General features: G+C 41.1%; 49 protein-coding genes and 2 pseudogenes (1 of these 51 running past the window's edge). 19 read left to right on the forward strand and 32 right to left on the reverse strand.

Annotation, left to right across the window (positions count from 1 at the left end; genetic code table 11):
- A partial coding sequence (locus tag LC586_RS21640) for a hypothetical protein (RefSeq protein WP_229486752.1) occupies window positions 1-240 on the forward strand: 240 nt, incomplete at its 5' end.
- A gap of 114 nt (window positions 241-354) precedes the next feature.
- Here LC586_RS21640 and LC586_RS21645 read toward each other — a convergent pair.
- The 3 genes and pseudogenes from LC586_RS21645 to LC586_RS21655 form a co-directional block, all read right to left on the reverse strand.
- A complete protein-coding gene (locus LC586_RS21645; RefSeq protein WP_229486802.1) occupies window positions 355-897 on the reverse strand; it encodes a Uma2 family endonuclease in 543 nt (180 codons plus the stop codon).
- A gap of 309 nt (window positions 898-1,206) precedes the next feature.
- The gene (locus LC586_RS21650; protein ID WP_229486803.1) at window positions 1,207-1,596 is read right to left on the reverse strand and encodes an ISAs1 family transposase; all 390 of its coding nucleotides are present in this window, start codon (window positions 1,594-1,596) and stop codon (window positions 1,207-1,209) included.
- Window positions 1,597-1,625: 29 nt separating this feature from the next.
- Window positions 1,626-2,432 (reverse strand): annotated as a pseudogene (locus LC586_RS21655) (IS5 family transposase).
- A 329-nt stretch (window positions 2,433-2,761) separates the two neighbouring features.
- On the opposite strand from LC586_RS21655, the gene LC586_RS21660 reads away from it, so the two are divergent.
- Together LC586_RS21660 and LC586_RS21665 are read left to right on the forward strand one after the other, a co-directional pair.
- Window positions 2,762-3,544 carry an ABC transporter ATP-binding protein gene (locus LC586_RS21660; RefSeq protein ID WP_229486753.1) on the forward strand — a complete coding sequence of 261 codons (783 nt, stop codon included), beginning with the start codon at window positions 2,762-2,764 and terminating at the stop codon, window positions 3,542-3,544.
- A 100-nt stretch (window positions 3,545-3,644) separates the two neighbouring features.
- Window positions 3,645-5,084, forward strand: coding sequence for an MlaD family protein (locus tag LC586_RS21665; RefSeq protein WP_229486754.1), 1,440 nt, complete (start codon window positions 3,645-3,647; stop codon window positions 5,082-5,084).
- Between the two features lie 261 nt (window positions 5,085-5,345).
- On the opposite strand, the gene LC586_RS40765 is transcribed toward LC586_RS21665, so the two are convergent.
- Together LC586_RS40765 and LC586_RS42720 are read right to left on the reverse strand one after the other, a co-directional pair.
- Window positions 5,346-5,459 (reverse strand): hypothetical protein, encoded by a 114-nt coding sequence (locus tag LC586_RS40765; protein ID WP_267921710.1) that lies wholly within the window; start codon window positions 5,457-5,459, stop codon window positions 5,346-5,348.
- A gap of 116 nt (window positions 5,460-5,575) precedes the next feature.
- Complete coding sequence (locus LC586_RS42720; RefSeq protein WP_438822920.1) at window positions 5,576-5,668, reverse strand: hypothetical protein; 93 nt, start codon at window positions 5,666-5,668, stop codon at window positions 5,576-5,578.
- 162 nt (window positions 5,669-5,830) lie between these two features.
- On the opposite strand from LC586_RS42720, the gene LC586_RS21670 reads away from it, so the two are divergent.
- Window positions 5,831-7,135, forward strand: a complete 1,305-nt coding sequence (locus tag LC586_RS21670; protein WP_229486755.1) for a Tudor-knot domain-containing protein — start codon at window positions 5,831-5,833, stop codon at window positions 7,133-7,135.
- A 301-nt stretch (window positions 7,136-7,436) separates the two neighbouring features.
- Here the strand turns inward: LC586_RS21670 and LC586_RS21675 are convergent, their stop codons facing one another.
- Complete coding sequence (locus LC586_RS21675) at window positions 7,437-7,793, reverse strand: DUF4288 domain-containing protein (RefSeq protein WP_229486756.1); 357 nt, start codon at window positions 7,791-7,793, stop codon at window positions 7,437-7,439.
- A gap of 49 nt (window positions 7,794-7,842) precedes the next feature.
- The gene (locus tag LC586_RS21680) at window positions 7,843-8,154 is read right to left on the reverse strand and encodes a hypothetical protein (protein WP_229486757.1); all 312 of its coding nucleotides are present in this window, start codon (window positions 8,152-8,154) and stop codon (window positions 7,843-7,845) included.
- A gap of 104 nt (window positions 8,155-8,258) precedes the next feature.
- Between LC586_RS21680 and LC586_RS21685 the strand changes: the two genes are divergently transcribed.
- The 4 genes from LC586_RS21685 (at window position 8,259) to LC586_RS21700 (ending at window position 12,303) form a co-directional block, all read left to right on the forward strand.
- A complete protein-coding gene (locus tag LC586_RS21685) occupies window positions 8,259-9,377 on the forward strand; it encodes a phosphotransferase enzyme family protein (protein WP_229486758.1) in 1,119 nt (372 codons plus the stop codon).
- The gene (locus LC586_RS21690; protein WP_229486759.1) at window positions 9,374-9,913 is read left to right on the forward strand and encodes a DOMON-like domain-containing protein; all 540 of its coding nucleotides are present in this window, start codon (window positions 9,374-9,376) and stop codon (window positions 9,911-9,913) included. The genes LC586_RS21685 and LC586_RS21690 overlap by 4 nt, the downstream gene beginning before the upstream one ends.
- Before the next feature lie 229 nt (window positions 9,914-10,142).
- Window positions 10,143-11,411, forward strand: coding sequence for an ATP-grasp domain-containing protein (locus tag LC586_RS21695; protein ID WP_229486760.1), 1,269 nt, complete (start codon window positions 10,143-10,145; stop codon window positions 11,409-11,411).
- A 703-nt stretch (window positions 11,412-12,114) separates the two neighbouring features.
- On the forward strand, window positions 12,115-12,303 hold the full coding sequence (locus tag LC586_RS21700; protein ID WP_309143396.1) for a DUF72 domain-containing protein: 189 nt from the start codon (window positions 12,115-12,117) through the stop codon (window positions 12,301-12,303).
- 76 nt (window positions 12,304-12,379) lie between these two features.
- Here LC586_RS21700 and LC586_RS21705 read toward each other — a convergent pair whose 3' ends face one another.
- Window positions 12,380-13,846, reverse strand: a complete 1,467-nt coding sequence (locus LC586_RS21705) for an MFS transporter (protein ID WP_229486762.1) — start codon at window positions 13,844-13,846, stop codon at window positions 12,380-12,382.
- Between the two features lie 1,030 nt (window positions 13,847-14,876).
- On the opposite strand from LC586_RS21705, the gene LC586_RS21710 reads away from it, so the two are divergent.
- The 10 genes and pseudogenes from LC586_RS21710 to LC586_RS21755 all read left to right on the forward strand — a co-directional run bounded on the left by LC586_RS21710 (window position 14,877) and on the right by LC586_RS21755 (window position 24,636).
- Window positions 14,877-16,625 carry a P-loop NTPase fold protein gene (locus LC586_RS21710; RefSeq protein ID WP_229486763.1) on the forward strand — a complete coding sequence of 583 codons (1,749 nt, stop codon included), beginning with the start codon at window positions 14,877-14,879 and terminating at the stop codon, window positions 16,623-16,625.
- A gap of 88 nt (window positions 16,626-16,713) precedes the next feature.
- A pseudogene (locus LC586_RS21715) lies at window positions 16,714-17,085 on the forward strand (phytoene desaturase family protein); the annotation flags it as partial.
- A gap of 401 nt (window positions 17,086-17,486) precedes the next feature.
- The gene (locus LC586_RS21720; RefSeq protein ID WP_229486805.1) at window positions 17,487-17,756 is read left to right on the forward strand and encodes a hypothetical protein; all 270 of its coding nucleotides are present in this window, start codon (window positions 17,487-17,489) and stop codon (window positions 17,754-17,756) included.
- 128 nt (window positions 17,757-17,884) lie between these two features.
- Window positions 17,885-18,283: a poly(R)-hydroxyalkanoic acid synthase subunit PhaE gene (locus tag LC586_RS21725; protein WP_229486764.1), complete on the forward strand. Its 399-nt coding sequence runs from the start codon at window positions 17,885-17,887 to the stop codon at window positions 18,281-18,283.
- A gap of 213 nt (window positions 18,284-18,496) precedes the next feature.
- Window positions 18,497-18,673, forward strand: a complete 177-nt coding sequence (locus tag LC586_RS21730; RefSeq protein WP_229486765.1) for a hypothetical protein — start codon at window positions 18,497-18,499, stop codon at window positions 18,671-18,673.
- A gap of 308 nt (window positions 18,674-18,981) precedes the next feature.
- Window positions 18,982-20,037, forward strand: a complete 1,056-nt coding sequence (gene phaC / locus LC586_RS21735) for a class III poly(R)-hydroxyalkanoic acid synthase subunit PhaC (protein WP_229486766.1) — start codon at window positions 18,982-18,984, stop codon at window positions 20,035-20,037.
- Window positions 20,038-20,561: 524 nt separating this feature from the next.
- On the forward strand, window positions 20,562-21,764 hold the full coding sequence (locus tag LC586_RS21740; protein WP_229486767.1) for a thiolase family protein: 1,203 nt from the start codon (window positions 20,562-20,564) through the stop codon (window positions 21,762-21,764).
- A 126-nt stretch (window positions 21,765-21,890) separates the two neighbouring features.
- Window positions 21,891-22,613, forward strand: a complete 723-nt coding sequence (gene phaB, locus LC586_RS21745; protein ID WP_229486768.1) for an acetoacetyl-CoA reductase PhaB — start codon at window positions 21,891-21,893, stop codon at window positions 22,611-22,613.
- Window positions 22,614-22,722: 109 nt separating this feature from the next.
- Window positions 22,723-23,568 (forward strand): alpha/beta fold hydrolase, encoded by an 846-nt coding sequence (locus LC586_RS21750; protein ID WP_229486769.1) that lies wholly within the window; start codon window positions 22,723-22,725, stop codon window positions 23,566-23,568.
- 63 nt (window positions 23,569-23,631) lie between these two features.
- Window positions 23,632-24,636 (forward strand): SDR family oxidoreductase, encoded by a 1,005-nt coding sequence (locus LC586_RS21755; protein WP_229486770.1) that lies wholly within the window; start codon window positions 23,632-23,634, stop codon window positions 24,634-24,636.
- Window positions 24,637-25,072: 436 nt separating this feature from the next.
- On the opposite strand, the gene LC586_RS21760 is transcribed toward LC586_RS21755, so the two are convergent.
- The 24 genes from LC586_RS21760 to LC586_RS21875 all read right to left on the reverse strand — a co-directional run bounded on the left by LC586_RS21760 (window position 25,073) and on the right by LC586_RS21875 (window position 56,668).
- On the reverse strand, window positions 25,073-26,185 hold the full coding sequence (locus LC586_RS21760) for a glycosyltransferase family 4 protein (protein WP_229486771.1): 1,113 nt from the start codon (window positions 26,183-26,185) through the stop codon (window positions 25,073-25,075).
- An 86-nt stretch (window positions 26,186-26,271) separates the two neighbouring features.
- Entirely contained in the window at window positions 26,272-27,705 is a 1,434-nt protein-coding gene (locus LC586_RS21765; RefSeq protein ID WP_229486772.1) for an O-antigen ligase domain-containing protein, read from the reverse strand.
- Between the two features lie 238 nt (window positions 27,706-27,943).
- A complete protein-coding gene (locus tag LC586_RS21770) occupies window positions 27,944-28,879 on the reverse strand; it encodes a glycosyltransferase family 2 protein (RefSeq protein WP_229486773.1) in 936 nt (311 codons plus the stop codon).
- Entirely contained in the window at window positions 28,797-29,999 is a 1,203-nt protein-coding gene (locus LC586_RS21775) for a glycosyltransferase family 4 protein (RefSeq protein ID WP_229486774.1), read from the reverse strand. The genes LC586_RS21770 and LC586_RS21775 overlap by 83 nt, the downstream gene beginning before the upstream one ends.
- Before the next feature lie 157 nt (window positions 30,000-30,156).
- Window positions 30,157-31,149 carry a glycosyltransferase family 2 protein gene (locus LC586_RS21780; RefSeq protein WP_229486775.1) on the reverse strand — a complete coding sequence of 331 codons (993 nt, stop codon included), beginning with the start codon at window positions 31,147-31,149 and terminating at the stop codon, window positions 30,157-30,159.
- A gap of 59 nt (window positions 31,150-31,208) precedes the next feature.
- Complete coding sequence (locus LC586_RS21785; RefSeq protein WP_229486776.1) at window positions 31,209-32,411, reverse strand: glycosyltransferase family 4 protein; 1,203 nt, start codon at window positions 32,409-32,411, stop codon at window positions 31,209-31,211.
- A gap of 69 nt (window positions 32,412-32,480) precedes the next feature.
- Complete coding sequence (locus tag LC586_RS21790) at window positions 32,481-33,320, reverse strand: hypothetical protein (protein ID WP_229486777.1); 840 nt, start codon at window positions 33,318-33,320, stop codon at window positions 32,481-32,483.
- Between the two features lie 96 nt (window positions 33,321-33,416).
- Window positions 33,417-35,258, reverse strand: a complete 1,842-nt coding sequence (gene hepA, locus LC586_RS21795; protein ID WP_229486778.1) for a heterocyst formation ABC transporter subunit HepA — start codon at window positions 35,256-35,258, stop codon at window positions 33,417-33,419.
- Window positions 35,259-35,370: 112 nt separating this feature from the next.
- Window positions 35,371-36,081, reverse strand: a complete 711-nt coding sequence (gene hepC, locus LC586_RS21800; protein ID WP_229486779.1) for a heterocyst development glycosyltransferase HepC — start codon at window positions 36,079-36,081, stop codon at window positions 35,371-35,373.
- A gap of 808 nt (window positions 36,082-36,889) precedes the next feature.
- Window positions 36,890-39,118: a GumC family protein gene (locus tag LC586_RS21805; protein WP_229486780.1), complete on the reverse strand. Its 2,229-nt coding sequence runs from the start codon at window positions 39,116-39,118 to the stop codon at window positions 36,890-36,892.
- Window positions 39,119-39,579: 461 nt separating this feature from the next.
- The gene (locus LC586_RS21810; RefSeq protein ID WP_229486781.1) at window positions 39,580-40,680 is read right to left on the reverse strand and encodes a glycosyltransferase; all 1,101 of its coding nucleotides are present in this window, start codon (window positions 40,678-40,680) and stop codon (window positions 39,580-39,582) included.
- A 488-nt stretch (window positions 40,681-41,168) separates the two neighbouring features.
- Window positions 41,169-42,482: an NAD(P)H-dependent oxidoreductase gene (locus tag LC586_RS21815; RefSeq protein ID WP_229486782.1), complete on the reverse strand. Its 1,314-nt coding sequence runs from the start codon at window positions 42,480-42,482 to the stop codon at window positions 41,169-41,171.
- 109 nt (window positions 42,483-42,591) lie between these two features.
- Complete coding sequence (locus LC586_RS21820) at window positions 42,592-43,836, reverse strand: glycosyltransferase (protein WP_229486783.1); 1,245 nt, start codon at window positions 43,834-43,836, stop codon at window positions 42,592-42,594.
- A 385-nt stretch (window positions 43,837-44,221) separates the two neighbouring features.
- Window positions 44,222-44,779: a dTDP-4-dehydrorhamnose 3,5-epimerase gene (rfbC, locus tag LC586_RS21825; protein WP_100898234.1), complete on the reverse strand. Its 558-nt coding sequence runs from the start codon at window positions 44,777-44,779 to the stop codon at window positions 44,222-44,224.
- Entirely contained in the window at window positions 44,776-44,991 is a 216-nt protein-coding gene (locus LC586_RS21830; protein WP_229486784.1) for a hypothetical protein, read from the reverse strand. Before LC586_RS21830 ends, rfbC begins: the two co-directional genes overlap by 4 nt.
- Window positions 44,992-45,079: 88 nt before the next feature.
- On the reverse strand, window positions 45,080-45,931 hold the full coding sequence (locus LC586_RS21835) for a phytanoyl-CoA dioxygenase family protein (protein WP_229486785.1): 852 nt from the start codon (window positions 45,929-45,931) through the stop codon (window positions 45,080-45,082).
- Window positions 45,932-45,981: 50 nt separating this feature from the next.
- Complete coding sequence (locus tag LC586_RS21840) at window positions 45,982-46,989, reverse strand: glycosyltransferase family 2 protein (protein WP_229486786.1); 1,008 nt, start codon at window positions 46,987-46,989, stop codon at window positions 45,982-45,984.
- Between the two features lie 225 nt (window positions 46,990-47,214).
- Complete coding sequence (locus LC586_RS21845) at window positions 47,215-48,483, reverse strand: class I SAM-dependent methyltransferase (RefSeq protein WP_229486787.1); 1,269 nt, start codon at window positions 48,481-48,483, stop codon at window positions 47,215-47,217.
- Between the two features lie 110 nt (window positions 48,484-48,593).
- Window positions 48,594-49,622 (reverse strand): NAD-dependent epimerase/dehydratase family protein, encoded by a 1,029-nt coding sequence (locus tag LC586_RS21850; RefSeq protein ID WP_229486788.1) that lies wholly within the window; start codon window positions 49,620-49,622, stop codon window positions 48,594-48,596.
- A 571-nt stretch (window positions 49,623-50,193) separates the two neighbouring features.
- Window positions 50,194-51,408: an L-2-hydroxyglutarate dehydrogenase gene (gene lhgD, locus LC586_RS21855; RefSeq protein WP_229486789.1), complete on the reverse strand. Its 1,215-nt coding sequence runs from the start codon at window positions 51,406-51,408 to the stop codon at window positions 50,194-50,196.
- A gap of 130 nt (window positions 51,409-51,538) precedes the next feature.
- Window positions 51,539-52,312 (reverse strand): glucose-1-phosphate cytidylyltransferase, encoded by a 774-nt coding sequence (gene rfbF, locus LC586_RS21860; protein WP_229486790.1) that lies wholly within the window; start codon window positions 52,310-52,312, stop codon window positions 51,539-51,541.
- Window positions 52,313-52,935: 623 nt separating this feature from the next.
- Window positions 52,936-55,104 (reverse strand): tetratricopeptide repeat protein, encoded by a 2,169-nt coding sequence (locus LC586_RS21865; protein WP_229486791.1) that lies wholly within the window; start codon window positions 55,102-55,104, stop codon window positions 52,936-52,938.
- Between the two features lie 56 nt (window positions 55,105-55,160).
- Window positions 55,161-55,943, reverse strand: a complete 783-nt coding sequence (locus LC586_RS21870) for a PP2C family serine/threonine-protein phosphatase (RefSeq protein ID WP_229486792.1) — start codon at window positions 55,941-55,943, stop codon at window positions 55,161-55,163.
- Window positions 55,944-55,993: 50 nt separating this feature from the next.
- Window positions 55,994-56,668 carry a vWA domain-containing protein gene (locus LC586_RS21875; RefSeq protein WP_100898244.1) on the reverse strand — a complete coding sequence of 225 codons (675 nt, stop codon included), beginning with the start codon at window positions 56,666-56,668 and terminating at the stop codon, window positions 55,994-55,996.
- Window positions 56,669-57,422: 754 nt separating this feature from the next.
- Between LC586_RS21875 and LC586_RS21880 the strand changes: the two genes are divergently transcribed.
- Window positions 57,423-57,671, forward strand: partial view of a response regulator gene (locus LC586_RS21880; RefSeq protein ID WP_229486793.1) — the 5' end (the start) only. Its footprint extends 1,158 nt past the window's final position; the window shows 249 of its 1,407 coding nt (coding positions 1-249); the start codon lies at window positions 57,423-57,425; its stop codon lies beyond the right edge, outside the window.

Raw genomic sequence — 57,671 nt, forward strand, 5'->3', positions numbered from 1 at the left:
GAGCGTCGGAACGAGCGTCGGAACGAGCGTCGGAACGAGCGTCGGAACGAGCGTCGGAACGAGCGTCGGAACGAGCGTCGGAACGAGCGTCGGAACGAGCGTCGGAACGAGCGTCGGAACGAGCGTCATTACGAATTAGTAATTATTTGGTCAGGAGCCAGAAGTCAACCAAAAGCGCTATCAGAACACCGCAAGTTACAGCTAAGATTCTCAGACCATGAAAAAACTGGCGTTGCATAATAGAGGGATAAATTGAGGTCATCTACTGTGCAATGTCCATACCGTGGATCTACGGGAATTCGGAAGAATTGTACCTACAGAAGTCTATTTATCCCTCCATTCAACAATGCCACCCTATGGCAAAAGTCTCTGAACGGACACTGAAACATCTGCAAATGCTAATGGTGTAACCGTTCCTTGTGTAAGAGTATATTCTTCAACATACTTACCATTTTGAGGGTTTCTGAACACAATCATCTGTTTAGCAGATAAACTTAAAACCCAATATTCTTGAATCTCAGCCGTCGCATAAATCGCAGCCTTGATCTCCAAGTCCTTGTTTAAGCTTGTCTTGGCAACTTCTACAATCCAGAAGATATCTTTAGGAGCAGGATGGCGATCGTTGTAGGATGATTCTGGAAGTCGAACAATTGCAATATCAGGTTCGGGTTCCGAGTCGGATAGTGTAATAGGCCCATTGAAACGAACATCAGCTTTACCTGATAACAACTCTTCTAAATATTTTGCACCTCGTTTTGCTGTGGTGTAGTGAATTGGGGTTTCTGGACTCATCTCAACAATTTCGCCTGCTAGCAGTTCCAGATGACGACCACGCAGAATGCCCGCCTCAACCATGCGATGATAGTCGTCTACAGACCATTTAGCCAGGGTTTTCATAGCAGAATTGCTCACATTCTTGTGATAGACCTAGTTCAATTTTATGGGTTCTTGGTTGAGAAGCACCCTAATCAACATAAAATTCTGGTCGTGCCAAGCGATCGCTATTTTAATAACCTCTAGAGGATTTCCAACAAATAAATTATTCAATCTTGTGGGGTATTGTTTATTTCAAAGTCCCTAAGTCTTTAAATGAATATGATCAGAGGGGGCATTTAACCCCCTGGTTTGTCTTGCAATTAAGAGTCACCGCCATACCAGAATGGTTGGTGAGCGGGAGTACTTTTGCTGACATCTAGATGGACAGGGTTAGCGCGTCTCAAACCCTATTGACAGAGGGATTATGGCAGAGGGTCTGAGTTTGAGAGAGCCGCAGCCAAAACAGAAAGCATATAGCGATGGTTCATAGCTGCTCGTCGTGATTTTTGGCGAATGCTGCGACGAAAAGATGATTCTCGCTTCTATTGCATTGAGGGCAATGCGACGTAGTAAAGCAAAGTTTTGTGGGCTGTGCAGAGAACGAATTCGGGACTCATCCTCATGAAAGGTAACATCTAATGTCCAATGAACAGAATTTTCCCTTACACAATGCTGTCGAATTGCACTACCAATTTTGTTTGCATCACTGGCGAGACTAGTAATGTAAAATTGCACCACTTGTGTTGTTTTATTCCAATGCTGACTCGAACGTACTACCATCACGATTGTTTTTAGGGCGTGTTTTCAAACTATAGCCACAAAATAATGGAGGCGATCGCGATCATGGCTGTATAATTGGCTGCAAGTTTTTCATATCGGGTGGCAATGCGACGAAACTGCTTAAGTCGGTTGATGGTGCGCTCAACAACGTTACGTTGACGGTAGATTTCACGGCTAAACGGGCCGCGTCGCGGTTCATTTGAGAGTCGTGGAATGGTAAGACGAATACCACGACGACGTAGATAATTACGTATTCTCCGACCCGTGTAACCCTTATCTCCGACTAATCGTAAAGGGCGCAAACGTGGACGACCTCGCCCAGAACGCTTCACTGCACCTTGTTCCATCAATTGTTCTAAAAAAATTGACTCGTTTCTCTGACCAGGACTGAGGAGAAAAGTTATGGGTTTGCCTTTACCCTCACACCGAATGTGTATTTTTGTACTAAAGCCACTCGCGTGTTCGGCCTAGTTTTTCCTCTTCTTCACCCCCTTTTTTCCACCAGCTGCGTGCTGGTGGGCGCGGACAACTGTGCCATCTACATAATGAACCTGCCAATCTAGGTTGTCTTGTTGATCTGCGATCGCTTGCAGTTGTTCTAAAATTTGGTTCCAGACTCCAGCTTTTTGCCATCGGTAAAACCTTGTGGCGACTGTCTGCCACTTTCCATAACGTTCTGGCAGGTCTCGCCAAGGCGCTCCGGTTCTCAGTATCCAAAGAATGCCATTCACAACTGTGCGGTGGTCATCCTAAAGGCTTACTGTTTTAGGTTTTTGTGCTGGTAGTAACGGTTTTAACCTCTGCCAACGTTCGTTGCTTAAGTCTCCTCGGTTCATCATCATCACAAAGCGATCGCATCTTTTTTTAGGATATAACGAGTTTGAAAACACGCCCTAGCCCTGCTCCGTTACTGAGACGTTAAAATACTATGGTGTCTTCGTCAGGCTTGCATTGAGGGGATTGGGAGACGTTAAACATTGCAAATAACTAAGTATTATGCTAAAAAAATAAATTTTATTAATTAAAATGCTAATCATATACTTATAATGTACCATACAATGCCCGACCAAGAACTATGACATCACTATTGGGCTATTTGTTATTTGTCATTAGCAAAGGACAAAGGACAAATGACCAATGACCAATGACCAATGACTAATAACTAATGACTGAACCATTGATTGAACTCAAAGGTGTTTCTAAGTCCTTTGGTAGCCATAAAGTTCTAGATAATGTAGACTTGACCATTTACCGGGGAGAAGCACTAGGGATTATTGGGCCATCAGGTACTGGTAAATCAACAATTTTACGGGTAATGGCGGGGTTACTTACTGTCGATGAAGGAGAAATTTATGTACAAGGAGTGCGGCGAGACGGTTTGATTGAGGATGGTGGCCAGCAGGTTGGCATTGGCATGGTGTTTCAGCAGGCAGCGCTATTTGATTCGCTGACGGTAGAGGAAAATGTGGGATTTTTACTTTATCAAAATTCCAAGCTACCGCGATCGCGCATCCAAGATTTGGTAAAAGAAAAATTGGAGATGGTAGGTTTGCCAGCAATAGGCCACCTCTACCCAGCCGAACTTTCCGGGGGAATGCGAAAACGGGTAAGTTTTGCCCGTGCGATTATGTCTAATCCCGATGATCCCACAGAAGGCCCAGAAATTCTACTATACGATGAACCAACAGCCGGACTTGATCCCATTGCCTCAACAGTAATCGAAGATTTAATCCGCTATTTGCAATGTTTACATGGAGTTTGTAGTACTTATGCTGTTGTTACCCACCAAGACAGCACTATCCGTCGTACAGCTGATAGACTTATATTTCTCTATGAAGGTAGAGTGCAGTGGCAGGGTACAGTTAGTGAAACATACAACACAGAACATCCTTTGATCAAACAATTTCTCAGTGGAAGTGTGCAAGGGCCGATTCAAGTGGTCGGTTAGAAAGTGAGGAGTTAAGAATCAGGAGCGAGAGTTAAATTTACCTCCTAACTCCCAACTCATAACTCATAACTCATAACTAATTATTGGGTGGAGAAAAAAAATGCGAGGTCTTATGACAAGCCGCTTCGCGTCTGGGCGAACATTTAGAGAAGGCTCTGTGGGGTTGTTACTCCTGCTAGGAGTAGGGGTATTTGGATTACTGTTTCTGTGGTTAAATAGATTCACTGCTGCTGGCCGTTCATACAAGGTTATTGTGGAATTTGCTAACGCTGGCGGAATGCAAAAGGGAGCAACAGTTCGCTATCGAGGCGTTAAGGTAGGAACTATTTCCCAGGTTCGACCAGGGACAAATGCCATTGATGTAGAGATTGAAATTGCCCAAACTGACCTACTTCTCCCCCGGAATGTAGTGGTAGAAGCTAATCAAAGCGGATTAATTAGCGAAAGTATCATTGACATCACACCAAAAGCACCGTTACCTACTGGGGTTGTGATTGCTAAACCCCTAGATAAAAATTGTGATCCCAGCCTTATAATTTGTAATGGCTCTCGGTTAAAAGGTCAGATTGGCATCAGTGTTGATGAACTGATTCGCAGTTCAAGTGAGCTAGCTGCTGTATACAATGACCCCAAATTCTATAGAAATGTCAATAGGGTTCTAGAAACTACCACAGGCGCAGCAACCAGTTTTACTGCGCTAAGTCAGGATTTACAAGGTTTGACCAAGAACTTGCGACAACAACTTAATACGTTTTCAGCCACTGCTAATTCAGTGCAACGAGCGACAAACCAACTGAGTGCATCTTCAAGTCAAACAATAAATAAATTCGGTGCAACTGCAACTCAAGCAAATCGTTTGCTCAACAACCTGGATACTTTGTTGACAACAAATCGTTCTTCGCTGGTTGGCGCTTTGAACAATATCACTGAAACCAGCAACCAACTGCGTGTTACAGTCACTAGCCTATCACCAGCTGTGAATCGATTCACTCAAGGAAAATTAATCAACAATTTAGAAACTCTTTCAGCAAATGCAGCGCAAGCCTCAGCTAATTTACGTGATGCTTCAAAAACCTTAAATGACCCAAAGAATGTGGTGCTGCTGCAACAAACTTTAGATTCAGCACGAGTAACGTTTGAAAATAGCCAAAAAATTACATCTGATTTGGATGAGTTGACAGGTGATCCTACTTTCCGCCAAAATTTGCGGCAATTAGTGAATGGTCTAAGTAGTTTGGTATCTTCTACACAACAGATGCAGCAACAAGTGCAAGTTGCTACTACTCTAGATTCGGTAAAAACTGCTGTGAGCAAACCGAATAATCTAATTCCTACCCCAGCACCAACCCAAGAGGCGATGTCTAATGACAAGTCGCTACCCGTCTATGAAATTAATCCCTCACCTGCTAATTTTGAAAGTAGCGACACCAACCTTCAACCAACCCCCAGTCCGTCTACCCCTAACTCATCCCAAGAAGACCTTTTAAAGCAGCTGCGGGAGTATGGTAAGCAACGGGAGCAACGGGAAACGGGAAAATAGGCAATACGGCTTGACCGAATTTTAGATGGATAATGGAATTGAAAAATTCGTGTTGAAAAGTTTGCCACGGAGTGATAAGAATGTCCGCTTGATTGCTTATTAAACCCGAAGAACCCCACCCCGCCAAAGCTATGCTTTGTCTCCCCTAAGAGCAAGCGAGGAGGGTGTAATGATTGTGGTTAGCATGACTATTTATGCGGACATGGGGTCAATCTAAAATCTAAAATTGTTTGACTCAATGCTGACTAGCAGCTAAACGATTCACTCACCCACCACAAGACCAGCAATTACCAAGCGCCATACTTGGGCAAAATCCGTGTCGATGTCTCGATCACTCCATTCAGATGCATGGGCTGGATGGTGAAATCGAACCATCGCTTGAAAAGACCTCTTGCAAAAGTCCCTAACACCCCACCCCCAACCCCTAAGAGCTCTTCGGGAGGGGAGCGTTTGCTTTACTCAAATGCGGGGTGGGGTTCTTTATTTTTGATTTATGCAAGAGGTCTAAACACTGCCTTTGCTGCTGCCTGCGGATCTGTTACCCTAAACTCGTTACTGGAAATACCACTCTCGACGATCGCCAATTGTTATTTTTTAGTCAGATCAGGGAACTCTATTAATACGATTCAGTAATTCGTGCAGCGTTGACCAGAGAAAGGCTTTCCGTAGGGTAGCAACTAGTATTGGTTGTTGTAGGTTTATTTGAACTGTGTTGTAAAAATATTTTGAGTTTTGAGGATCGGCTGATGGATAAATCAATTATTCAGTTGGTTGACGAATTACCGACTGACAATATCACTGTGAAAGTTTTAAAAGCTCTTGATTATGTAGCACCAGGTGAGTGGAGCAATTTGACGGGATTTGAGAATAATATTCGCAGCATTACTGGAGAAACAGATGCTAAGGTAATTCAGAAAATCCGCGATCGCGCTGTTGTTCTATACGAAGATCCTCAACAAGGCTATCAGTTCGCAATCAAACTTTATCAAACAATTGATAAGGCAGACACAGCTATGGCAACGGCGGCTTTAGCGAATAAAGTTAGTGAGAAAATCGGCTTTCTCTCTTTTTTAGGCAAAATTACTCCGAAAGCTGACGTAACTCAATCCATTGACTTAGTATTGAAAATCGCCGTTGAAATCATCGCCTTTTGCAAACTAAATGGTATTCCTCAACCTAATCCCCAAGAGTTTGCTAATTCCCTCGCTAACAACTATCAAAATGCATCCCTAATGCGGATGGTAGCTCTAGTTTGTCTAGACGGAATTTTGCCCTTAGGCCCTGACTTTCTGAGCAAAATTCAAGGAGTTATTAGTGGTACTGATACTGGTGCAATAACTCAAAATCCGGTTTTTTTAGCTATCAATAACTTTCTACCAGGTAGTAACCCCTCTGATAAAGTTGGTTTTATCAGTCAAGGTTTCAACTCTGTGCAAGGTTGGATGAATAACTTAGTATCCAAAACAGGCATAACCCCGCAATCAATTTCTAGTCATTTGGGTAATTTTATTCAGATTGCTGATGATAATTTAGATTTAGTAGCAGCATTCCTAGATCAAACTACCAATTACTACGAACATACGGGAATTCAAACTGTCGTTCGCAGCTTGATTTTGCAAGCCTATACTTTAGTAAAAGAGGAAATTAAACAAGAGGAACAAAAGTCTATCCAAGATGTTTCATCTGCTGTTAAGTCAGATAAAAATCAGTATGAACTCAGCAAAACAGTAGAAGTCTGGGATAGTGAGGAAGAAGATTGGTATCAGGGAACAATTGAGAAAATCCAAGATGAGCAATTCTTTATTCATTACCTTGGTTACGGTTCATCTTATAACGAGTGGGTGGGTGAAGATGACATTCGGACTCGCGATCTTCGCTCCTCTGATGACAATGGATATGCAGTGGGTCAAAAGGTAAAATGTTGGGATGATGACCAAGAGGCTTGGTATTCTGCAACGATTCAGCAAATCCAAGGTCAGCAATACTTTGTTCACTACATTGGTTATGACTCATCCTATGATGAGTGGGTTGATAGCGACGAAATTTCCTAACTGTTGAATTAGCACAGGGCCGACGAGAGCAATATCTCCGATGGGTTATTTGCTGTCGCGCCCTGTGCTAGCATACAGCATTTTTCAAAATTTATAATTGAAGAATAATTCTCTTAGTCAGAATTCAGGGCTATTTCATTCTCATCTAGCCCGCCTCAGAATGAATTCTGAGTCTAATAGCGAAAGTCATCTAAAGATGACTGAGAAAAGGTTATAGTCTGTTTTAACGGACTTTAGCTAAAAGCCAAAGAACTTTAGTTCTGGGCGGTTTATGTATAGAATGAAATAGCCCTAGTCAGAATTACTGTTGAGATAAGAATGGTTCAAATAAATGATAAGCCTGATAATTACGAAAATGTCTAGCGTATAAGTCAACACCATCACTAGCCGATTCAAAGCCATCATCTAATACTGAATTCACATCTATTACCTTTTTCAAAGACCAGGTAATAGTTTCTCCATCCTCATTTTTATAGCTGACTTCTTCTTTTTTAGCATAACTTATAGCCTTTTCTTTGGCTTTTTCTAAAGAACTAGATTTGAGCAAAACAAAGCATTCCTGGTACAACGGTTGATAATCCGGTGCATCGGAGGATGATTCATAAAGAATTACGGCAATGTAGAAGGATTCCGTTTTATCTGCACTTTCGGGTTTCATCCAATATCCTCCGAGACTACTTCTTGAATCTACCATCGTTCAATAACTTCTAAGCCCTTTTGCCAGGGGCTGATTTATCGTTTTTGATGTCTTCTAAATAGGAGTTTAAATACTGGCTGGGAAACTCCCGTCTAATTGATGCTTTGCAGCACGTACTAATAAAAGTATCAGCAAATAAACTTAAGTTGTCGTTTGCTTCACAACTGCCACCTGGTCTAACTTGACTTATTACCAAGGACAGCTTGAATAAATGTGCATTCAATGAATATGTTACAGTCTGGGAATGGGTGGCCATCGGTTGCAGAATCAATCCCACAACGAAAAGACCGACCAGTGGGTTAGGTAGAGGTTTTTGTAACATCAGGAAACAAACTCTTTTTAATTACAAATTATTTTGACACTTGCGCTACGATATCCCCTATTGCCTTTGTGCAATCTATATGAGGAGTAGTACAGGTCAAACACATGATAGAAGAATTCAATACACAGGGCGCAGAGAATCTGGTTGCGATCGCTGATCAATTCGCTGGGCTAGGGAAGGTTACAGGCGTTAAAGCATTTGGAAGTGGTAATATCAATGACACCTTCTTAGTAAATCTAGATTCTTTAAAAGAACAACATTTTGTCCTGCAACGCATCAATAAGCAGGTATTTCGGCAGCCACAACTGATTATGCAGAATATGCGTACCTTCACCGAGCATGTCTGCAAACGGTTACAGCACACACCCCTGAATCGTCGCTGGGAAGTGCCACGCGTACTCTTGACCAAGGATGCTCAAGACCACTGGAGGGATGCAGACGGCTCCTTTTGGCGGGCGATCAGCTTTATTGAAGGCTCCCAATCTTTCGATACTATGCGCGATCGCTCACACGCGAAAGAAATCGGTTATGCCTTGGGGATGTTCCACAATTTGATCAGTGATTTGCCACCAGAAAAACTCGCCGATACTCTTCAAGGATTCCATATTACACCGCTTTATCTCCAGCATTACGAAGAAGTGTTGGCGAAAACTATTGCGTGTCAATCTTCAGAAGTTAATTATTGCTTACAGTTTGTTAGCGATCGCCAAACCTTTGCATATATCCTAGAAAATGCCAAAGTTGAAGGCAAGTTACCCTTGCGTCTGATGCACGGCGATCCAAAAATCAATAACGTTATGTTTGACACTGCTACCCTGCAAGCCGTCAGCGTCATCGACCTCGACACCGTTAAACCCGGTCTGGTACATTACGATATTGGTGATTGCCTGCGATCGGGTTGCAATCCGGCTGGAGAAGAAACTGAGAATTGGGATAGTGTTTATTTCGATACCGACCTGTGTCAGGGAATCTTACAAGGTTATCTCTCGGTAGCAAAGGCATTTCTTACTGAGAATGACTATGCATATATATACGATGCAATTCGTCTGATCGCCTTTGAACTAGGATTGAGGTTTTTTGCTGATTATTTAGCAGGGAATGTCTATTTTAAAGTTAAACACCCAGAACATAACTTGGCAAGAGCGATCGTCCAGTTTAAGCTTACCGAAAGTATTGAATCGCAAGAAACGCAGATTTGTAATATTATTAAAGATATCAAATGAACGACCAGACATTTTCCCTGCAACCCTTTCCTTCTACAAAATCCCTGCCTAATTTGAAAATTGCAGGTAATATTGCCAGAAATGGTAATAAACTTGCCATCCGCTATATGCTTGAGGGCGATTTAAAAGAAATTGTAATCGCTCCACCATCAAATACTCCATCACGCAAGCATGAACTTTGGCAAGACACCTGCTTCGAGTTCTTCGTTGGCATCAAAGATTCTCAACGGTATTGGGAATTTAACCTCTCCCCCGGCGGATACTGGAATGTCTATCGCTTTGATGGATATCGTCAAGGAATGCAAGAGGAAACAGCTTTTGAAAACCTACCGTTTAATGTTCAAAATCAAGCCGATGGTTTAATACTTGTGTTGGATGTAGATTTGGATAAAATCATCTCTGTAAAGCAAGCTATTAAAGTTGGCATTACAACTGTCATCAAACATAGAGATGATGAGGTGACTTACTGGGCGTTAACTCATCGAAGTGCAGAGGCTGACTTTCATCTACGAGATAGTTTCATCCTTGAGTTGTAATTTTTAAAAGTGCGATCGCACTAGCAGGCAGAAAAAATTAGGTTAAGTATCTCAACCACAGCGATATTTACACATCTTCTCCTTTATGCTTGTTGCTTTATCACTTATATATGTAAAGAATAATGAAGCATTAACGTTATTTTAGGACAATAAATAAACTATTTTGCTTATTTCGTTTTTAATATAAACAACCACATCCACAAAGGAATGCGGTTTCTCGGAGGAGTAGATGTCAAAATACGACTTTCATTATTTTCAAGGGAGTACTCTTTCTGATCTGTTTGCTCAAGATATCACAGATGCATCTTATGGGTTTATTTTAAATTACCCTGCAACTGCCAGTTGGGCTGCTTATCCCAACCTGAAAAAATATTTTATTCAAGATGGCAGTAGTGAAGCCACCAAAACCTCCTTCGACAAGATTTGTCAGAAGGAACCTTGGAAAAATCTGGCTGTGTTAGGCGATCGCATTCCAGGAATTGTGATTATACCACCGCCAAAGTCGCTGCTTGAATATTGGCAAGAGCATTTCGGCTTCAGCTACTCTAATAGGTCGATGATGGATCGCTTGACTTATCTGGATGATCTCAGCCACAGCGAACGCTTTGACAAACTCATTAGTCTATTTCCCTTTGATCACCTCAAACCTGAAAAACACGCTGTTGATCCAGACACTCATTATCGCTTACTCAGCAAAGTAACTCTAGCCGAATTGGGGGTGCAATGTCCGAAATACAAGAGCTATAATCTGCACCAAGTAAATATCGAAGACATTCAGTTACCACAATACCCCTACTTAATTAAAACGTCCCACGGACTCTCAGGAGAAGGCACTTATATCATCAAAAGTTCCAGTGATTTGAACTACTGCCTTGAAGAAATTAGGAAATATCTTGATATTAAGTTGCTTGATACGATTATTGTTTCGGAGTTCGTCAAGAACGAGGTGCAGAATTACTGCGTACAGTTTTATGTCAACAAGGCAGGAGAGATAACCCTCATCGGCACTACCAGCCAACTCGTCACTCCAGAAGGCAACTATTTAGGGGGACTGATTGACTACCGCAACACTGACATGAGCAAGTTCTTTGAGATGATTGCTAACGTTGGTCAGTATGCTCACAAACAGGGTTATTTCGGCATGATTGGCTTTGATGTGTTGGAAGACCAAGACGGACAATTTTATGCGATCGATGCCAATTTCCGAGTCAATGGCTCGACTCCGTTGTGCTTACAGCGTAATACCCTAGTGGGATTGGGAAAGGGAGTAGCTAAATATTCCAGTGATTACCGCATGGAAGGAACATTGGATTCAATTTTAGTCAGCTTAAAAGCAGAACTAGATCGCAAGGATTTAATCATTCTGTCGGCTTTAGAGAAGATAAAATACGGAAAAATCAACACCGATATTTATGCGATCGTTACTGGAGAAACTATCCAGGAAATGCAGCATATCGAGCATAAATTACAGAATAAGGGATTACAATGGCTTCCTTAAATAGCACCACTGTTGATATCTGGTCTTAGAAAGCCTTGTTGAACATAAAAACTGGTGTTTTTTGCCCAAGTCCTAAGAGGATGTCTGTAAATCTCTTGTATACATCGAACGCTTAGAATTCTCCTTTTTAAGGGGGAATTTTAAACTCTTATTTTCCCTTTTTTAAAGTGGGTAGGGGGAATCAGCAAATATTTGATATTTCTCAGATATCCTCTAAAGGTAATTAACTTCGGTTTATACAGTTGAGTAGAGGAAAAAGTGAAAAAAATAACTTAGAATACTACGATTTGAATGCAGATAAATGGTGGAAGGAAGACGAAACTTTATATCTGTCTAAGTCTACATGAATTGCCCCTACGTGAAAATAAGGGTTTCGGCTATTGTTTGCGTAAGTCCTGACTATAAATATTTTCTGATTAACAGGCAATACTGCGTAGGTTCTGCCTAAAAGATAACTCCAATGTAGGTTGGGTTGAGGAACGAAACCCAACATTTTCAGGGGTTTGTTGGGTAACACTTAAGTTCAACCCAACCTACAAATTTTCTTAACCGAGCAGTATTGGATTAACAGTGATTAAGTTGTATTGGAAATTACATTTGACCTTAATAGTATACAGAGCCTTTTATAGATGAAAATTTTATAGTAATTAAGTATAACAAGATAAATATTATTTATTACTTTATTTAAATATATTTAATAAGGATAAAAAGCCGTATGCACAATGGGCAATGGGATGTTGGCTACAGCGATGAAGAGTTATCTACATGGGCCGAGCGTATCCGTTCATTTCTGAGGCAGAGGATTAACGTTTATGTTTACTTCAATAACCATCTCAATGGACATGCTATTCATGATGCTCAGAAATTGTATATTTTGCTGCGATGTTGTTGAAATAAGTGTTGCTCTGAACTTAATATTAGAGGCAGGTAAGAAAAGGCAACCCCTGCCCCTATTAATAGTTAAAAACTTATTCCTCAACTTCAATAAGATTAGTTGACTGCCTGATGGGAAAAAGGACTCGCATGAGCTGACCCACTGGTACTGAGCGCTGCTCTTGAACAAAAGCCAAAAACACAAGTGCAGCCATTCGTAGTAAGCCTGAGAGAACAAACAACCCTAGCAAACCTTCGATAAAAGGTAGAGTCGTTAGAAAGCTACCAACACTGATACCCATTGCTCCAGTTATACCAGCAACTGCGCCTGCGATCGCAAAGTAACTAGATTGATAACGCACCGGTGATATTCCCATCATCAGATTGTTGGTACACAAATCAATTGCCGCCCACGTCCCGCCAGCTAGTATATGCAACAACGGTAACCAGATCCAAAAAGAAATTTGATCGCTTCCAACTCCCAGCCACAGCAGAGGCGTCACCGCCACCAAGACTCCCACTAATAACAGGAGTGGACGATTCCCAATTCGGTCGGCCAGTTTCCCCCACAAAAGCAGCATTAACATGTTCGCACCAGTTCCTAAACCGTGATAAATTGTTACCACACTAATATCTATATCCAGGTTATCCAGCATATAGAGGTTAAAGAAGGGAGCGCTGATGTTAACAGCAAAGCACCAGATGCTCAGGTAAAGTACAAACTTGCAAAAATTAGCATCTTTAAGAAAGCTAAAATCTATACCCTGAGACTGCGGTTGGGATGTGTCTGAACCCGTGGCTGTTAAAAGCTGCGGGTTTACATCCGTCATCCAGAACTGACAGATTTGACTGATTAGCCCTAGCAAAATTCCTAGAACCAACATTGCACCATAGCCTTGAAGTGTTCCACTAGGCCAAACCGATACTGCTAAACCTAGCAACGGCACACCAATAAGGTTAGTCAACCCGACAACACTATTGCGAAAACCGAAATATCGCCCCCGCAACCGCTGAGGTACTAACACAGCCGACCACCCAAGCCAAGGCGCACGACCGAAAGCTTCAATGATATTACTTACCAAGAGAATTGCCAAAGTCAACTCTACTACTTGGTATCCAGCTAGATGAGATGAAGTAACCAAAACAATCGCTGGCAGAAGAATCAACCACACCAACCGCGATGGGATGAAAATACACAGGAAATACCAGCGAAAGCTGGTAGTTCGGTTTACCAAATATGCTCCCAGTGGTTGAAGCAGATTCACCATCTGAGGGATAGCAGCCAGCAGACCAATTTGTACTGGCCCAGCACCTAACTCTAGCAAGAAATTACTGAGCAACGCGCCGCCGATGACACTATAAAAAATCGTAGCAAAGACACTCTCATAAGTTAGCGCTTCAAGGCTTTTGCGAATTTCTAGCTTAGGAATTTTCAAAAACAGTTTCGGAGTTGGAAAAAGTACCGTCTCCGTTAATGCCCTATCCTCTGAGACTTCTTGAATAGGGACAGGGGGAAGAGAACTAGCTTCTACTGAAATGTCATCTTCTTGGGACTGAACCATATTATCTAATCAATATTTAGAGAGTTAAATTGTTATAGCTACTATTAGACACAATTAGTAAAACTTATATAATATTTCATCAATAAGCTTTAACGCATTGCAATTCCTTACTTGTCCGGAAGACTAGGGCGTGTTCTCAAACTACTCGTTTAGCCTCCTAAATTTTGAGATGCCCCTAAATCCAAGCCACTTGCTCTACTTGGGGAGACACCAGACGCTCATTCGCCCTACAGCCCCTTGGGCATCCTACGGCAGGCATCTTCCCTTCTCCCAAAGGGAGAGGCTAGCGCCTACCGTAGGATGCCCGAACGCGAATTTATGTTGAGCGGAGTCGAAACACAGCGTCTCCTTTAGGAGAAGGGCTGTAAGCATAAGACCGCAAGACCGTATCCCCTTAAAAACACTTGATTCAGAGTCTCTTAAAGCCCCCCTTTTTAAGGGGGGTTGGGGGGATCTAAGACTTTAAAAACACGCCCTAGTTCATAGTAAGTATTGAGTAAGTATTGACTATAAATTGCTTTCGCAGAGAAGACAGGCATATAGGTGCGCTTGGGCTTCTAATCAAAAAAGCCAATTAATTGACATAAATTTAATTCTATCTATAGAGATTTCGCTAGAAACTTCCTTATATAAATATTTTTAGCAAATAATTGATATTTTGTGGAGAGATAATAATCCGTATTTGCCAAATTCAGTCTTAAGAATTAATACCTTTGCAGAGGAATCTTAAAATTTAGCTGGCACTAGTACACATAGACATAAATAATGCTGAATTATAACCAATAATTAGGATTGGGGTTTAAGTTGGGCTTCTTTGAGTAATTTTACTAGATGACATGGAGATAGAATTTCCAAGATACCCTGTTTGTCTATTTAACCTGCTAATTCCAGCAATGCAAAATAACGAATATGGAACCAATTGCATAAGCCTTGAGGAAATTATTCATTGGAAATTTCTATCGTGAGGTATCATTGCTCATTCTACGGAATGTGCCACGATCGCAGTAAGTATAAGTAATCAAAATTTTTTATGGCACAGACGGAAATTAACGATATATCGGCAGATAGCTCCTTAGTTGATCCAGAAAAAGACCTACTAGGACATGCGAACTTTGCCAAGTATCTAGCGGAAAGTATTTGCAAAATGACCTATCCTGAAGGTTTCGTTATTGCAGTTTACGGTTCTTGGAACTCTGGCAAATCTACATTATTAAACTTTGTAGTTCACTATCTTCAGCAAAAGCCAGAGGAGGAGAAACCAATCATCGTTCCTTTTAATCCCTGGTTATTGTCTGGACACGAAAATATCACAAGGCGCTTTTTTGACCAATTAAAAAACGTTTTAAGCCAAGAGTCATCTGTGCCAAAAGGTTTGAGAGAGAGAGTAGCTGATTTTGCCGCCATTATTTCAGATATTCCTCTACCTTATGCTCAAACTGGCAAGGCATTAGCAGCATTATTGGACGATAAGGACAAGGAAGCTGCCGAATTAAAAGAAGAAGTAGAAGACACGTTAGTACAGCAGCAACGGCGAGTAGTCGTCACAATTGACGATATTGATCGGTTGGCTACAGAAGATATCAAGCAGTTATTTCGTATTTTTAAAGCAATGCGAAATTTTACTAATCTTGTCTATCTTTTGGTTTTTGATAAAGAAATTGTAATGAGAAAAATTGCAGATACTAAAGAAATATCTGAAGAAACATACTTAGAAAAAATTATTCAAGTTAGTTTTGAGTTACCTATTCCTGATAAAACCTCACTTCGTAGGCTGCTTTTTGAAAAGCTTGATAACATATTTAGTCAAACACCAAAACAACAAATTAACCAAACTCGGTGGGGTGATGTTTACTTTCAAGGAATAGAACATTTTGTTACTAACATCCGCGGTATTGTTCGTTTGGTTAACACTTTAACAGTGACGTATCCAGTAGTAAAAGATGAAGTAAACCCTGTTGATTTTATTGCTATTGAGTCTTTGCGAGTTTTTTGCCCCAAGATATATAGTATAATCCATCAAAATCCTCATATTTTTGTAGGAAAGGTAAACCTTTCAATAGACGAACTCAAAAATCTTCTGAATACCTGGATTGCTCAACTGCGAGATGAAGACAAGCAGCCCATTACAAACCTGCTAATGCTCCTTTTTCCTAAGTTAAAATTCATTTTGGGTAATACTTATCTAGATGAAAAGCAAGAGTTGGAATGGCGCGAACAGCTACGTGTGTGTAGTTTAGAAATATTTCCTATTTACTTTCGTCTGTCGTTATCAGCAGGTGAATTATCTAATATTCAGATAAAAATCATCCTTGGTTTGGTTGAAAATACAGAGAAATTTAGAAATTATCTGATAGAACTTGCTAAACAAAAACTTCCAAACGGCACAACGCAAGCCAGGCTGTTTATAGAACAGCTAGAAAATTCCACTGAAGAAATTCCTGTGAATTACATCCCTTCAGTTGTAGAAGCTTTGTTTGATGTAAGTGAGCAATTATTATCTCAAGATGATGAATCTCATAGCATTCTTGCTTTTGGCAATGAAGTTATCATTAGTCGTTGTATCTCGCAACTCTTGCGTCAAATTAATGAAACATCACGGTTTGAGTTACTAAAAAAAGTAATTACCCAAGGGAAAGGGTTACCAATAATTAATCATGAAATTGCAATACTAAAAGAGCAACAAAGTCAATACAGTACAGATAAATCTAACTATGAAGAGAAATGGCTTGTGAACGCACAGCACCTCAAAGAACTAGAAGAAATGACTACCAAAATATAGGTAAAAACTGATACTACCTATAACTAATATAAAATCTGGATTGATTTATAGTGTTTCTTGGTTGCGTACAATATAGTAACAAAAGTGGGTTAAAAATAAACTGGCGCAGTATTCGCCCAATCTTCAACATTCAATCATCGCCCGTCATGTAGAAAGTCCGGCTGAGTTGGGAGAACGCTTAGGGACTTATAAAGGTAATTATTACCACATCGATATGACCTTAGAACAAATGCTTTGCTTCCGTCCGTTACCGGAATTAGCTAACTACAAAACACCAATTGATAACTTGTATCTTACTGGTGCTGGAACTCATCCGGGTGGTTCAATTTCTGGTTTACCGGGACGCAACTGTGCGCGTGTGTTTTTGCATAATGAGCAACCCATCGCCCAGAAAATCAAGGAAGCGGGAGGTTCAATTAAATCTGCTTTCGCATCTGTCTTGAGGAGTGAATCAGACTAATATCATGTCCGCTTGATTGCTTATTAAACCCGAAGAACCCCAAAGAGCCAAAGCTGTGCTTTGTCTCCCCTCCCCGCAAGCAGGAGAGGTTGGGGGTGGGGTTCTTTTATTATGGGTAATTTGGCGGACATGATATAAGAGGCTGTTTGTAAAAAAAGTAAATAGCATCAGGAGATTGCATCACTTCAAAGTGGAGTCTGAAGTAGGTAAACGACGACAGATGATATTTTGTGAAGTTTGTTGATCAAGTTCCTGATGCTTCTTCGCCGAAAGTATCAAAAGTCTAGACAATGCTTACAGATACTTCCTGTGACGCTTCCAGATTCCCCAATAGACAGAGAACTGCAACCGTAATAGTAACTAAGATGTGGGTGTAGGAGAGTTATTAAGGAATGTTTTTAATGGCAACTGAAACTAATAAAACGCTTGAATTATCTACTGAAGCTAAAGCCTATAATGGTGTCGATCGCAATGCTTGGATTCTTGGGTGGAATCCCCAACAAGAGTTAGCCAGAGTTTATAGCGATCGCCTCCAGCAGAGCTATTATTTACTCATACTAGAAGGCTCAGAAGAAGAGATTCATCGCGCCGAACCAATACTACGCGATCGGGGTATTGAATATTGGGGCATTTATGATTCCCCGCAGGCTTCAAATTGTGGGGTAAATTAGTGCTTTGTTAAAACAAAAACCTTTTTCACAGGTGTTGCTATATCTGTGCATTGAATCCAGAATTTTTAACAAATTCTTATAGCGGTTATTGTGCGGATTATCTTAGGAAAAATAACGGAGTAAACCTAATGGCCACACAGCAGCAAACTTGTGAAATAAACCAACTGCTGAAAACATTTGATGCATTAATTCAGCTATCCCAAGCTAGCTTTGACTATCAGTTAGTGCTGGCAGATATTTGGATAAAGGCATTTTCGGAACTGACGCGGGAGTTAGCTTCTTACGAAGCTAAGGGTGAAACAATTGACAATTGGCGAGAGTTTCTGGAAGTCTGGAGTAATATATTTGATCGAGAATTTGCACATAAGTTACGTTCAGAGAATGCCCAGGCAATTCAAGGGAAATTCTTGAAGGTAGGCATGAGCTATTGGCTCGAACAACAACAGCTGCTAGAAGGAGTTCGTAAGAAGCTTGAGGTGTCAATTTGTAATCAGGTGGATAAAAATACCTCTTGCAAAAGTCCCTAACACCCCACCCCCAACCCCTCCCCGCAAGCGGGGAGGGGAGCGTTTGCGTGAGCAAATGCGGGGTGGGGTTCTTTATTTTTGATTGATGCAAGAGGTCTAAAGTAAGGTTTAATTACATCTACTTATTTCTACCTTTTTTGCTAATCCTAAAGCTAGATGTTTTTTCTGCAATTAGAGGCAAGATTGTAATAAGTAATTAAAAAAGATAAGAACATGAACACTGATAATGTAACCAATTCTAACAATACCGAACGGACAACACTTGAAGGTGGAAGCAAAGAAGCTCTCAATCAAAAAACCTCTGTGCAATTTCTACTTAGCACAACTCTGGGAGTGTTAACAATTATCCTAGCTGCTGTAAGTGCTTATTATGGACTTATTCGGTTTTAACTAGTTCCGTGGGTTTAAGTCCCCCGGTTCAATAAAAAAGCAAGTTTTCTGTTGGGGTTAAATCCCCATTACAAAACTTAGTTACGAATTACGAATTACGAATTACGAATTATTTAATCGGATTTATTGAAGCACGATATTTTTGTTTTTTTGATGACATTGAATAATTTCAGATATAACATGAACCTCAGCAAAATGTATGGTACTGCTTTGAGTTTATCAAAAGCCCTTATTTGGGTGAAAGCACTACCATATTTTTCTGAGGTTTGAACTTTCCTTTTTCTCATCCAAAATGTTATCAAAAAACGATGTACGAGTCTATCGAGCTAATCGAAAAGCTAGTTAATGGCATAGATATCTTCAACCGCCTGCGCCAACAAGAGATTCAGATTGGGGTGACACCTAAGCAAGAGGTATACCGGGAAGACAAGGTAGTACTGTACCACTTCCAATCACAAACGGAAAACTTGTTTAATATTCCGATTCTAATCGTTTATGCCTTAGTTAACCGTCCCTACATTGTAGATTTACAGGAGGGGCGATCGCTTGTTGCCAATTTACTCAACCTGGGTCTAGATGTTTATTTAATTGATTGGGGATATCCTAACCAAGACGATCGCTGGCTCACTATTGATAAATACATCAATGGGTATATCAATAACTGTGTAGATGTCATCCGCGATCGCCACAACTTAGAGCAGATTAACTTATTGGGAATTTGTCAGGGGGGAACCTTCAGTCTTTGCTACAGTTCCCTTTACCCAGAAAAGGTAAAAAACCTGATTACTATGGTTACGCCAGTCGATTTTCACATCAATGAAGGACTTCTCAATGTATGGAGTGGAAGCAGTTTAGGGAAACAAGCATTAGATGTGGATCTTCTAGTTGACACTTTAGGTAACATTCCTGGCAACTTTCTCAACTTTGTCTTCGTAATGCTGAAGCCTTTTCAGTTGGGTGTCAAAAAGTATATTGATCTACTGGAGATTGTTGAGTATGAGGACAAGCTGCTCAATTTTCTCCGCATGGAAAAGTGGATTTTTGACAGTCCAGATCAAGCTGGAGAGACTTTTCGACAATTTATTAAGCACTTCTATCAAGAAAACAAATTAATTAAAGGTCAAATTGAGATTGGCAATAAGCGAGTAGATTTGGGAAATATCCGCATCCCAATTTTAAACATTTATGCCGAAGAGGATCATCTAGTTTTACCGGCATCATCTTTAGCTCTTGAAAAATATGTTGGCAGTGTTGATTATACAGTGCGATCGTTTTCAGTTGGACATATTGGTATGTATGTGAGCAGCAAAGTCCAAAAAGACCTACCGCCAACAATTGCCAATTGGCTGAAGGCGCGAGAATAATTGTAGATTCCCAGTTATTGAAAAGTAGGGCTATTTCATTCTATACATAAACCGCCCAGAACTAAAGTTCTAGGCTAATAGCTAAAGTCCGTTAAAACGGACTAGAACCTTTCCTCAGTCATCTTTAGATGACTTTCGCTATTAGACTCAGAATTCATTCTGAGGCGGGCTAGATAAGAATGAAATAGCCCTGATTGAAAAGCATCCTCTAGGCTTCGTTGAAAGGTCTGAGAAACGACTCAAAATTATTGGGAAAATCTATTATTATATTTACTCCTATTGAATGGTGTTGATGCTGTCTATTTATATTAATACTTATATTTTTATACAAAATTTCATTTACTTCTAAAGAATGATTTATTGCTATCAAAATCATTGTAAATTAATATTACAGTTTTTAATAAGTTTATTTTGGCAAAATAAATCATTCAAACAAAAGCAATTTCTTATCAGAAATTAGAAAGAATAATTGATTTAAAATTCAAAGTTGTTTCATTATTTTCAATTCCTAATTCCCTAAAGTGATGAGAAGTATGGAAGAAGCTTATATTGTCTCAGCAGTACGTACACCGCTTGGTAGATTTGGAGGTATCTTAGCAGATTTGTCTCCAGTAGACTTAGGCGCGATCGCCATGCGTGCAGCCTTGGAACGAGCCGGAGTATCAGGAGAAGCTTTAGACTTGTATATTTTTGGTAATGTACTTAGCGCCGGACATGGACAATCATTACCTCGTCAAGCAGCTTTCAAAACTGGAATTCCGCAGAAGGTGAACGGATATGCAGTGAATATGGTGTGTTCATCGGGAATGATGAGTGCTATTAACGGTGTTAGTGCAATTCGTTCTGGTGATGCCCAAATGGTACTAACTGGAGGCATGGAATCTATGTCCCAGACGGGGTTTTTGTTATCGCAACGAGCTAGATGGGGATACAAATCCTTATTAAATTCACCAGAACAACTCACCGATGTTTTACTCCAAGACGGACTCACCGATCCCATCAGTGGCGAAACGATGGGAGAGCAAGCAGAACAACTGGCAACTGCTTACCAAATTACGCGGGATGAGTTGGATGAAGTAGCTTTCTTTTCGCAAGCTAGAGCAGCCCAAGCCACTGAGCAAGGCTTGTTTAAACAAGAGATTGTACCAATTGAGATTGCAGGTAAAAAAGGTTTACAAGTTATAGATAAAGATGAAGGAATTCGCCCTGAAACTACTTTAAAAACTCTTGCTGGACTGAAGCCTACTTTCAGATCAGATGGCGTGTTCACGGCTGGTAACAGCAGTCAAATATCCGATGGAGCAGCAGCTTTAGTTTTGGCAAGTAAAACAGCAGTAGAACGCTACCAACTCAATCCCCTAGCACGGCTGATTGGTGGAGTATGGACAGGAGGAGAATCTTGGCGGTTCCCCGAAGTTCCGATCTTGGCAGTGAACAAGCTTTTAGACAAACTCAAAATGAAAATTTCCGATTTTGATTTGTTTGAAAACAACGAAGCATTCGCTCTAAGCAATGTATTGTTCAATCGGGAGTTAGGCGTTCCTTATGAAAAATTAAATGTCTATGGCGGGGCGATCGCTTTAGGACATCCCATTGGGGCTTCAGGAGCGCGAATCTTGGTGACACTGCTCAACGCTTTGCAGCAGCAAAACGGGCAGTTTGGATTAGCAGCAGTTTGTCACGGTACTGGTGGCGGTACTGCGATCGCACTGGAGAGGCTGAGATAATTAGTAGTTCGTAATTCGTAATACTCGCCTCCGGCGAGAAGCAAGCTACGTAGTTCGTAATTAAGAGTGCCAAATAGTAATTATTTTGACCGTTGTGAAATTTTGAATTTTGAATTTGTTTAACTTATGGCATCTTTGGGATTGGAAGATCAAGTGGTTTTGGTAACTGGTGGTAATCGGGGAATCGGGGCTGCGATCGTCAATCTGCTTTTGGAGTTGGGAGCTAAAGTAGCTTATACCTACCGCAGCGATTACAATCCGCAGATGGGGAGTTTGGCAATCTCAGCCGATGTCACCGATAAAGCAGCTATGGAGGCAGTGACAGAAAAGGTTGAAGAGAAACTTGGCCCAATTTACGGGGTTGTGGCTAATGCTGGAATTACACGAGACAATTTTTTCCCAAAACTGACAACGGCAGACTGGGATGCAGTAATCGACACTAACTTGAAAGGAGTCTACAACACCTTAAAACCCGTTATTCCCAAGATGTACGAACGGCGTTCTGGCTCTGTTGTCTGTATCACTTCAATTTCCGGCGATCGCGGAAATCTCGGTCAGACAAACTATGCAGCATCCAAGGCAGGAACGATTGGCTTGACAAAATCTCTGGCTCTAGAAGCGGCGCGTTACGGAGTGCGGGCTAATACTGTGTCACCGGGATTTATTGAGACTGATATGCTCACCCCGATTTCAGATAAAGTCAAGCAACGGATTTTGTCTGAGATTCCCCTGTCTCGCTTTGGGAAACCGGAAGAGGTTGCTTGGGCAGTAGCATTTCTGCTCTCGCCAATAGCCAGCAGCTACGTCACTGGTACAGTTGTACGAGTCAACGGCGCTCATCATACATGAATTGGGCATGGGGCATGGGGCATGGGGCATGGGGCATTGGATGGATTAGGAATTTAAATTCCAGTCTTTAATAAATGGCAAATTCAAAATAGTGGGAGTAACTGTGAACATGGGATTTGAAAAGCGGCAAATAGATGTAGGTGGACTTAATATTCGCTACTTGAGTGGGGGTAATGATGATCCACCGTTAGTTCTGCTACATGGAGTCGGTGATAGCGCTGTTGATTGGTCTTGGGTAATATCTGCTCTAGGAACTAAACATCGTGTTATAGCCGTAGATTTCCCAGGTTCCGGGGATAGTGCTAAACCCAAGCGTGAATATTCGCTGGAATTTTTGACAGAATTCTTAGCTGATTTTCTCAACGCTTTAGAAATTCAACGGGCAGTATTGGTAGGCAATTCTTTAGGTGGTTTGATTGCTTTGCGCTATGCACTGTCAAACCCCGAACGAGTACCAGCATTAGTACTGGTAGACAGTATAGGATTTAGCCAATTCGTCAACCCAATTCTGTCAAATTTGACTTTGCCCTTGTACGGAGAGTTAGCGATCGCTTGGAGCAAAACACCTTTGGGCGCGAAGCAAAGGGCTTGGTCACGGGCGGCGTTGCTTTTTGCTAATCCCTTGCAAGTTCCCAACGCATGGCTAGCAGAACAAGAGCGGCTGGGGCTGCTTCCTGGCTTTTTGGAAGCGAATTTATCTATACTGCGTTCTCAAATATCTGTATTAGGACAGAAGCAGATAGTACTCGACTACCTACCAAAGGTAGAAATGCCAACCCTAGTTGTATGGGGTATTAATGACCTAGTTTTGCCGAATTACCAAGCTCAAGATGCAGTCAGCCGTTTAAAGCAAGGACACCTAGCTTTGATACCCAATTCTGGTCACTTACCCCAAGTCGAGCGTCCTGAATTATTTACCGACGCGTTGAACCAGTTTCTTGCTTATCACCTTTGACTAGGGACTGAGAAACAATTGTTTTAATCCCGAATCCCTATTTTCTTTTAAGGAGTAACACTTATGCAATTAAAGCCAATCAATCAACAGGTCGTTTCCGTCGTTGGAGCCTCTAGCGGTATCGGACGAATCACAGCTCTTGAGTTTGCTAGACGCGGGGCAAAAGTGGTAGTCTCGGCTCGCGGTGAGTCGAAACTAAAGTCTTTAGTAGAAGAGATTCGACGTTTTGGCGGCGAGGCAACTTATATTGTGGCCGATGTAGAAGTATTTGATCAAGTCAAGGCGATCGCAGATAAAACTGTGGAAGTCTACGGGCGACTCGATACATGGGTACATGTCCCCGCCATCGGCATCTTTGCCACTTTCGACAATACAACACCAGAAGAGTTTAAGCATGTTATTGATGTCGATCTGATGGGACAGGTGTATGGTGCAATGGCGGCCCTACCCCATCTGAAGCGTGAGGGACGCGGGGCACTAATCCATGTCTCTTCGGTGGAAGGTACGCGATCGCTCCCCTACCAAAGTGCTTACTCGGCAGCCAAGCATGGGGTCGAGGGCTTTATCGAAGCCATGCGCGTTGAGTTGCAACATGAAAAATGGCCTATCAGCGTCACAAGTGTGAAGCCAGCAGTGATCAACACTCCCTTCTGGAACAATGGGCGGACGAAATTAGGCGTAAAGCCTGCCGGGATACCACCTTACTACGAGCCTAAACTTGTAGCTGATGCTATCCTCTATGTAGCCGAACATCCAACTCGTGACTACTTAGTTGGGGATGTAGCTAAAATATTAGATTTGGTACAGCGCATCTCACCACCATTAGTAGATTCACTGTTACTGCTCGTCGGCTTCAACTTACAGCGTAGTTCCGAGCCGAAGTCTGAAGATGCACCAAATAATTTTTACCAACCTGTTGCTGAACACGACAAAGTTGACGGAGATTATAGTAACTTAGTTATACCTAGCGTTACTGACTGGCTAGAAAAAAATCCGCTTCTCCAATGGGGTGCGATCGCTGGTACAGCAGCATTAGCGTTGCTAGCAGCTCAACTCTTGAAAGATTAAGGATAAATACAGTAGCTCCCCTTAAAAATAGGGTTCGGATAAGCAGGGGAGGCAAAAGGGTTATTGTTCAGTAATTAATTTTTCTCTCCCCCTGCCCCCCTGCCTGCCTCAACCAAAAAATTCTTTAACCGAACTGTATTCAGATGTGAGTTCGACGAACCTCTCCCTGCCTTGAACTTAAGTTCAAGTCTGTCCCTCTCCGAGTCGGAGAGGGACGGTTTTGCGTAGTAATATCATGTCCGGTTGAACACTTGTCAATTGCGAACGAAGTGAAGCAATCGCAGAGTCCTTGTGATTGCTTCGCTCCACTTCGTTGCACTCGCAATGACATATCATAAGCAATTTGCCGGACATGATATAAAACCTTCTTAGAGGTTTTTTGATTGGGCTAATTAGACGGATACTATATGAGCCGTCGAATTCACGTTATTGAGGATCAAGCTTTAGCAGAACGAAGTACACTAATAAAGTTTTGAGCATAATTCTGCGTTGAGAAATCGAGGGCGCGTTGCCTAGCAGCTATTCCGGCACTTTGGGCAAATTCTTGCTCGTCAAGATAGCACAGAATTGCGATCGCTAATTTCTCTGCATCACCATAAGGTGTTAATAATCCATTCATCCCATCGGTAATAATCTCTGTCGGGCCGCCTGCATCACCAGCAATCACAGGTTTACCCAGCGCCATCGCCTCAATAATCACAATCCCAAACGGCTCTTTATCCGATGCATGAACGAATACATCCATCGCCTGCACCCACTCCGGGATATTACGCTGTAGTCCAGCCATAATTACTTGCTCTTTCAAGTCCAAGGCGGCAATTTCGGCTTTTAAGAAGTCCTGATAATCCGGTTCTAAATCGTGCTTACCGCCAACCACTACACAATGAGCATCAGGATAATTCTGTAAAATTTTTGGCATCGCTTGCACCAGTACGTGCATTCCCTTCCATCGTTGCAATCGCCCAACAATTCCAATCAATGGCCCATGTAAAGGTAAGCCCAGTTTTCGCCGTGCTTCTTCTGGAGTAGGTAAAGCATTAGGCTCAAATCGGTCTAGTGCAACACCAGGATAAACCAAAGGTGTTGGTCTGTGGGGCCAAATCTCTGCCTGTGCTTGCTTGCCATCTTGGGAGAGAGTGATAATTGCACGAGCTGGGATTAAAGTAGCGATTCGCACTAACCAAGTTTTATCACTAGGCACTTCTAGCTGATACCACACAGCAGGTAACCCTGCAAGCATCGCCGCCAAACCTCCAGATATATGCGTAATCCACATCCAATTGACAATTATATCTGCACGTTCGCGGCGTGCGATCGCAGCTATCCGAAAAACGGCAGCAATAAAACGGTGGATTTGGCGTAAACGTCCACTTTCCACAACTCGCGCATCAATGCCAAGGGACTTTACTTGTTCAACCATCGGGCCGTTTTCTAAAAATATCACCAGCCACTCGACACCAGCATTACGTCCCTGCTGTACTAAATCCCAAAGCATCATTTCACCGCCACCTCGTTGCTCGGCGAGTGGCATTACAATAATTGCTTTCATAATATATCAGTCCTATTTAAGTTGTAAGATTTTGTTTTTTAACTAACTACAAAAAATAATTTGCATCCAGTCAAATATTTCCGTATTTATTCATAATTTTTTTGGTGTTGATAGTATTTATGTCCTGCCATCGCCATAGCTAAAAATCCCCAAAGAATCATCCCTGCCACACTTAACATACCGCTTCCGATAATTAGCTGTGTAGAAGAACTGATACCAATAGCGCGGGCAGCACTGATAAAACTATCGAAACGACCTTCACCATAACTGCTGACACTAATAATTAAAAAAATTAATCCACCCATATAAAAGATGGCTCCAAACCAACCAAGGGTGAAAAACATATCTAAAATGCCACTATCAATCACCACTACTTCAATTTGACCAGTTTTTTCGTTGACTTTCCAAATATTTCCTAACCCGTTACCTAGACCATTAGAAAGGGCTAAACCAAGATTTTTGTCGTAACTTCCCGATCTATCTTTAAAACTGTTATCATCTTCAAGATTAGAAAATGTTTCCAAACGCGCTGCTACAACCTCAGCAATTGGTTCAATGGTTGTCAATGGCACAACACAAATTGCCATCACCACAATTATGATGATTAAGCGCATTTGAATCCGGGTTTTGACTGAACCCACAATCATAATTATTCCTAATAACCAGCCTCCCCAATTAGTACGTGCTTGTGTCAACAGGAAGGACAAGTAACCAACGGCTGAAGCAGGGAAAATTAAGTTTCCTGAACTGGTAAATAACAACAGCAACCCAGCTTGCATAACGGAACCAAAGGGGCCGACTGAGTGCAATGTACTCCAGACGCGCATCCCGAAAGGTACGGGGTTTCCAGAACTCATGAATAGTTTTGATTGGATGAGCCAGTACTTATCCCACTCAGGAGCTACCACAAATTGATATACGCCATACGCTCCTAAAATCAACACACACCAGAGGAATGTTCGCTGAATATTCTGGCGATAGCTGGGATAATCTCGCCAGTTGATAAATAAGTGAAAAGCGAAAATAATCGGACTCAGCCAATCCATTAGTCCGCGTGCTACAGGGATTGGTGGGTTATAAATCAGACCGATTAGAAAGCCATAGAAGACTCCGATAAAAGCCAAAACAAACGGCAATCCCCCTTGACGTGAGGCGCGGGGAAAGTGTCGTAAGAATGTTGCGATGGTTACAAACACCACCAAGTATGGTGCTATGAGCATCTGACGGGTAGCGTCCCAGCCCACCCGATAGTCAACCAAGCGGGTAGCTAAAGGCGTGAGAAACCAGATCCACCAGGTAAAGCTGATGTAGAGAATGGGATGCCGCAAGTATAAAAATATGGCTACTACTAAAGCCATCACCGGGTAAATTAGGCGCAATGCGGCAGTAGCACCAGCAAAATAGCAAACTACAATCAGTAATACAAAGCCTGCGATCGCCATCCAACCCTGTTGCGATCGCTCCTCAGGAGAATAGTTTTCTTGTAAAAAACTATTGAAAAGTATCTGTCTAGAATTCATTCAATTTTAGATTTTGGATTTACCAATGCTAACTAGTGGTCTGTCTCATTAAATTTGAGGGATAAGAGAACGAACCGCGAAGGACGCAAAGAGCGCGAAGGAAGAAGGAAAGAAGAGGAATTTAAATTTGATTCACCTATCAAAATTAATGGGACAGACAACTAGAGCTAAGAATAAATTGAATTCATTACGAATTACGTTAGCGCAGCGTTAGCGAGTCTTCTCCCAAGGGGAGACGCTAAGAGCGAACGAGCGTCATTACGAATTGTTTATATCCTTGCCAACGTCCCCGCCAGGATGCAAGTAATTTTTTACCTGCTAACTGCCCTTGGCTAGGTAAAAATCTCAGCCATTGGACGAAACCCAAACTATCGCATGTACCCACGAATACTGCCCAGAATAAAAATACAATCCGGCGGATAAATGGCAAATGCTCTAGTAAAACTAAGGTTTCATTATGGACTAAATTAATAAAGGCAATTTCATTAAAATTATTTCGCTGATCTTCATCAAAACGTTGTGCTGGATAGTGATCTACAGCAACATTAGGATCGTAAATTATCTTCCAACCAGCCCGTTTTAATGTCAGAGTGAATGCCATTTCAAAATGTACCTGCGCTCCAGTACCACGCATCCGCTCGTCAAAGCGCAATTGTCCGATTGCCTCTTTACGAAAACTCATGTTTACGCCTTTGAGAATATCGACTTCGCGGGGTTCTCCCACTCCCAAGTGATGGTTGCCAATCACTCGCCCAAACCATTGCAACTGTCCGACTACTGGGCGGGATTCGTCTTCTAATTTGCTGTCGTGGTATATCCAATCACGCCCACCAAGTCCGCCGAGGCGGCTATCACAGATAAAGTAAGCGGCGATGCGCTCTAACCAATCTGGGTGGGGTGCAGCATCATCATCAGTAATGGAAACAATATCACCCTCCACTGCTGCTAGTCCAGCGTTGAGGGCTGCTACTACCCCCGGTTGTGTGACTTTCACAGTATGCAGTGGCAGATTGAGCGCGTTTAATTGCGCTAGAAATTGCCAGGTTTCTGCATCGGTATCACGGACAACCACTATTACCTGATCGACGGGTTTAGTTTGCTCCTGTAGCGCCAAAAGGCAGCGTGATAGGTCTTGTGGACGGCGATAAGTCGGTATGAGAACGGTGTTCCGCATTCTTGCTTAACTCCTCGAATAGATCCACATAAGTTTGTGCCATAGTAGTCCAGCTATGTTGTTCTGCCACAGAACGAGCTGCTTTGCCCATTTGCTGCATCAACGGGATATCGCTCACCAAGGACATCAGCGCCACAGCCAAAGCATCAATATCATCTGAGTCGGATAAGACGATGCCACATTCTGGTGTCACCAACTCTCCGCCCCCGGTGGCTGTGGCAGTAATTACAGGCAGTCCTGAAGAAAGCGCTTCTAACAATACGAGGCTGCAAGCTTCGTATCGGGAAGGAAAAACAAATAAATCTACTGCTTGCATAATTTGTGGGATATCACGGCGAAATCCCACAAAATGCACGCGATCGCTTAACCCTAAAGATGCTGCTAATTCTGGGAAAGGGCTACCTTGGGTGTGTCCCACCACCGCCAAATGTAAATCAGGAACTTTCGCCAAGGCGTGCAACACTGTATCTAAATTCTTTCTCGGTGTGCGGATATCTCCGGCGAACAATGCTAGGGTGACATTCTCCGGTAAACTTAATTTTTGGCGATTGCTTTCACCAGGGGCAAACTCTTCTAAGTCAACGCCATTGATAATTACGCGAATACGAGAACGTGGCACACCAATGTTAACTAATTCCTGGGCGACCTTTTCGGATACAGCTACGACAACCTGCGCTTTTTGGAAAGCTTGTTTTTCCCAACGGGCATTAAAAGCCGTAAACAGCCATTGATAGAAACCATATAAGTCTCGGCGGTTGCGGGAAATATGAACAGGCGATCGCAACCATGAACTGTGGACAAAATGTACAGCATTCACATCAGCCACAGCCAGATTAATTGCTCCATTGACTTTAACTAAATCAATCTCAGAGCGATGTTGACGTAACCAATCTGCACTTTTTTGGGCAAATATGAAATTCCGCACAAATTCTGTCGGATAGCCTTTTACTGGAATTCTAATCCAATTAACTTGACTATTATCCTCTAGTTCTGGTGCAACTTCACTGGCCAATAATGTCAATTGATGACCACGACAAATTGCTTCTTGAGCAACTTCGTAATTTACCCGCCCCTGACCATCACCTTTTTTGATTTTATGAGTAACAATACAAAGTTTCATACACTACCTTGCTTGGTAAAATAAGTTGAAAAAAAAGACGCAAAGTAAAAATCTTATTTTTATTACCTCTGTGTCCTCTGCGTCTCTGCGGTAGCCTGCGGCAAGCCGCTCCGCGTCTACGTTAAAAAAAAGCTACAATTCAAACATGATTACTCTATTATTTAGATATTCCTATTAATTTGTCTGCGAAAAAACGCGGAGTAAAACTTAGACTAAGTGCCGCTATAGTTCGCACATCAAACTTTTGTTTATTCAACGCCTGCCAAAAATAAGGACGTGCTGCGGTTATCTGTTCACTTCGCAGCAAACCAATTCCCAAAGTGGTATTAGCTTCTAACCATTTCTGTTGAAAGTAAGTCTTAAATTGCTGTAAACGAGCGTCTTCCATAAAGACTTGATAACAAAACATTTCGCTTTTAGCTTTGCGGATTTTTGCCTGCACATCTCGACTACCACTGAGCATGGTGTCAGTTTGCTCATGGGCACGATATCGCGTCAATCTTTCTGGATAGTAGTAAGCGCCATAACCAGATATACAACAGAGATAAGTTAAATATAAATCCCACATCCCGCCAACTTCTGAGGGAATACTATCCCAATCGATAATATTATTACGAATCACACAAGATGCAGCAGTGGGTATGCTTTTATCTACCAATCCAATTTTATAAAAAGGTTGATGAATTCCTTTTGCTAGTTTGTCTCGCTTATAACCGCGTGTATTTTCTTCAGTCCCAACATTATTAATTATGCTATTTGCATCTATGATATATTGGTCGCAAAAAGCGAGAATTAACTCAGAATTTGCTTCTAGAGGTGGTACTAGCTTTGCTAAAAAATCTTCATTCCAGATATCATCATCATGGAGACTAGCAACATATTTACCTCGCGCCATCTTGAAGCCATGTTGCTGATTAGCAATCATCCCCACATTTTGCTGATGCCGCCAAAATCTAATGCGTGAATCACCAAAGGATGCCAAAAGGGCTTGAGGATTTTCTGAACTACAATTATCAGAAACAATAATTTCGATATTTTGATAAGTTTGTTTAACAGCACTAGCGATCGCTTGCTTGAGATACTCTGGTCTATTATAAGTGGGGATAATAACGCTAACTAAAGGCTGTTGGGATTCTTGAGACAATGACATAGTTTTTTCCTTTATATTTCATAGGTAAAAGATGGACAATTTGGTGTACCAAACTAAGCTTATTTCACTTGAGGAATACTATATATTTTTTTCGCTCTAGAAGGAAATTCAGCTATTGTTTTTGCATAAATTGTTCGGAGATTATTTACATGAGCATTCATGGTAAATTCTTTCATTAATAAAGCATGACCTTGTTCGCCCATGTGTCGGCTTTTTTGATGATCTCCATACAAATCATGAATAGCACCAGCCAGCTTTTTGATATCATTACCTGGAACAAGAATACCCGTTTCTCCATCTCGTAAATGTTCTGGAATCCCTCCGACTGCACTACCAATTACAGGTCGATAACGAGAGTATGCTTCTAGAGTTACAAGACCGGCAGGTTCAGGCCAAACGCTAGGAAAGATGACTGCAAAACACTGTTCGTAAAGGTTATTTAATGTGTTGCGATCGCACCAACCATGCCAAGTAATCCGGTTACTTAATCCGAGAGTATTTGCTAACGTTTCTAATCGTGGTCGTTCCCAGCCTTCACCTGCAATATCAAGTTGAATTTGCGGATTAGTATGTATTAAGGTTTTAAGTAACCATTCCAGACCTTTGTCAGAAACAATGCGACCAACAAACAAAATTCTATGATTTTGGTGGATATCTAAACTCAGGGGTGCAGTTGTTATTTGTGGTATAGAGATACCACAATGTAACGTTACAATCTGCTCAGAGGGTACACCGTTTTTAATCAACTCTTGACGCACGTATTCGCTATTAGCAACAAAAGTAATTTTTACCTTTTTTAAGACATCTAATAACTGATGAGTATTTTGAAGTTCTTTAAGCGTTCTTAATGGTCTACGGCTACCACATTTATCTGCTAATTTACCCCAGGTACAACCTAAGTAAGAGAAGTTGCGATCGCAGATTGTCCTCTGCCCTGCTAAATACTTTGTGCCACTAGGACAGTACAATGAGTGATTATGAACGCTGAAAACTGTGGGACACTCACCTGTAAGTTGCAAGAGTAAATCTGGGCTGTGGAGGTGCAGCAACTTAAACTGACTTTGGTCAACATTATTAAGTGATTTTATCACGCGATCGCTAACTTCAGGTGGTCGATGTTCAAACAGAGAAGCTAAATAAGTTTCAACACCTCCGCCCTCACCTACATCAAAATTGGAGCATTGATAAATCAGGTCTTCTTTAAAAATATCCCTGTGTAATAGTTCATCATTTTGCTTGGCATTATTGATTGAGTTAAGCATTAACCACCATTTTTTTACGTTATTACTAATTTGCATTCCTCATCTAAAGAGAGGCTTAAATTCATCAACTTATATGCCAGCGTTAAACCAAAACTTGTGTCTAATATCACTTACATAATGTCTAAGAGCAATTTTTTTATTTACAGATTTATCTGGATAAATGAACTGATCTTCTACATTAAGAACATATTTTTGTGAGCATATAGGCTTACCATGATTGTGATGCATTGTCAAATGAACAATTGTTTGTTCCGTAAAATAAGTAGGAGCTTCTTGAAGATTTGCTAAACGTTCGATAGCAAAACTCCAGTCAAATTCATGCCTAAAGAATATAAATCCACCATTTACTGGATTTGACTTTTCAGAATCATCATAAATAATTCGCTCATCTAGCGATATAGAACAATCAGGTAGATAAAGAGAATATTTATCGTCCGATTTACTCAAATCAATTAAATCAATACCGCCGGGGAAAAATAAAATATCTGAATCAGTGTAAATCGTAGCTCCATTAACCGGAATTGACATTAATGCCGACAACTTTTTGCCAAGTGGATGCAGTTGGGCATAATCAAGAACACATTGAGGTAAATCAGTTCTCAGGAAGTTTTGTAAAAGTATTACCTTAACGCAGGGATGGACACGGCGGAGTAAATTACAACTAGATTCAGTGTAACTGCCATCAGAAACTACAGTGAATGTATCTGGAATGCCGACATGACGAATGAATGAGCGAATACTTGCCACTTGTTCTGGTAAATCGCGTTCACATGAGAAGGCATAGACACTTACTGGAACTTGTCGAGTCTGTTTTATCGGGATGCTGACAATCTGAGAAAGGGCTGCTTTATATAGGGAGCGATTAAATTTACCCTGCATTTTAGCAGTGTGGTAGCCTAGATTTACCATTTATTTTTCCTGGTTATATAAATAATTGACTAAGGAAACGAATTCGTAAATTACGAATTACGTAGCTTGCTTCTCGCCGGAGGCGAGTATTACGAATTACGAATTATAGTATTGCATCTGGTGATATTCCCAAAGCTTGCCTTTACGTCCGAGTAATTCTTGATATTTGCCCTGTTCTACTATCCGCCCTGCTTCCAAAACTACGACTTTATCGGCTTTAGCAATAGTAGAAAGACGGTGAGCGATCGCAATTACTGTTCTACCAACAGATAGCTTTTCTAATGAATCTTGAATTAAGCGCTCGGATACAGAATCTAAGGCACTAGTTGCTTCATCCAAAATCAAAATTTCTGGGTTCCTTAGTAGCGCCCGTGCGATAGCAATTCGTTGTCTTTGTCCTCCAGATAATCTAACACCCCGATCTCCCAATTGGGTATTAAAACCTTCGGGCATTTCTAAAATAAATTCCAGCGCATTCGCTAGTTTCGCGGCTTCTTGAATTTGCTCATTAGTGGCTTGTGGAGTACCATAAGCAATATTTTGCCAAACATCAGTATTGAAGATAAAAGTATCCTGACTGACTACAGCTATTTGACGACGTAGAGAGTTAATTTCAAACAACCGAATATCAATTTCATCGATATAGATATTTCCCTCTGTAGCAGTGTAAAAGCGGGGGATTAAATCAGCAAGAGTTGTTTTACCAGCACCAGAAGCTCCGACTAATGCAGTCATTTTCCCCTTTTCAATGGTTAGGGTAATATTATGCAGCACTATATTTTCGTTATCGTAGCCAAAATCTACAGATACTAAATTTATTGCCCTTTCTAAAGCCTTAAACTTAAGTGTTCCATCCTGAAAATAATTTTTATCATCACTTTTTAGCAGATTTTTAATGTTATCTGCCGAGCCATGTAGAGTATTGAGAAATGCTCGTGTGCCATTAATATCTTGAACAAACGGGATGAAACGAAATAGCACAAAGAAAAATGTTAGCAAAGAAGCAACTTGTAGCGTTCCATTACTAACCAGGCTAGTGAATGCCAAAATAATCATTCCGACCAACACCGTAGTAGCTACCCCTTCGGCAATTGGCTTAACAAGTGTCCAAGTGAATACAACTTTAGTTGTAGTACTTACTACCTTGTCGCTAGCTTTGTAATAACGCTGGCGCTCAAATTCTTGAGTACCACAGGAATGAACCGTCCGAATGCCATTAATAAATTCTATGGCTGTTGATGTAAAATTAGCATTAGCAGTTGTCATGCCAAAACTTGATTCTCTGACTCTGGCATTCAGATTAGATAAACCTACACCTAAAAGTGTAAATAGTAATGCTGAAATCACAGTCAGTTGCCATGATATCAAAAACATTGATATTAAGTAGACAAGAGTTGTGATTCCCCTAGTTACTAAAAAGGCTGCGCCACTGAAACCTTGTCTTATCCTTTCAATTTCTGTAGTTATTGTGTTAATTAGTTCACCAGAACGAGTTTTTGCAAAGTAACTTAACGAGAAGGATTGTAACTGTTCAAAAATTTGCTTACGTAAGCGATCGCCAAAATGCAGTTGAGATAATTCAGTATAGACTTGTCCAAAATAATTGAAAGCAACACGTAACCAAGTACTCAATAAAATCAACGAAGATATTCGGTACAAACGATTAATTGCCGATGAATTAGATCCCAATACTAAATTATCAAACCATTCTATTCCTGTTTGGACAGGTTGAGCATTAGGACTAGTTAAGCTTTGCAAAAATGAAAGTAAAAAACCAATACTGACACCTTCAAACGTTGCCGCCAGAATCGAGAATATCAGAGCTAAAATTACAATTTTGCGAAAGTGTTTAAATTCTCGTAATAGCAAATAGTTGTCTTGCCAGAAGCTGGTAGCTTTAAGGAGACTACGAAGTTTTTGAGTAAATTGGAAATGCATGGATTTTATAATAGTTTGGCAAGGTAGATAGACGCGCTATAGATGCTACGTAAGCAATTTTTGCTTTAACCTCAGTCCGGTAGATGAAACCATCAATTACCGCACAGATAAATTACAGTGTTTGGCTATCTAGATGTAACAGGTGAGACTGTGCTTCTACTTCCCACGAAGCTTTAATTTCTGGTAATTTATTTAGCTGTACTGCATCTTCTAAAGTCCAACAACGAGATCCGGTTAAACTCATGTCACCCCGCAGGACGTTAAATAACTGGGGCAGATTATCAAGACTGTATTTACCCATCCAACGCCCTAACAGTGTGGTGTTTTGCGTGCGAAACCTCATTGCCCGAAACAGTTTACCCCGTTCTCCAACACGCCACTCATGACAAAAAAGTGACCCTGGCGAGTAAACCTGCATTAATACAACCAATCCCAACATGACTGGACTTACTAATAGCAATAACAGGAAAGCAGCAATCCAATTAATTAGTCGCTGGAAGGGTTGGTTAGGCAGTTTTTTACTAGCGGGTATGCTTAAGAATATCGGCTTATCTGCTTCTTCACATGCATCTGCCCAAAACCTGAGCAAAGCCTCACCTAGTTGGGGATCGATGCTTACCAAACTTACCGGAGAATGTTGTAAGCATTCTACTAGCGATCGCTTACTATTTAATGAAGGCAGATATGGTTGTTTAACTTGTCCAAGCGGCTTCACCAACAGCTTACCCCGTCGCCACTGGAGTGTACAGTACCCACGATTATCTTGGTGTTCCTGGGTTACATCATATAAATTCTCTAGAGTTGGAATTATTGAAGTTGTCATAATGTCTTTGGGTTTATACAGGAGTGAATTGCTGAGGCGTTATCAAAGGCTATCAATGCCAAAGACCCAAATCCGAATCTTGTGTCAGTCCAAAAAGTTGGAGATAATTGAGGGCAAAATATATTATTGCTATTTGCCACTCAGCCAAGCACCATCGTGCAGAATTCTGCTGGTGTAGAAGTGTACAAATCAACGTTACTATCAATATTCATGAGCAATCAGTATTTTCCGGTAACTACTGACAGTAGAAAAGTGTAGAGGTAAATTACCCATGAATCTATATCAAGGTTTAATTGCACTGAGGTGTTTCTTGTATCGATATTAACAAAACCAGTCCACTGTTATCTTCTAGCCTTTTTGAAGGTGCTTTAATCTCTAGAATATAAGAGTATGTAGAAATAGCGATCGCTCAAATAAATTCTTTATTTACTCTTTAAAGAGCCAGTGATTTCTCTGACAACCCATAAAGATAGCATAAATATACTGAAATTTTCCTGATCGCAACAAAATTAAATTTTGTTCATAAAAACGTAGGTTAGCACAAGCTGTGCTACCATACTGCGTGTTGCATTTAATATATAGCGTTTCCTAATCATACAAGTTACATCATAGCCCCCTCCTCGCAAGCGGGGAGGGGGTTGGGGGTGGGGTTCTTGTACCTCACAAGGGCCGAGAACCGCTATAAGTAATACCAATTCACGAAAATCCTGATACATATAGATTTATCGTAGGGGCATGGCATTGCCATGCCCCTACCAGCGTATTTGTATCATTATTAAAGTGAAATGGTATAACCGTACCGTACTAACTACTTTTCTACAGCTTGGCGCAGAGCTAATTGCTGTTGTTTGATATAAGGTACGTAATTACTACTAGAGTTTGATACCCCATTAGCTACAACCCCAATCAGATTTAACTTACTCAGCATAGCTGTAGCTTGACTAAGCTGACTTCGGGTCACAATCCCAATGCTTGCCACCATGACCACACTACGACAAGATGATGCGGTAAGCATGGCATCCACCAAACCGAGAACTGGGGGAGCATCTATGAGTACCAAATCATAGTTTTCCTCAAATGCTGCCATTAATTCCATCATCCGAGGGGAACTCAACAGATTAGCTGGGTCAGCAGGTCTGGGGCCAGCAGTCAAAATATCGATGTAGGCGGAACCTGAGTATTGAAGACTAATCTGGTTGGGTAGAGTTGCATCACTCGCCAATAGAGTTGAAAGCCCCTGTTCGTTAGGAAGATTCAGTTGTTCGTGCAGACTGGGATCGCGTAAATTGGCATCAATCAGCAGTACCCTTTTGTGTAAACGGGCAGCACTCATCGCCAAACCCAACGCCAAAGCTGACTTACCCTCATCGGGTAAAGCTGAGGTAATCATCAAAGATTTCAAGTTAGCAACAGTATTTAAAAGTTCAATGTTTTTGTAAATCAAATCCAGCGATTCCCAACGCGGTGGAGATTGCAATACCTGAATTGTCCAGGGGGCGAGAACTTCTGGCTTACCAAAAGGCAACTTGATCATTGATTCTTTGGGTTTGGCTGGCGGTAATTTGGGAGTTGTTCCCAACAACGGCATGGCCATTTGCTTCTCCAACTCAGCAGTGGTGTGAACTGCATCATCAGCCGATTCTCGAATAAAGGCAGCAATGCCTCCTAACATAAACCCAACCACAGCACCTAACAGCAAGTTCTGTTGAAGATTGGGGCCTAATTGTCCGCCTTTTTGAGGTTCTTCCACAACTTCCCAATTAAATCCACCCTTGGAAAGTTCTTGCCGTAATTGCTGTTCTGCTCTTAAAAGTTGCTCTAACCTTTCACGGCTAAATTGCAACTGCGGTAGCATTCGATTGTAATAAGCTAACAGAGGCGGGAAGCGTTTGATTTCAAAACGCAGTTCGTTTTCTTTCTGGGCCAAAGTTTGATCACGAGCAGTTAAAGCTACTATAGTTGTCTGCGTTTCTACTAGCTGACCAGCAAGGCTAAGATCAATTTGTCCGAGCTGTCCTTTTTCGAGAAGAGAGTCTCCATTCGTGAATGCACCAGCAGACTTTTCGCCTAAAGTTCTTCCTACTTCTTGTTGCAATAATTCCTTCTGACTCTGAAGCTGTTCTTTGAGCTTTTGCACACTCGGAGTTTGATCTGTAAAGCGTAAGCGTTCTTGTGCTAGTGCCAGTTCGCTTTTTTGGATTTCATTCAGTAAGCCTTGATAGCGAGTAGACTGACTCAGACGAGAAGCAACTAGAGCATTTTGTGGAGAACGGTTAAGTTGTTCTTCTAAAGATTTTTGGCGTGCTAAAGCTTCGCCATACTGGGCACGAGTTGTCTGTCTTTCTTGGGCAATATTGTTCAAAGCTGTCTCAATCGCTTTGGCCTGTGACTCTGGATCAATTAAGTTCTGATTTCTGCGGAACCTTTGTAAATTTGTCTCAGCCGCGTTTACTTCTTCACTGGCTTTACTTAACTGTTCCCTGATAATTTGCAGACCTTTTTGTAACCGCGAATTCTGTTGTTGTTTGTTATATTCAACATAAACTTGTCGAATTGCATCCAGAACTTTTTGTGTCTTTTCTGGATCTCCAGCAGTGTATTCAACTTGAAATATTTTAGTAGCGACATTATCTTCTTTGCTCCTTAATTGAGTTAAGACTAAGGAAGCTTTAATTTCACCTGCACTTATATCTGGATAATCAGACTGAAGTTTATCAACTGCTTTTTGGATAAGTCCCGAACTCTGCATCAAGTTAAGCTGAGTCGCAGTATCTATCACAACATCAGAGTCAGTAAACTGGTTGTCTATCCCCGCACCTTCTTTTTTACCTTGATAGTTAGGTTCTACTAGCAGTTGCATTGAACTTTTATAAGTTGGCTTGGTTTTAAAAGTTACCATGCCTGCAATAGCAATAGAAGTAATTAATACTGCTAGAAACCAAGGAAATCTTCGCACAAATACGGCAAACAATTGTCCATAGCTTGGTTCATTTTCCGAAGCTGGAGTTATATGAGGATTTAGACTACTTTGAACCACTTTTATTATCCTTGTCTTTTCTACGAAAGGCTGTGCCAACAAGACTTACGCTAAGAGATTCTCCGAAGAATACCTATTTTTTTACAAACAACTCAGGATGAGAAAGTTAAATAAATAGGTAATCTTATAGTGGGAAGAGATTACGAAATAAAACTGCAACGCCAGACAATACGGTTCGGTTAACGTTTTAACATTTTGAAGATCCCCCCAACCCCCCTTAAAAAGGCTTGCTCATAAACCTCATTTACCCCCTTTGGGTGTCGCCGTAGGCGGGGGGATCTGAACCGAACCGTATTGCAACGCCAGAGCCATTATTCCTTGAGATACCACGCCTATAAACAACATGGTTTGAATTAGTCTAATATTAGAAAGTTTTTCTGCTCACTTTTAAAGTGAGGTATGTACCAAAAAACAATAACTAATGACTAATGACCAATGACTAATGACTAATGACTACTTGATCAAATGAATATTTGATGCACACCACAAGCTTGGTTAATAATTTGCTCAACTTTCCCAAAGAAGGCATTTTCTGAAAAATTTGCTACTGCATGATTACGGATGCGATCGTAATCCCAAGAAATGCCATTGGCTTCCAGTAATGCAATTTGTAGAGATTCGGGTGTTTGCCTTTTGAAAAAGACTCCTGTTTCACCTGGTATTTGAGTATCTAATACTCCACCTGCTCCATAAGCGATGACTGGTGTGCCGCTAGCATTAGCCTCTACTGGAACTAATCCGTAGTCTTCTAAGGCTGCGACAATAATAGACTTGGCTTTGGAAAACAAGTCTTTGCGGGTTCTATCACTTACGTGTCCCAAGAACTCAATATTTTTTAATGCTTTGGATTTTAACCGTGCTTGTTCTGGGCCGTCACCTGATATTAATAAGCGCCATCCCAGCCAATTAAAAGCTTCGACTATTATATCAAGGCGCTTATAGCTAATCATCCGGGCTGAGGCCAGATAATATTCATCTTTTATATCGGAAAAAAGAAATTTACTAGTATCAATTGGGTAGTTTACCATCATTGCCTTTTTGCCATAAATATTTTCAATACGGCGGGCAACAACACTAGAATTAGCAATGTAAAGGTCAGGTTCCTGTGCATATTTCAGGTCTACCTTTCTCATTACTTGAAATACTTGTTCGATTAAAGGAGCAAAATATCTATAGTCTCCGTATTCTCTTAAATAGGTTGCTGTATCCCATAAGAAACGGGTGACATTATGGCAAAAACAAATGTGGCGGGCATTTGGGTTTTTTCGCACTGCTTTGGCGAAGCTTGTGCTACTGCTAATAATTAAATCGTAGTCTTGCAGATCCAAGGCACGAAAGGCAGGAAAATATAGAGGAGCCATTGACCTAAAATATTTTACTGCACCGGGAATCTTTTGCAAAAAGGTTGTGTTGACTATGCGATCGCCTAAATCAATAGTTTTTTGTGGATCGTACAGAGATGTGAAAATATCTGCTTCAGGATAGCGTTTACAAAGCAGTTCAAACACACGCTCTGCCCCACCTCGCTGGGTTAAATAATCATGGACTAGAGCAATTTTCATGAATTTGACCTAAAGTTTCGATCAGGTTTATTTCAACGTTCCCCAGCAAGTTCTTATCAACAACTTTAGTGTTTAGCAGTATAACTTCCTATCCTCTTTACGAAATTCTAGCGACAAATACGTTGGTAGGGGCCTCGGAGATCCCCCCAACCCCCCTTAAAAGGGGGGCTTTTTCTCCTCTTTACCCCTTTTTTAAGGGGGTCGCCGCTAGGTGCATACAGCTGGGATTAATGTCAACTTAACGTAAAAGTCATGTCCCGCAAGGAACTGAAGTTCCTTGCTAATAGCTAAAGTCTACTTCAGTAGACTAAAGATTTTTGAGTATATTTAGTCATCTTCAGATGACTTTAGCTGTTAGCCTGGAACTTTAGTTCCAGGCGGGTGAGTCCGCCAATAGTTAAGCTATTTCTAGGCTTTTGTTGACACGTATGTACAGCTGTACACCCCTACAGCCAATTCATTTGTTGCAAATATTTTAGGAACCGATATTACCCAACTGCTACCAAGATTTTTTCTGGGGTGAAATAAGTGTTTTGCTCAGTTCGTAGTTGGTCGCAGAGTCTGCCTTCAGGTAATTCTACATCCTCGTATGTGAGGACTTGATCCTTAGAAATATCTCGTTTGAGGCGACACCCTTCAGCTAAACCGATTGGTAGAAGATTTTGCTGTTGGACGATATCGGAATTTTCACATTGTCCGTAGGTCATGTAGTAGCCGATGCCATCTAGGGTTTCTCCAGCTTTCAGGTCGATTTTGGCAGTGGTGACAACATCTACTAGCGGGCCTGCTAGTGGAGACATAACGGCATCACCGAATAGGACAGCACGCGCTACGGACAGGGGAACTTCAAAATGACAGAGGTGATAAGGAGTATAGAAGCTGTAAAGTGGGCCTTCGCCTAATTTGTATAAGTTGAGATAGTGGCGTTGCTTGGAGTCGTCGTGAGTAGCAAATACATATACGCCTGGGCCAGGTTTTGCTCCAACTACATAATCGACAATACCGCCCAGTTCTTTGAGTTGTTCAACATCATATATATGGGCCATTTCATCGACATAACCGTTGAAGTCATATCCTAGCATTCCCCGTTTGGCGACTTTCATACCCGTGGCATTGGCAACGATCGCTTGCTCAAAGGAAATTTTGGTTCCGTCGGCGAAGCTAGCCACCATGTGGGGCTTTTGACCCCAACGTTTAGCAAATCCTTCCTGGGTGGTGGGATTGCGATAGGGGTCTTGGAGTCCTTTAATGTTACCGCACAATAACGGAGTTAAACCAATGCTTTTTACAAAGCGGTAGAGGTTCATTTGCACCCCTGGCTGATCGCCATCACAGGCGCTGAGGATCACACCTGCTTTGTCAGCATAGACTTTGAGGATGGGGCCAATGGTGCCGTCGAGTTCGGCATTCATCATGATCACATGCTTGCAATGAGCGATCGCTTCCATAACGATGTGAGCGCCAAATTCCACTGCACCTGTGACTTCGATTAATGCATCGATGCCCTCGGCCCGACACAGTAACTTAGCGTCTTCTGTGACTGCATACTTACCGTTTGCGATCGCATCTTCTAATTCGCTGACAGTTGCAACAACTTGAATATCCTCAATTCCTGCTTCCGAATAAGCTTGTTTAGCTGCATCAATCTGGCGATTGGAGATAGCAACTAACTCCATTCCTGGCACTGAATTGACAATTTGGTTGGCAATTCCTCGACCCATAAAACCAGCACCAATCATTCCCACCTTGATAGGATTTCCTGCTGCTGCACGGGTTTGTAAGGCGCGATCGATAATAATCATGAACTAAACTCCTTTTTGGAACTGTTGGTTGTGATACAAATTCTCTATAAACTTGCACTTAATAATTTTTTACGGCTAAATATTAAGTACATTTTCATGGGAATTAAGATTAGCTATGGCTAATAACTGGTTCTTTGCTAGACGCTATAGAAGCAGTCTGTTTTTTCTGGCTGTGATTTTCGATAATTTGCTCCACAACATTTCTGTAAACTTGGGCAAACTTTTCTTTAGTATGATTTGCTCTTGCATATTCCCAAGCCTGACGAGACATCAGCTTTAGGTCTTCTACAGGCAAATTGGAAATACTTCTAACTTTCGCCTTAATTTCGTCAACGGAAAGATTATCAAAAATCACACCAAAATCGTGAATATCCACACCAGATTCGTAGCTTAAAATCGGAATTAATCCAGCTTGTAAGCAACTGATTACTGCTCCTGACTGTCCTTCAGAAACGGAAGGATAAACAAGCCCTAGACAGTTATTTGTAACCTCTATAAAGTCAGGACTAGTAACATCAATCCAACCATAAGTGTGGATGTTAGGTGTTTCGTATAGTTCTTTATAGAAAGCTTGCTCAAATTCTTTGTCATTACTTACCGGGCCACAAACTGTTAAATGGTATTCCGGCATTTGGGCAAAGGCATCTAAAACTAAATCTAATCCTTTGAGGACTAAAGCACTACCACCAAACCACAGAAAACGCTTTCTTACCGCTTCAAAATCTTTTTTGTCGGGATAAGGATAAACGACAGGCGAAGAAATTGGAATGCGATACATTGGTTTGTTGGCATACTTGAATGTATCAGTAGTGAAATCATTACCCAACACAATCGCACAATCAGCATATTCAATTCCTAAGTTAGGAACTTCAAAGCGCTGTGGTTTTAAGGTAATACCTTTGCGCCGTTGTAGTTCTAGAAGCCTGTTGCATTCTGCTGCATTGCGAAACACCATATTCGCAATGTCAACGTGGAAAATCTTGATGCAATCTTTATTGAGTTTTGGTGCAAGCGCTTCCATTCGATGGCGGATATCAATGAAAAATGCGTAGTCTTTTTGAGGAACGAATTTATTATTGTGGAACTGGATAACATCAACGTTGTAACCCAAGTCTAAAAAAGTTTGGGCTATTTGCCAAACTTCCCAGTACCAAGTATGGTCATTAGGCATTGGCTGACCAGGTTTTAATAGGAATGGCTCAATCCTATAAGAAAGAAGTACATTCCCCTTGGAAGGCTGTTTAGGCTTTAGGGAAACAACCTGTAAGCTCTTAGCGTAATTGATGCGAACTTGGACTTTTTTGGAGACAAAAGAGATAGTATTTCCGACACGAGATAGAAGATTATTTGGCATTTATTTCTACCCGAATTAATTATTGTATTACTTCATGCAGAGGAGCCAGTGTGTTGTGCTAGTACAATATCTAAGCTAGTAATGAAAAGTTTGTAGTAAGCACAAAGTGTGCTTAGAGGATAAGGACTAAAGTCCTTACTACGAACTTACTTACCCATCAATTTAAACTTGACATACGACTAGTGGTCTGTCCCATTAATTCTGATAGGTGAATCAAATTTCAATTTCTTTCTTTCTTTCTTTCTTTCTTTCTTTCTTTCTTTCTTTCTTTCTTTCTTCGCGCTCTTTGCGTCCTTTGCGGTTCGTTCTCTTATCACTCAAATTTAATGAGACAGACTACTAGTTCCCTGCACTGAAACACCTGGCGTAGAGAAAGAGTCTATAGTTATCTGGAAACTGTACCGCCAACAGTCATCATTCTCAACAAAGGCCAATTTAAATCTTTCTCAGATATTTCAGTCACATCTAGAGGCCAATCAATGGCAAAGAATGGGTCATCATAGCGTAAACCTCTTTCATACCCTGGCGTATAAAATTCACCCACTTGATATATAACTTCAGTCTCATCTGTGAGTGCTTGATAGCCGTGAGCAAACATTTCTGGAACATACAAAGCGCGGCGGTTTTCTGGGGTTAACTCTACACCAATGTGTGATAAAAAGCTGGGAGATTCTGGACGCATATCAATAATTACGTCATAGATTGCGCCTTTAGTACAGCGAATTAATTTCGTTTCTGCTGCTGGCAAAATTTGATAGTGCATTCCCCGGATAGTGCCTTTTTTGTAGTTAAAAGACAAGTTACATTGGGCGACTGTTGGCTTTAATCCGTGTGCTTCAAATTCTTGAGCGCAGAAAGACCGAGCAAAAAAACCACGGTGGTCTGGCTTTTCTTCTAAATCAATAATGAATGCGTCTTTGAGTGCGGTTTCAGTAAAAATCATTTGATTGCTTTGAGATGAATGTTGAGTAAAGAAATTAAACGTAGACGCGTAGCGGCTTGCCGCAGGCTACCGCAGAGGCGCAGAGAAGCCAGTGCGCCCTTGCGGTTCCCCGACTTGTTCGCGCAGCGTCTCCCCTTGGGAGAAGCAACTGGCGCGGCACAGAGAGATGAGAGTTTGAGAGATATTTTGTGCCAGTAATCTAGAAATTTCATCGGGTGCAACTCCTTTCTTTCTCTTCCTCTGTGTTCTCTGCGCCTAATAAGGTTAATTAAATTAGATATTCTTCTGGCGAGAACGTTTTTAAGTTGAAACTTTAACTGCATCTGATGCAGAACGTAACTCTGCTCTAGGATAAGTATCATCCCAGTATTGGGTGCAGAGGTCTGGTCTTTCGGGGGGATTGGCAGTGTAACAAAAGAATAGCGCTGACCGTTCTTCTGTGCGGACTGTGCCGTGATGCAAAGCATTTTTCGTATCTACAATAATCACAGTACCTGCTGGGCCTGGGCAGGATTTCCAAGCTGTTTTGGGGATGACTGGTTTTACTTCTTCATCATCGATACCCATATAACCTGACTTCCAAAGTTTGTAATAAAGTCGAACGTAATTCCAACTAAATAAGGAAGTTAAAGAGCGGGGGATGTATTCAAAAGGCCCAGTTTTTTGTTCTACATCATTCAAGTAAATGAATATTTTGATGATGCGACGGTCTTCGGCATCGCTATGCCATAACAATGTGCCAAACTGATCTTTGCTAGGAAAATCTTTGCGTAAATGTATACCATGAAAAGCAACAGGAAGACCAATATAATTTTCGATGATATTGAGCAGTCTTTTCTCCATTCCCCAGGCATAAAATTCTGGTAAACCAGTAACTGTGGAAATTTGTGGTAACTTTTGCTCTAGATGGTCATTGTTAGGATTTTCCATCTGAGACAATTGATGGTAAGCAGCTTTGAGCAGTTCTGAGCTAGAATTGAACCCTAAATCTGCCAGTGTTGTGACGTAAACGCCATCTTTTTTGAGAGCCTTAAGAATGTTGCGATCGCTTCCTTCTAATGCTGGCAAATTTCTGCTATGCTTCCAACGGGCTACGTAATATTCAAAGTCAGAAGACAGTGTAGATATTTGGCGTTTTATAGCGCTAAACATGGCGTAAATCCTCCTCTTTATTGATACATATTTGTTAGCAATTTAATAGCTTACGGCTTATAGCGTCGCACTTCTTGAGTAGATATTTCACTGGATTCTGCTAAACCGAATTCTTTAGAAACCATCACGTCAAAAGCACACAAGCTAACTAAAGCCAAAAATGGAACTACTATTTTGATAGCGGACATAGGCCATCTTCTTAAAGCACCCAAGAAAACTTTCAAATTGACTTCTTTACCGTTCTGCAAAAGCATCCGTCTACAAAAATGCTTAGAATATCCACTTTTCTCCAATTTCAAAATCACTTCGGGTATATGTTTGTATTGCATTAACAGTGCAGATTTTGGTTCCTTCTGCCAATAACTCACACCAACAACACATTCCAAATAAGTCTCTTTAGTGACGATTACTCTGCCATTAGCAGCACAATATCCGGCTAAATATGCTAAAGATATCCAGTTATTCTCAGCATCTGGCCAATCTTGCAGAGCGCGTTTTACTAGGTCAGTGCGGTAGACTGTAGCAGTCAGAAAAATCACTGCGCCAACACTTTTTGAGAAACAATGCTCAAATATAGCTTTACCATCGCCATCACCATCTTCACTATCTATATCAAACCAGCGATTACCAACAATTGTTGGTGGGTGGACTGGTTCACCAGTAATTTGGTTCCGACCGGAAAAGTTGAGGAACAATAATGATAAATCTTCATGCTGCTTGAGCTTGCTAATCACATAAGCAATGGCTCTATCTTGAATTGGATCATCATCACCAATTGTCCAAACATATTTTGTTGTTGTAGAATTTAGGCAACACATAATATTTTTGACTACGCCTAAATTCTTGAAATTTTTATTCGATTTAAATGTAATATTACTAAGTGTTATTTGCCATTTTTGGATCACCTCCTGAGTATTGTCTGTTGAACAATTATCAGAAACTAAAATTTCACAGTCGTCTTCAAAGCCTTTAATAGCTTGAGCTAACCAAGTAAGTTGTTTATCTAGAAGTTGGGCACGATTAAATGTAGGAATGGCAATAGTCAGCAGTTTATTCATATTAAGCTCTAATCTGTAGTTAAGAAGGTACTAAGCTGCTTTCCAGTCTAATTTTTTGTGGTTCGGCGGCAAAATTTATAGTAGATACACCTTGTAATTACTCTTTAGCGATTTTCAAAATACATCAAAGCATTTGTTTTTTGGAAATAACTTAAATATTGCCCACGATCGCGCTCCCATATAAATATAGTAGTAATAGGCAATTTATGGGTTTATAATTAGAAATTACGACGCTATTAAAATCTTATCCTGAATAGGAGATGGATAAATTTTAACTTCAGGAATTGGCACTACAAACTGTCCACCCCATTCGCCAATAAATGCCATTTGTTCCATAATTTCTTCCTTGAGATTCCAAGGCAATATTAGAAGATAATCTGGTTTAGTTTCGCGGATTTTATCTGGTTCAAAGATGGGAATATGAGTTCCAGGTAGAAATAATCCCTGCTTGTAGGGACTGCAATCTACTGTGTAATCGATAAAATCTTTACCAATCCCACAGTAATTGAGCAATGTATTGCCTTTAGCAGGTGCGCCATAACCAGCGATTGACTTACCTTCTGCTTTAGCTGTCAAGAGAAAATTTAATAGTTTGTGCTTTGTTTCTTTGACTTTTTCTCCAAATGTAATGTAAGTCTCTATGCGATGCAGCCCGGCGGCAATTTCTTTAGATTTCAGATGTCTAACTCGTTGACTAATACTGAGGTGAACAGCGTAATCATGTTTGGCATAAATTCTTAATGAACCGCCATGAGTTGGTAATTCCTCTACGTCAAAAAGTTGCAAGTTGTGTGCTGCAAAGATTTTTTCGATAGTGAGGAATGAAAAATAAGAAAAATGCTCGTGATAAATAGTATCAAACTGATTTTGTTGAAGAAGTTGCAAAATGTGAGGAAACTCCATCGTCAAAATACCATTGGGTTTGAGGATGAGTTTCATTCCAACGATGAAATCGTTTAAATCTGGTACATGAGCTAAAACATTATTACCTACCAAAAGGTCAGCAAGTTTTCCTTGTATCACAAGTTCTTTGGCAGTTTCAACTCCAAAAAACTTATTAATACTAGGAATTCCTCTATTTTCAGCAACTTTAGCTATATTTGCTGCTGGTTCTATTCCTAAAACAGGGATTCCCTTTTCTAAAAAATATTGCAGTAGGTAGCCGTCATTACTGGCAATTTCAATAACTTGATTGTGATGATTAAAGCCAAACTTTTCTACCATCATATCCGTGTAAGCCTTGGCGTGTTTTAGCCAACTTACCGAGTATGAAGAAAAATAAGCATAATCGCTGAAAATGTGATCTGGTGTTTCAAACTGTTCTAATTGAACTAAAAGAGTGTCTTCAGAAACATAAGCGTGGAGAGGATAAAATTTCTCTGCATTATTTAGCTGTTCTGCTGTCAAATAAGCATTGGCTAAGGGCGACATTCCTAGATCAATAAAGGTTTGGTGCAGGGGTTGACCACTGAAACGACATTTTGCGATCGCCATAAGCTTTAACTCACTAATTGCAAATAATTTGATAGATGGGATAAGTCCGAATCAACTCTATTTGATTCGGAAACTTAGTTTATTTGTTCGCTGCTGCTAGGCTAATCTAACTACTTTTTATTCCAGAAAAAATCTTTGTCAATTTGCTCGGTACGAATCAGATACTCTAGTTGCCTTAAGCGGGTAAATCCTCTAAACAAGAAAGTATCTTCAGCCATGTGTATTTGACTGAATAAATCAAATAACTGCCCGGCACCAAGTCGGGCATTCCAATCACACTTAAATCCAGGTAGAATTGTGTTAATTTTCTCGAAAGATACCCGATAGCTGCGGTTATCTGAGCCGTTGTCACCAAAGGACAATTTACAATCTGGGAAAATATCAGCAATAATTTCTGCGATTTCTTTGACGCGATAGTTGTTTGCTGTATCTCCTACGTTGAAGATTTGGTTATGTACAATGTCTCGTGGTGCTTCCAAAGTGCAGACTATTGCTTTGCAAATATCCAGTGCGTGGACTAATGGCCGCCAGGGTGTACCATCACTGGTCATTTTGATTTGTTTGCTAGTCCATGCCAACCCTGCTAAGTTGTTTAAAACAATATCAAAACGCATTCTGGGAGAAGCACCAAAGGCTGTAGCATTCCGCATAAAGGTGGGAGAGAAGTCATCGTCAGCGAGTGGTCTGACATCTCTTTCTACGAGAGTTTTGCATTCTGCGTAGGCGGTTTGGGGATTAATTGGGGATTCTTCTGTGACATCACCTGCGGTAGCAACACCGTAGACACTGCACGAAGACATATATACGAAGCGGCGCACACCCATAGCTTTAGCTAGGCTAGCTAGACGAACTGAACCTATATGATTAATTTCGTAAGTAATATTAGGTGCTAATTGTCCGGCTGGGTCGTTGGATAGTTCCGCCATGTGAACTATGGCTTCAACACCTTCCAAATCATCAGGGGTGATGTTGCGGATATCTTTGTTGAGGGTTTTGGGTGTCACTCCATTAGCGTTGTACAGCCAACCAACTTTATAAAAACCGGTATCTAGACCGATAACTTCATGTCCCCGTTCAATTAACAGAGGGGGTAATAACGAACCAAGATAGCCTTCTGTTCCAGTTACTAATATTTTCATTGTGGTTAATGCCTTTGTATTGATGAGTTAAATTTTTCGTTTAGTAGGGGCGCACAGATGTTCGCCCTATAGCGTGTTGCATCTAAGAGGGAACCGCTATATTTTTCGTTTGTATGCAATAACTCGACCTCTCTCCTAAGAGGAGAGAGGCTTTGAATCTTACTCCCATTCCCTTGTAGGGAAGGGGTTGGGGGTTAGGTCATTGGACTCAACCCAGAAGCGCTATATATAAGTCGGCTAACAGTCATTACATAGTTTGCCGACTTATATTATGTCCGCTTGATTACTTATTAAACCCGGAGAACCCCACCCCGCCAAAGCTGTGCTTTGTCTCCCCTCCCCGCCTGCGGGGAGGGGTTAGGGGTGGGGTTCTTTTATTATGGGTAATTTGGCGGACATAATATTACCTATTGGGTAACAGCACTCTATAGCGGTTCTTAATTGATGCACTACACTTTTTTCTTGTGGGATAGGTAAGATACCCATTTCTTGTATTTCAAGGCTGGAAAAGATGCCCACTATACAAGATTCATCCTTTTATTCAGCAGCCCGGAAGTAATAACTATGTTATCTATGCAGTTACTGCAATATCTAGATGCGAAAGTTGGGGAATTTCTGCCACAAGCGCTTTACCGATTTCTAGAGAAGATGTGGCCGCAGGAGAAGGAGCATTGCAAACATGAATGGAGTTTTGACCGGAAACAATCAAAAAGTCGTCTACAAGCTTGCCATCGTTCATTAAGGCTTGAGCGCGAACTCCTGCATGGGTGGGAACTAAATCTTCTGCTTGAACTTCAGGGATTAGTTTTTGCAAACTTCTCGTAAAGGCTGCTTTACTAAAGGAACGAATGATTTCTTGAATCCCTTCATCAGCGTGTTTGGCTGCCAATTTCCAAAAACCAGGATAGGTGATGACTTCAAGAAAATCTCGTAAGTCAAAGTCGGTTTTTTTGTAACCTTCACGTTTTAGCGACAGAACCGCGTTTGGCCCTGCATGGACGCTACCATCAATCATCCGGGTAAAGTGAACACCCAAGAAGGGAAAATCTGGATTGGGAACTGGGTAAATTAGAGTTTTGACCAGATAACGTTTTTCTGGGGTGAGTTCGTAATATTCTCCCCGGAATGGAACGATTTTTGCTTGGGGTTCAACTTGACCTAATTTGGCGGTGCGATCGCTATGCAATCCAGTACAATTAATTACAAAGCGGGTTTCAAAGCTACCGTTGTTTGTTTGTAGTACCTGATTTTTACCACTTGGGGAGATTTTCAGAACTTTTGTATTCAGGTGTAAATCCCCACCCTGCTGTTGAATTAGCTGGGCATATTTCAAACAAACTTGCTTGTAATTAACAATACCAGTTGAGAATACCCGAAGTCCACCTACACATTTTACGTGAGGTTCAATTTCCCTGACTTCTTCGGGGCTAATTCTCTTAACTTCTATGCCATTGTCTAAGCCGCGTTTGTAGAGATTTTCTAAGCGTGGTAGTTCTTGTTCTTCAGTTGCAACAATGACCTTACCACAAACTTCATGCTCAATTCCATGCTCTTGACAAAACTCTACCATAGAGCGAGAACCGTCACGACAAAATTTAGCTTTGAAACTTCCTGGTTTGTAGTAAATACCAGAATGAATCACACCGCTATTATTGCCGGTTTGGTGAAATGCCCATTGACTCTCTTTTTCTAGTACTAAAATACGGGCATTGGGATAGCGTTTTCCTAAAGCCAACGCTGTAGAGAGTCCAACTATTCCCCCACCTATAATTGCAAAATCATACATTAGGATTATTGTACTTTAAATTACAGTAAATCTATAAAATTGGGAGTGGGCAGAGACGCGATTAATCGCGTCTGTACGGAGTGAGGAGTTAAAACTCATAACTCCTAACTCATAACTCCTAACTCTTCTCTTACCAAACTTTCCAAGGAGCTTGAGTACTTGTCCATAGCCCCTCTAGGTAGTTTTTATCGCGTAAAGTATCCATAGGTTGCCAAAAACCATCATGTTTGAAAGCAGATAACTGTTCCATATCAGCTAGCTTTTCCAATGGCTCTTGCTCCCATACTGTAGAGTCATCAGCAATCAAATTGATTACTTCTGGTTCTAACACAAAATAACCGCCATTAATCCAAGCTCCATCACCTTCAGGTTTCTCTCGAAAGCTGGTGATTTTAGTTTGCTCATATCCTAAAGAAATGGCACCAAAACGTCCGGCTGGTTGAACGGCTGTGAGTGTTCCTAAAGTTTTTTGTTCTTTATGAAATTTAACAAGCTCGGTGATATTAATATTACTTACACCATCACCATAAGTAAAGCAAAAAGTCTCATTACCAAGATGTTCGCTGATTCGCTTTAAGCGTCCGCCTGTCATTGTATTATCACCCGTATCTACTAAGGTGACACGCCAGGGTTCAGCATAACCAGAATGTACATTCATCTGGTTAAATCGCATATCAAAAGTAACATCTGACATGTGTAAGAAGTAGTTAGCAAAATACTCCTTAATTATGTAACCTTTGTAACCGCAACAAATAATGAAGTCATTAATGCCGTGAGCAGAGTAAGTTTTCATTATGTGCCAGAGAATTGGCTTACCACCAATTTCAACCATCGGCTTGGGTCTGATACTAGTTTCTTCACTGAGGCGTGTACCAAGTCCTCCAGCCAAAATCACCGCTTTCATGCAATTACCTCGGAGATTTGTAGGGATATAATTATTTGACCGTGCCAATTTTAGATTCTGGATTTGCAATTTGGGATTAATGCTCGAATGTCACGAGCCTATGAGTAGATTTGCTCTGCCCATTTTCATAGCGGGGCATGTACCAAAAAACTCTTTTTATCGAAAATCCAAAATCCGAAATCCAAAATTGTTTGACTTTATCGACATGAAGAGGATGCACTTAGATAGAGAAAAATTTATTTCTTTTTTCTTTTTCTCCGTCAATAATCTAACTGTTATTTTTGGCAAAATTATGAAGGAAATATAAATTAAAATCTTTTCTATATAAAAGCTCTATGAATATCTAAAAATAGGAAAATAAATTATATCATGTCCGCCAAATTACCCATAATAAAAGAACCCCACCCCCAACCCCTAAGAGCCTGCGGGGAGGGGAGACAAAGCGCAGCTTTGGCGGGGTGGGGTTTTTAGGGTTTAATAAGTAATCAAGCGGACATGATATTACTCTTTTAAATTAAAAATATTACCCAATAAATAACTAGGGCTAGCGTTAGCTAACCCTAGTTAGGCTTGATTTATGAACTTCAAACCAATAATATACCAGTAAAAAAACTTACTTGTTTTTAGTTAGTTTTTTCCACATTACTTGAACTTTGGAATAAAGGGTCACATTTGTTTTCTATGACTACACACATGTTACTGAGTGCTTGTTGATAATTATCCATATCATCTTGCTCAAGGAAGAATTTGGCAGATGCCTGTATATCCTCGACAGCTTTCGCCTGATTTTTGTTAGATTCACTACCGCCATATTGTGCTAGTTCATAGCGAACCATGCCTCGTTTGAGATACACTTTTGCTAGTTTGGGGCTGATAGCTAATGCTTGGTTAAAGTCAGCGATCGCTTGATGATATTCTTGCTCATAATTGCTGCTATATTGAGCAATTTGATAATAGACAACACCGCGTTGAAAGTAAGCTTCTGCTTTGGATACATTAAGTTTTATGGCGTGAGTAAAATCTGCGATCGCTTTTTTGTAAGCTTGTTGAGATTCACCGCTATATTTAGCCATTTGGGTGCGGACAATCCCCCGTCTGATATAAGCTTCAATTTCATTACTATCCAGACCAATGGCGCGATTATAGTCTGCGATCGCTAGGTTATACTCTAGATCAGGATCGTTGCTATATTCGGCGAGCATATAGCGGGCATTACCCCGATTCACAAGAGCTTTGGTTTGATTGGGATTGATTTTGAGAGCGGCGCTATAATCTACAACTGCTCCTTCGTAGTCTTTCATGTTATAGCGGGCATTGCCACGATTTACAATAGCTCTGGCATGTGTCGGTTCTTGTTCAATTGCTCCGGTAAAGCTGGCAATTGCTTTTTCATAATCTCGGTCTTTGTAAGCAGTATAACCTTGCTGATAGTAATCAGCGAAGCTGAGTTTGTTAATTGTCTGGCGGGACTTTAGTGTTTGTTGAGTGTAAGCATTTTGGGTAACCAACGGCTGAGTAAATTTAATCATTATATCCGCATATCCCAATAAACCAAAACCCAGCAAGCAACAAATAATCGGGTATAACTTTGACTTTTTGGAAGGTTTATAAGATGTACCGCTTGGGGTAATTACTGGCTGCCAATAATTAGCTGAGTGCGGTGACATGGTTCGCTGTGGAAAATGCGGTGTCTGGGTGTAGTGCTTTTTCCGTTTGATTCGCGGTTGGAGATGTTCTCTAGCTTCTATAGCCCGATGTGATGGGAAGGGGTCGCGTCCGCCTAATCGCACGGTACGTTCACACCAGGGACAGCTACGTATATGATTGTTGTAGCGATGCTGAGGATTTGTCGTGCAGGTAATCAAAGAATCTTCGGCTTCAGCAATAGCCGATAGCCAAGTCTGGGCACTGGGGCGCAGCAGTGGGTTGTTGTGACCGTCTTCAAAACAACGGACAAATAGTTCTTGTAGGCTGGGATGAAGAATTTCCCAAGGGGGTGCAATGGGTGTAGGAAGGTAGGGTACGTAGCGCTTTTGGCTGTAAGTGAAATGACCCGATGCAATGCGGGCTTCGTAGGGCGGTGGCTCAATAGCGCCTTGAAAAATCCCCGAAAATGGGTGCGTGCCTTCCATTAAGAGTTGAAATACTAGCACCGCTAACCCAAATAAATCGTGAGAAATTTCGCGATCGTGCTGGGCAAAAGTTTTATTCTGTAGTTCTGGTGGGGTAAACTCTGGTTTACCTACTGGGCAGCGATAAACAACATTGCTGCTTGGGTCGAGTACTTGGAAGGAGTCTGTGTCTATCAAAGTCACCAGTGCTGTGTCACTGACGAGGATATTTGACTCGTTCACATCACCAATACAATATCCACTAGCGTGTAAAGCTGCAAAAGCTGCCGCTAAGTTACGAGCCGTGCGGAGCAGGTACTGATAGTTGAATAGGGGGCAGTGTTGGCGACGGGTTCTGGGGTTGTAAAAGTCGATGATTGGACGCATCCCTTGAATGCGTGGCATCAAAAAGCCGAGGATGATATTTTTGCCATCTGCCGCTCGTAATAAATCCTCTGGCCAAGCGATAGAGATATGCCCTAAACTCGCCGTAGGGTTTTCTGGCGGGTTGGCAAGCATCGCCTGGAGTTTATCAGCATGGGCAGTCGTTGGCTTGTGGTAAATCTTTGCCACCAAATTGTTATCGGATGGCACTGCATAAACACAAGCTTCACCGCCACGTCCCAAACTGACATTGAGACTGAGGATTTCTTTTCTAGGGGAACAACGTAGTACCTGCATAATGAAATTACCGCTAACGGAGTTATTGTAAGATGTGAAACCTGTAAATTTTTTGCTTATGAGTTGTTGAATGCAGCTATAATGAGTGTCAAATCATCATCAGTGCGTTGCGTAATCCGTTCTGAGCGTAAAAACTTTACCAACTGCTCCTTCGCTTCTGTCTTATCCTCGGCATTAGCTACAAATTCAAACAGGGGAAAAAAGAAGGGTTTGTGAGGTTCGCCAACCACCATATTCAAAGCCAGCATTTGTAGTCCATCAGTGATGATGCCAACATTTACTATGTCTGTGCGCCAGACTTTCATCTGCGCTGTATCTAAGGCATTAGGAGAAGTTAAAAAAGTTGTTTCGTTGATGTATTCGCCGCTATCAGGTATGGTAAGTGCCAGAAGGTTGCCCATGCTATCTTTTGCCACTGCCAAACCATCACCTATTTGCATTACAGCCACAACTTCTGGTGTGGCAAGCATCACAATTAAGGTAGTTGCTAAATCTTGAGGCTGTTTGTCACAAGTAGCCGCCTCATCATCCACAGCTTTTTTGGCGGCTAATATGGCATCATTTAAGAGCGATCGCACCAATGCATCATCAGTCAAAATTTTCCGGGTGAGTCTAAGAGTGGAAATGTTTTCTATTGCTGTCTCCACAGCAATCATCGCTCCCACTTTCCCAAGGCTAGCAGAACCCGCGCCATCTGCTGCGGCCGCCACTAAAACGTTATCTGATAATACCTGCCAGTGATGAGCATCCTGACATAACTGATTGTTTTTTAAGTGACTTGTACCACATACAGACGCAGCCACAATCCGCCATTGAGCAATCTGTTTTGATATGTTCATAGATTTTTTTCCAGCAGCTTGATGTTTACACAGCTAGCTGCGATTTTTAATTAAACAGTCCCCCAACCAATCGGCGGTAATGCTACCTGTTCGTCCACCTGCGAATGAGAAACAGCCGACATACTAGTTGACAGCCAGACAAACATCTCGATAAAATTTAATCCTTTCAGCTTCAGGGGGGTACGCACAGCTATTTGATTTAAACGCGTCATATTCGCATTTTCAACACCTACTGTAAAAAATGCTACACGCTTATTCGCTTCATCTCCCTGGAGGCGCTGGGATGCTTGCTCTACCACATTTTCTAACTCGCCTTGTGGTTCTCCATCGGTAATCATGAATACCCAAGGACGATAGTAAGCAATCCCATTGGCACGATACTGAGATTTCCGCTCTTGAATTATGTCTAAAGCTTTATGAATTCCTGCACCCATTGTAGTCAATCCCTGCGCTGTCAAAATCGGCGGATTGAATTGATCGGCAGTCACAAAGTCTTGTACTACATTGATATTACTATCAAAAGTTACGATCGCTACTTCCACCCGTCTTGCGGCTAAGGAATTTTTGACTAATTCATCTTTTAAACTTAGTAAACCCTGATTTAAAGCCTCAATCGGGTCTCCTTGCATCGAGCCAGATGTGTCTAGTAACAGTACACAAGGACAACGTGGTTCTGGGTTCTCAGCAAATTCTACTACTTCATCAAGTCTTAATGTATCATCCATAACTTTTTGTGTTATGTTAAAGTTCAAAGCCTTATTTTCCTTTTCGCAGAGTATATAATTACAGTCGCCTCGGCGACTTACAGAATATAGTATCTAGTGGTAGATGCTCTAATTTTTATTAAACAAATTTTTTTCATGAAGTTCTCGACATATTTAAGAAGAACTTTAGAACAGCTTAGTTTAGCAAAAAAGAGTTTATCAAAACGCAGCATTCCCTGTTGTAATGTATCTACCCAAAAATTATATCCATTAACCCTACAGTACAATAAACACGTAAACTTTCCTATATAACTTTTTAAAGATTTTATGTAGAAGAATCGTTCTTTTATATAAAAGTAATTAACCATAATTAAGCTCATTAGCTCTAGAACTATACCAGTGTAGCTGCAAAAACTTGGAATCAAATTTACCTTTTTAAGTGAGTGGGCATAAATAAACATCATTATTAAGGTCTTCAGTCAAGAGTTGTCGGTAGTAAGTAAAATCTAGAAGTAACTAACATCTACTGATAGTTTAGCTATGATACTTGTTTACGTTTATTCATACCCACCTACTTCTTTGAGATAGATAAATTAAGTAGCATGTGCTAAATGTAACAATCAAGCTCTCAGTCCTTATTCTTTTTAATATATATACATATTTTAAAAATAATATTTTGTACGGAGAGAAATATTACAAAGAAGAAAATATTTCATCGCTGATATTTTCAATTTACAAATGTTCGGTTGTTGATTCCGCAAAAAACTTGAGAAATATGAATAATTCCGGTGAATTCACCAAACTACGTCCAATAAGTTTGTTAAGACAGTTATCCAACTGCTCCGACAGTACTTGTTTACAAGCATTGAGTAACTCCGTTTCTTGGTCGATTTACCTAGAACAGGGAAGAATAACCTACGCTACTCATTCAGTTGAACCCTTTGACCGGCTAGAACGTCATTTGCGTCGCCTCAGCCACCAAATTCCACTGCTTACCAGTGAGGTTCGTGTTCAAGTACGTCTA

The organism is Nostoc favosum CHAB5714 (assembly GCF_020829495.1).
Lineage (GTDB): Bacteria > Cyanobacteriota > Cyanobacteriia > Cyanobacteriales > Nostocaceae > Nostoc > Nostoc favosum.

What these genes read in the sequence shown, in the direction of transcription:
- LC586_RS21645 (WP_229486802.1), bottom strand. Translation starts at nt 897, where the DNA reads ATGAAAACCCTGGCTAAATGGTCTGTAGACGACTATCATCGCATGGTT.
- LC586_RS21650 (WP_229486803.1), bottom strand. Translation starts at nt 1,596, where the DNA reads ATGGTAGTACGTTCGAGTCAGCATTGGAATAAAACAACACAAGTGGTG.
- LC586_RS21660 (WP_229486753.1), top strand. Translation starts at nt 2,762, where the DNA reads ATGACTGAACCATTGATTGAACTCAAAGGTGTTTCTAAGTCCTTTGGT.
- LC586_RS21665 (WP_229486754.1), top strand. Translation starts at nt 3,645, where the DNA reads ATGCGAGGTCTTATGACAAGCCGCTTCGCGTCTGGGCGAACATTTAGA.
- LC586_RS40765 (WP_267921710.1), bottom strand. Translation starts at nt 5,459, where the DNA reads ATGGTTCGATTTCACCATCCAGCCCATGCATCTGAATGGAGTGATCGA.
- LC586_RS21670 (WP_229486755.1), top strand. Translation starts at nt 5,831, where the DNA reads ATGGATAAATCAATTATTCAGTTGGTTGACGAATTACCGACTGACAAT.
- LC586_RS21675 (WP_229486756.1), bottom strand. Translation starts at nt 7,793, where the DNA reads ATGAAACCCGAAAGTGCAGATAAAACGGAATCCTTCTACATTGCCGTA.
- LC586_RS21680 (WP_229486757.1), bottom strand. Translation starts at nt 8,154, where the DNA reads ATGTTACAAAAACCTCTACCTAACCCACTGGTCGGTCTTTTCGTTGTG.
- LC586_RS21685 (WP_229486758.1), top strand. Translation starts at nt 8,259, where the DNA reads ATGATAGAAGAATTCAATACACAGGGCGCAGAGAATCTGGTTGCGATC.
- LC586_RS21690 (WP_229486759.1), top strand. Translation starts at nt 9,374, where the DNA reads ATGAACGACCAGACATTTTCCCTGCAACCCTTTCCTTCTACAAAATCC.
- LC586_RS21695 (WP_229486760.1), top strand. Translation starts at nt 10,143, where the DNA reads ATGTCAAAATACGACTTTCATTATTTTCAAGGGAGTACTCTTTCTGAT.
- LC586_RS21705 (WP_229486762.1), bottom strand. Translation starts at nt 13,846, where the DNA reads ATGGTTCAGTCCCAAGAAGATGACATTTCAGTAGAAGCTAGTTCTCTT.
- LC586_RS21710 (WP_229486763.1), top strand. Translation starts at nt 14,877, where the DNA reads ATGGCACAGACGGAAATTAACGATATATCGGCAGATAGCTCCTTAGTT.
- LC586_RS21720 (WP_229486805.1), top strand. Translation starts at nt 17,487, where the DNA reads ATGGCAACTGAAACTAATAAAACGCTTGAATTATCTACTGAAGCTAAA.
- LC586_RS21725 (WP_229486764.1), top strand. Translation starts at nt 17,885, where the DNA reads ATGGCCACACAGCAGCAAACTTGTGAAATAAACCAACTGCTGAAAACA.
- LC586_RS21730 (WP_229486765.1), top strand. Translation starts at nt 18,497, where the DNA reads ATGAACACTGATAATGTAACCAATTCTAACAATACCGAACGGACAACA.
- phaC (WP_229486766.1), top strand. Translation starts at nt 18,982, where the DNA reads ATGTACGAGTCTATCGAGCTAATCGAAAAGCTAGTTAATGGCATAGAT.
- LC586_RS21740 (WP_229486767.1), top strand. Translation starts at nt 20,562, where the DNA reads ATGAGAAGTATGGAAGAAGCTTATATTGTCTCAGCAGTACGTACACCG.
- phaB (WP_229486768.1), top strand. Translation starts at nt 21,891, where the DNA reads ATGGCATCTTTGGGATTGGAAGATCAAGTGGTTTTGGTAACTGGTGGT.
- LC586_RS21750 (WP_229486769.1), top strand. Translation starts at nt 22,723, where the DNA reads ATGGGATTTGAAAAGCGGCAAATAGATGTAGGTGGACTTAATATTCGC.
- LC586_RS21755 (WP_229486770.1), top strand. Translation starts at nt 23,632, where the DNA reads ATGCAATTAAAGCCAATCAATCAACAGGTCGTTTCCGTCGTTGGAGCC.
- LC586_RS21760 (WP_229486771.1), bottom strand. Translation starts at nt 26,185, where the DNA reads ATGAAAGCAATTATTGTAATGCCACTCGCCGAGCAACGAGGTGGCGGT.
- LC586_RS21765 (WP_229486772.1), bottom strand. Translation starts at nt 27,705, where the DNA reads ATGAATTCTAGACAGATACTTTTCAATAGTTTTTTACAAGAAAACTAT.
- LC586_RS21770 (WP_229486773.1), bottom strand. Translation starts at nt 28,879, where the DNA reads ATGCGGAACACCGTTCTCATACCGACTTATCGCCGTCCACAAGACCTA.
- LC586_RS21775 (WP_229486774.1), bottom strand. Translation starts at nt 29,999, where the DNA reads ATGAAACTTTGTATTGTTACTCATAAAATCAAAAAAGGTGATGGTCAG.
- LC586_RS21780 (WP_229486775.1), bottom strand. Translation starts at nt 31,149, where the DNA reads ATGTCATTGTCTCAAGAATCCCAACAGCCTTTAGTTAGCGTTATTATC.
- LC586_RS21785 (WP_229486776.1), bottom strand. Translation starts at nt 32,411, where the DNA reads ATGCTTAACTCAATCAATAATGCCAAGCAAAATGATGAACTATTACAC.
- LC586_RS21790 (WP_229486777.1), bottom strand. Translation starts at nt 33,320, where the DNA reads ATGGTAAATCTAGGCTACCACACTGCTAAAATGCAGGGTAAATTTAAT.
- hepA (WP_229486778.1), bottom strand. Translation starts at nt 35,258, where the DNA reads ATGCATTTCCAATTTACTCAAAAACTTCGTAGTCTCCTTAAAGCTACC.
- hepC (WP_229486779.1), bottom strand. Translation starts at nt 36,081, where the DNA reads ATGACAACTTCAATAATTCCAACTCTAGAGAATTTATATGATGTAACC.
- LC586_RS21810 (WP_229486781.1), bottom strand. Translation starts at nt 40,680, where the DNA reads ATGAAAATTGCTCTAGTCCATGATTATTTAACCCAGCGAGGTGGGGCA.
- LC586_RS21815 (WP_229486782.1), bottom strand. Translation starts at nt 42,482, where the DNA reads ATGATTATTATCGATCGCGCCTTACAAACCCGTGCAGCAGCAGGAAAT.
- LC586_RS21820 (WP_229486783.1), bottom strand. Translation starts at nt 43,836, where the DNA reads ATGCCAAATAATCTTCTATCTCGTGTCGGAAATACTATCTCTTTTGTC.
- rfbC (WP_100898234.1), bottom strand. Translation starts at nt 44,779, where the DNA reads ATGATTTTTACTGAAACCGCACTCAAAGACGCATTCATTATTGATTTA.
- LC586_RS21830 (WP_229486784.1), bottom strand. Translation starts at nt 44,991, where the DNA reads ATGAAATTTCTAGATTACTGGCACAAAATATCTCTCAAACTCTCATCT.
- LC586_RS21835 (WP_229486785.1), bottom strand. Translation starts at nt 45,931, where the DNA reads ATGTTTAGCGCTATAAAACGCCAAATATCTACACTGTCTTCTGACTTT.
- LC586_RS21840 (WP_229486786.1), bottom strand. Translation starts at nt 46,989, where the DNA reads ATGAATAAACTGCTGACTATTGCCATTCCTACATTTAATCGTGCCCAA.
- LC586_RS21845 (WP_229486787.1), bottom strand. Translation starts at nt 48,483, where the DNA reads ATGGCGATCGCAAAATGTCGTTTCAGTGGTCAACCCCTGCACCAAACC.
- LC586_RS21850 (WP_229486788.1), bottom strand. Translation starts at nt 49,622, where the DNA reads ATGAAAATATTAGTAACTGGAACAGAAGGCTATCTTGGTTCGTTATTA.
- lhgD (WP_229486789.1), bottom strand. Translation starts at nt 51,408, where the DNA reads ATGTATGATTTTGCAATTATAGGTGGGGGAATAGTTGGACTCTCTACA.
- rfbF (WP_229486790.1), bottom strand. Translation starts at nt 52,312, where the DNA reads ATGAAAGCGGTGATTTTGGCTGGAGGACTTGGTACACGCCTCAGTGAA.
- LC586_RS21865 (WP_229486791.1), bottom strand. Translation starts at nt 55,104, where the DNA reads ATGCAGGTACTACGTTGTTCCCCTAGAAAAGAAATCCTCAGTCTCAAT.
- LC586_RS21870 (WP_229486792.1), bottom strand. Translation starts at nt 55,943, where the DNA reads ATGAACATATCAAAACAGATTGCTCAATGGCGGATTGTGGCTGCGTCT.
- LC586_RS21875 (WP_100898244.1), bottom strand. Translation starts at nt 56,668, where the DNA reads ATGGATGATACATTAAGACTTGATGAAGTAGTAGAATTTGCTGAGAAC.